General features: G+C 66.5%; 50 protein-coding genes (2 of these 50 cut by a window edge). 27 read left to right on the top strand and 23 right to left on the bottom strand.

Features of this window, described 5'->3' with window-relative positions; all coding sequences use genetic code 11:
* The 8 genes in view from RQP53_RS09330 to RQP53_RS09295 are tightly spaced (at most 29 nt apart) and all read left to right on the top strand, a layout consistent with a single transcriptional unit that may run on beyond the window.
* A protein-coding gene (locus RQP53_RS09330; RefSeq protein ID WP_315650351.1) for an NAD(P)/FAD-dependent oxidoreductase crosses the window boundary here: on the top strand, positions 1-874 show its 3' portion. Its footprint begins 431 nt before the window's first position; 874 of the gene's 1,305 nt are visible here — the last part of the coding sequence; the start codon falls outside the window, past its left edge; its stop codon occupies positions 872-874.
* Positions 875-882: 8 nt separating this feature from the next.
* On the top strand, positions 883-1,650 hold the full coding sequence (locus tag RQP53_RS09325) for a DUF1365 domain-containing protein (RefSeq protein ID WP_315650350.1): 768 nt from the start codon (positions 883-885) through the stop codon (positions 1,648-1,650).
* Between the two features lie 21 nt (positions 1,651-1,671).
* Positions 1,672-2,898: a class I SAM-dependent methyltransferase gene (locus RQP53_RS09320; RefSeq protein ID WP_315650031.1), complete on the top strand. Its 1,227-nt coding sequence runs from the start codon at positions 1,672-1,674 to the stop codon at positions 2,896-2,898.
* Between the two features lie 29 nt (positions 2,899-2,927).
* On the top strand, positions 2,928-3,479 hold the full coding sequence (locus RQP53_RS09315) for a chalcone isomerase family protein (protein WP_315650030.1): 552 nt from the start codon (positions 2,928-2,930) through the stop codon (positions 3,477-3,479).
* Positions 3,466-4,764 carry an MFS transporter gene (locus RQP53_RS09310; protein WP_315650029.1) on the top strand — a complete coding sequence of 433 codons (1,299 nt, stop codon included), beginning with the start codon at positions 3,466-3,468 and terminating at the stop codon, positions 4,762-4,764. Before RQP53_RS09315 ends, RQP53_RS09310 begins: the two co-directional genes overlap by 14 nt.
* Complete coding sequence (locus RQP53_RS09305) at positions 4,761-5,318, top strand: DUF3833 domain-containing protein (protein WP_315650028.1); 558 nt, start codon at positions 4,761-4,763, stop codon at positions 5,316-5,318. The genes RQP53_RS09310 and RQP53_RS09305 overlap by 4 nt, the downstream gene beginning before the upstream one ends.
* Positions 5,315-6,100: an SDR family NAD(P)-dependent oxidoreductase gene (locus RQP53_RS09300; protein WP_315650026.1), complete on the top strand. Its 786-nt coding sequence runs from the start codon at positions 5,315-5,317 to the stop codon at positions 6,098-6,100. The genes RQP53_RS09305 and RQP53_RS09300 overlap by 4 nt, the downstream gene beginning before the upstream one ends.
* The gene (locus RQP53_RS09295) at positions 6,097-6,546 is read left to right on the top strand and encodes a nuclear transport factor 2 family protein (protein ID WP_315650024.1); all 450 of its coding nucleotides are present in this window, start codon (positions 6,097-6,099) and stop codon (positions 6,544-6,546) included. The genes RQP53_RS09300 and RQP53_RS09295 overlap by 4 nt, the downstream gene beginning before the upstream one ends.
* 261 nt (positions 6,547-6,807) lie before the next feature.
* Here RQP53_RS09295 and corA read toward each other — a convergent pair whose 3' ends face one another.
* The gene (gene corA, locus RQP53_RS09290; protein WP_315650022.1) at positions 6,808-7,782 is read right to left on the bottom strand and encodes a magnesium/cobalt transporter CorA; all 975 of its coding nucleotides are present in this window, start codon (positions 7,780-7,782) and stop codon (positions 6,808-6,810) included.
* Positions 7,783-8,333: 551 nt separating this feature from the next.
* On the opposite strand from corA, the gene hpf reads away from it, so the two are divergent.
* From hpf to hprK, 3 genes are all read left to right on the top strand, one after another.
* Positions 8,334-8,675: a ribosome hibernation-promoting factor, HPF/YfiA family gene (hpf, locus tag RQP53_RS09285; RefSeq protein WP_315650021.1), complete on the top strand. Its 342-nt coding sequence runs from the start codon at positions 8,334-8,336 to the stop codon at positions 8,673-8,675.
* Between the two features lie 259 nt (positions 8,676-8,934).
* Positions 8,935-9,405, top strand: a complete 471-nt coding sequence (locus RQP53_RS09280; protein WP_315650349.1) for a PTS sugar transporter subunit IIA — start codon at positions 8,935-8,937, stop codon at positions 9,403-9,405.
* Positions 9,406-9,421: 16 nt separating this feature from the next.
* Positions 9,422-10,384 carry an HPr(Ser) kinase/phosphatase gene (gene hprK / locus RQP53_RS09275; RefSeq protein WP_315650020.1) on the top strand — a complete coding sequence of 321 codons (963 nt, stop codon included), beginning with the start codon at positions 9,422-9,424 and terminating at the stop codon, positions 10,382-10,384.
* 33 nt (positions 10,385-10,417) lie between these two features.
* Here the strand turns inward: hprK and fur are convergent, their stop codons facing one another.
* A complete protein-coding gene (gene fur, locus RQP53_RS09270; RefSeq protein ID WP_315650019.1) occupies positions 10,418-10,849 on the bottom strand; it encodes a ferric iron uptake transcriptional regulator in 432 nt (143 codons plus the stop codon).
* 95 nt (positions 10,850-10,944) lie between these two features.
* Here fur and RQP53_RS09265 point away from each other — a divergent pair, with 95 nt between their 5' ends.
* The 9 genes from RQP53_RS09265 to RQP53_RS09225 all read left to right on the top strand — a co-directional run bounded on the left by RQP53_RS09265 (position 10,945) and on the right by RQP53_RS09225 (position 21,148).
* The gene (locus tag RQP53_RS09265) at positions 10,945-11,547 is read left to right on the top strand and encodes an outer membrane protein assembly factor BamE (protein WP_315650017.1); all 603 of its coding nucleotides are present in this window, start codon (positions 10,945-10,947) and stop codon (positions 11,545-11,547) included.
* Positions 11,544-12,353, top strand: a complete 810-nt coding sequence (gene dapB / locus RQP53_RS09260) for a 4-hydroxy-tetrahydrodipicolinate reductase (RefSeq protein WP_315650015.1) — start codon at positions 11,544-11,546, stop codon at positions 12,351-12,353. The genes RQP53_RS09265 and dapB overlap by 4 nt, the downstream gene beginning before the upstream one ends.
* 12 nt (positions 12,354-12,365) lie before the next feature.
* Positions 12,366-13,022 (top strand): MotA/TolQ/ExbB proton channel family protein, encoded by a 657-nt coding sequence (locus RQP53_RS09255; protein ID WP_315650014.1) that lies wholly within the window; start codon positions 12,366-12,368, stop codon positions 13,020-13,022.
* The gene (locus tag RQP53_RS09250; RefSeq protein WP_315650013.1) at positions 13,019-13,441 is read left to right on the top strand and encodes an ExbD/TolR family protein; all 423 of its coding nucleotides are present in this window, start codon (positions 13,019-13,021) and stop codon (positions 13,439-13,441) included. The genes RQP53_RS09255 and RQP53_RS09250 overlap by 4 nt, the downstream gene beginning before the upstream one ends.
* A gap of 104 nt (positions 13,442-13,545) precedes the next feature.
* On the top strand, positions 13,546-16,272 hold the full coding sequence (gene leuS / locus RQP53_RS09245) for a leucine--tRNA ligase (protein WP_315650012.1): 2,727 nt from the start codon (positions 13,546-13,548) through the stop codon (positions 16,270-16,272).
* 2 nt (positions 16,273-16,274) lie between these two features.
* A complete protein-coding gene (locus RQP53_RS09240; RefSeq protein ID WP_315650011.1) occupies positions 16,275-16,781 on the top strand; it encodes an LPS-assembly lipoprotein LptE in 507 nt (168 codons plus the stop codon).
* A gap of 172 nt (positions 16,782-16,953) precedes the next feature.
* Complete coding sequence (gene holA / locus RQP53_RS09235) at positions 16,954-18,042, top strand: DNA polymerase III subunit delta (RefSeq protein WP_315650009.1); 1,089 nt, start codon at positions 16,954-16,956, stop codon at positions 18,040-18,042.
* 81 nt (positions 18,043-18,123) lie between these two features.
* Positions 18,124-18,726 (top strand): methylamine utilization protein, encoded by a 603-nt coding sequence (locus RQP53_RS09230; RefSeq protein ID WP_315650007.1) that lies wholly within the window; start codon positions 18,124-18,126, stop codon positions 18,724-18,726.
* Entirely contained in the window at positions 18,713-21,148 is a 2,436-nt protein-coding gene (locus tag RQP53_RS09225) for a putative bifunctional diguanylate cyclase/phosphodiesterase (RefSeq protein WP_315650005.1), read from the top strand. Before RQP53_RS09230 ends, RQP53_RS09225 begins: the two co-directional genes overlap by 14 nt.
* Before the next feature lie 15 nt (positions 21,149-21,163).
* Here the strand turns inward: RQP53_RS09225 and RQP53_RS09220 are convergent, their stop codons facing one another.
* The 8 genes from RQP53_RS09220 to RQP53_RS09185 all read right to left on the bottom strand — a co-directional run bounded on the left by RQP53_RS09220 (position 21,164) and on the right by RQP53_RS09185 (position 32,724).
* A complete protein-coding gene (locus RQP53_RS09220; RefSeq protein ID WP_315650004.1) occupies positions 21,164-23,944 on the bottom strand; it encodes an ATP-binding protein in 2,781 nt (926 codons plus the stop codon).
* 132 nt (positions 23,945-24,076) lie between these two features.
* Entirely contained in the window at positions 24,077-26,896 is a 2,820-nt protein-coding gene (locus tag RQP53_RS09215) for an ATP-binding protein (RefSeq protein WP_315650002.1), read from the bottom strand.
* A gap of 139 nt (positions 26,897-27,035) precedes the next feature.
* A complete protein-coding gene (locus RQP53_RS09210) occupies positions 27,036-27,974 on the bottom strand; it encodes a 2-hydroxyacid dehydrogenase (protein WP_315650001.1) in 939 nt (312 codons plus the stop codon).
* Positions 27,974-28,474: a CinA family protein gene (locus RQP53_RS09205; protein WP_315650000.1), complete on the bottom strand. Its 501-nt coding sequence runs from the start codon at positions 28,472-28,474 to the stop codon at positions 27,974-27,976. The genes RQP53_RS09210 and RQP53_RS09205 overlap by 1 nt, the downstream gene beginning before the upstream one ends.
* Before the next feature lie 2 nt (positions 28,475-28,476).
* Complete coding sequence (locus tag RQP53_RS09200) at positions 28,477-29,025, bottom strand: phosphatidylglycerophosphatase A family protein (RefSeq protein WP_315649999.1); 549 nt, start codon at positions 29,023-29,025, stop codon at positions 28,477-28,479.
* 5 nt (positions 29,026-29,030) lie between these two features.
* Positions 29,031-29,993, bottom strand: a complete 963-nt coding sequence (gene thiL / locus RQP53_RS09195) for a thiamine-phosphate kinase (protein WP_315649998.1) — start codon at positions 29,991-29,993, stop codon at positions 29,031-29,033.
* Between the two features lie 44 nt (positions 29,994-30,037).
* A complete protein-coding gene (locus RQP53_RS09190; protein WP_315649997.1) occupies positions 30,038-30,685 on the bottom strand; it encodes a response regulator transcription factor in 648 nt (215 codons plus the stop codon).
* A complete protein-coding gene (locus RQP53_RS09185; RefSeq protein WP_315649996.1) occupies positions 30,682-32,724 on the bottom strand; it encodes a PAS domain-containing sensor histidine kinase in 2,043 nt (680 codons plus the stop codon). The genes RQP53_RS09190 and RQP53_RS09185 overlap by 4 nt, the downstream gene beginning before the upstream one ends.
* Positions 32,725-32,979: 255 nt before the next feature.
* Between RQP53_RS09185 and RQP53_RS09180 the strand changes: the two genes are divergently transcribed.
* From RQP53_RS09180 to RQP53_RS09170, 3 genes are all read left to right on the top strand, one after another.
* Positions 32,980-35,274 (top strand): NADP-dependent malic enzyme, encoded by a 2,295-nt coding sequence (locus RQP53_RS09180; protein WP_315649995.1) that lies wholly within the window; start codon positions 32,980-32,982, stop codon positions 35,272-35,274.
* 431 nt (positions 35,275-35,705) lie between these two features.
* On the top strand, positions 35,706-36,065 hold the full coding sequence (locus RQP53_RS09175; RefSeq protein WP_434064073.1) for a guanyl-specific ribonuclease: 360 nt from the start codon (positions 35,706-35,708) through the stop codon (positions 36,063-36,065).
* A gap of 45 nt (positions 36,066-36,110) precedes the next feature.
* On the top strand, positions 36,111-36,506 hold the full coding sequence (locus RQP53_RS09170; protein ID WP_315649994.1) for a barstar family protein: 396 nt from the start codon (positions 36,111-36,113) through the stop codon (positions 36,504-36,506).
* 322 nt (positions 36,507-36,828) lie between these two features.
* Here the strand turns inward: RQP53_RS09170 and rsmA are convergent, their stop codons facing one another.
* Genes rsmA through RQP53_RS09155 form a run of 3 tightly spaced genes read right to left on the bottom strand, consistent with a single transcriptional unit; the run spans position 36,829 to position 41,312 of the window.
* Positions 36,829-37,590 (bottom strand): 16S rRNA (adenine(1518)-N(6)/adenine(1519)-N(6))-dimethyltransferase RsmA, encoded by a 762-nt coding sequence (gene rsmA, locus RQP53_RS09165; RefSeq protein ID WP_315649993.1) that lies wholly within the window; start codon positions 37,588-37,590, stop codon positions 36,829-36,831.
* 37 nt (positions 37,591-37,627) lie between these two features.
* The gene (locus RQP53_RS09160; RefSeq protein WP_315649992.1) at positions 37,628-38,935 is read right to left on the bottom strand and encodes a peptidylprolyl isomerase; all 1,308 of its coding nucleotides are present in this window, start codon (positions 38,933-38,935) and stop codon (positions 37,628-37,630) included.
* 1 nt (position 38,936) lies between these two features.
* On the bottom strand, positions 38,937-41,312 hold the full coding sequence (locus RQP53_RS09155) for an LPS-assembly protein LptD (protein ID WP_315649991.1): 2,376 nt from the start codon (positions 41,310-41,312) through the stop codon (positions 38,937-38,939).
* Between the two features lie 208 nt (positions 41,313-41,520).
* On the opposite strand from RQP53_RS09155, the gene RQP53_RS09150 reads away from it, so the two are divergent.
* Complete coding sequence (locus RQP53_RS09150; RefSeq protein WP_315649990.1) at positions 41,521-42,558, top strand: aminoglycoside phosphotransferase family protein; 1,038 nt, start codon at positions 41,521-41,523, stop codon at positions 42,556-42,558.
* 15 nt (positions 42,559-42,573) lie between these two features.
* Here the strand turns inward: RQP53_RS09150 and RQP53_RS09145 are convergent, their stop codons facing one another.
* The 7 genes from RQP53_RS09145 to argS all read right to left on the bottom strand — a co-directional run bounded on the left by RQP53_RS09145 (position 42,574) and on the right by argS (position 49,843).
* Positions 42,574-43,527: a LysR family transcriptional regulator gene (locus RQP53_RS09145; RefSeq protein WP_315649989.1), complete on the bottom strand. Its 954-nt coding sequence runs from the start codon at positions 43,525-43,527 to the stop codon at positions 42,574-42,576.
* Between the two features lie 13 nt (positions 43,528-43,540).
* Positions 43,541-45,052 carry an RNA polymerase factor sigma-54 gene (locus RQP53_RS09140; RefSeq protein WP_315649988.1) on the bottom strand — a complete coding sequence of 504 codons (1,512 nt, stop codon included), beginning with the start codon at positions 45,050-45,052 and terminating at the stop codon, positions 43,541-43,543.
* Positions 45,053-45,064: 12 nt separating this feature from the next.
* Positions 45,065-45,841: an LPS export ABC transporter ATP-binding protein gene (gene lptB / locus RQP53_RS09135; protein ID WP_315649987.1), complete on the bottom strand. Its 777-nt coding sequence runs from the start codon at positions 45,839-45,841 to the stop codon at positions 45,065-45,067.
* A complete protein-coding gene (lptA, locus tag RQP53_RS09130) occupies positions 45,838-46,458 on the bottom strand; it encodes a lipopolysaccharide transport periplasmic protein LptA (RefSeq protein WP_315649986.1) in 621 nt (206 codons plus the stop codon). Before lptA ends, lptB begins: the two co-directional genes overlap by 4 nt.
* A 138-nt stretch (positions 46,459-46,596) precedes the next feature.
* Positions 46,597-47,265 (bottom strand): thiol:disulfide interchange protein DsbA/DsbL, encoded by a 669-nt coding sequence (locus RQP53_RS09125; RefSeq protein WP_315649985.1) that lies wholly within the window; start codon positions 47,263-47,265, stop codon positions 46,597-46,599.
* Positions 47,266-47,360: 95 nt separating this feature from the next.
* Complete coding sequence (locus RQP53_RS09120; protein ID WP_315649984.1) at positions 47,361-48,035, bottom strand: SPOR domain-containing protein; 675 nt, start codon at positions 48,033-48,035, stop codon at positions 47,361-47,363.
* A gap of 83 nt (positions 48,036-48,118) precedes the next feature.
* Positions 48,119-49,843, bottom strand: a complete 1,725-nt coding sequence (gene argS / locus RQP53_RS09115) for an arginine--tRNA ligase (protein ID WP_315649983.1) — start codon at positions 49,841-49,843, stop codon at positions 48,119-48,121.
* Between the two features lie 113 nt (positions 49,844-49,956).
* Between argS and RQP53_RS09110 the strand changes: the two genes are divergently transcribed.
* Together RQP53_RS09110 and RQP53_RS09105 are read left to right on the top strand one after the other, a co-directional pair.
* Positions 49,957-51,330, top strand: a complete 1,374-nt coding sequence (locus RQP53_RS09110) for a serine/threonine-protein kinase (RefSeq protein ID WP_315649982.1) — start codon at positions 49,957-49,959, stop codon at positions 51,328-51,330.
* A 108-nt stretch (positions 51,331-51,438) separates the two neighbouring features.
* Complete coding sequence (locus tag RQP53_RS09105) at positions 51,439-51,804, top strand: hypothetical protein (protein ID WP_315649980.1); 366 nt, start codon at positions 51,439-51,441, stop codon at positions 51,802-51,804.
* Between the two features lie 67 nt (positions 51,805-51,871).
* On the opposite strand, the gene RQP53_RS09100 is transcribed toward RQP53_RS09105, so the two are convergent.
* Complete coding sequence (locus RQP53_RS09100; RefSeq protein WP_315649979.1) at positions 51,872-52,795, bottom strand: LysR family transcriptional regulator; 924 nt, start codon at positions 52,793-52,795, stop codon at positions 51,872-51,874.
* Between the two features lie 224 nt (positions 52,796-53,019).
* Between RQP53_RS09100 and RQP53_RS09095 the strand changes: the two genes are divergently transcribed.
* Positions 53,020-55,209 carry a malate synthase G gene (locus tag RQP53_RS09095; RefSeq protein ID WP_315649978.1) on the top strand — a complete coding sequence of 730 codons (2,190 nt, stop codon included), beginning with the start codon at positions 53,020-53,022 and terminating at the stop codon, positions 55,207-55,209.
* Between the two features lie 51 nt (positions 55,210-55,260).
* Here RQP53_RS09095 and RQP53_RS09090 read toward each other — a convergent pair whose 3' ends face one another.
* Together RQP53_RS09090 and RQP53_RS09085 are read right to left on the bottom strand one after the other, a co-directional pair.
* Positions 55,261-55,638, bottom strand: a complete 378-nt coding sequence (locus tag RQP53_RS09090) for a SirB2 family protein (RefSeq protein ID WP_315649977.1) — start codon at positions 55,636-55,638, stop codon at positions 55,261-55,263.
* Positions 55,639-55,783: 145 nt separating this feature from the next.
* Positions 55,784-56,336, bottom strand: the 3' portion of a protein-coding gene (locus RQP53_RS09085; RefSeq protein ID WP_315649975.1) for a LysR family transcriptional regulator. The gene runs 344 nt beyond the window's last position; the window shows 553 of its 897 coding nt (coding positions 345-897); its start codon lies off the right edge, out of view; its stop codon occupies positions 55,784-55,786.

The following is a 56,336-nucleotide window of genomic DNA, read 5'->3' as shown; positions in this document are numbered from 1 at the left end:
CGCGCTGGCCGAGAGCGGCAGTGAACAGGCCCTGGCCCAGCCGATCGGCGCCTTTCTCGATCAGCACCGTTTCGGCCGCGAATTCCGCCAGTGGTATCTGCTGCCGATGGTGGCTTGCATCTGGTCCTGCCCGACCGAACAGATGCTCAGCTTCCCGATCAGCACCTTGATCCGCTTCTGCCACAACCATGGTCTGCTGCAGGTGGCCCATCGCCCGCAATGGTTCACCGTGCAGGGCGGCTCGCGCCACTACGTTGAGCAGCTGATCGCCGGCATCGACGACAAACGCCTGAACTGCCCGGTGCACAGCGCGCAGCGCCTGATCGACGGCGGCGTGCTGGTGCACAGCCAGGCCGGCAGCGAACGTTTCGACGAAGTGGTGCTGGCCAGCCACAGCGATCAAAGCCTGGCACTGCTCCGCGACGCCAGCGTTGATGAACGCCAGGTGCTCGGCGCCATCACCTATCACCGCAACCGCGCCGTGCTGCACACCGATACGCGACTGCTGCCGCAGCGCCGCCGCGCCTGGGCCGCCTGGAACTACGAGCAGGGCCAGCAAGGTGGCGAAGCCGTCTGCCTGCACTACCTGATCAACAAGCTGCAGCCACTGCCCTGGCGCCGCGAGGTGATCGTGTCGCTGAACCCGCTGCGCCAGCCTGGCCAGGTGATTGGCGAGTTCGACTATGCCCACCCGGTCTTCGACCAGGCCGCCGTCCAGGCCCAACAGCGTGTGCCCAGCCTGCAAGGCCAGCGCAACAGCTGGTTCTGCGGCGCCTGGACGCGCTATGGCTTCCATGAAGACGGCCTGCTCTCGGGCCTGCGCGTGGCCCAGCAGCTGAGCGCCAAGCTGCGCGCCGAGGCGGGGCCACGATGAACACCGCATTGCCGGCCCAAGCGATGATCGGTCGTGGCGATGTGCGCCATACCCGGCTGCGCCCGCGCCTGCATCGCTTTGCCTACCGCAGCTATTTCCTGATGCTGCCGATGCGGCGCTTGCGCGAGCAGCCCTGCGCGGCCCTGCATCGCAATGGCCGCGGCTGGCTCAGCTTCCACGATGCCGACCACGGCGACGGCGGCCACGACGCACTGGCCTGGCTGGACGAGTTGCTCGCCCGCGAAGGCCTCGATGACGTCGACGGGGAAGTCTGGCTGCATTGCTTCCCGCGCGTGCTGGGCTATGCCTTCAAGCCGGTCAGCTTCTGGTTCTGCCACCGCCGCGACCAGTCACTGGCGGCCATCGTGGCCGAGGTGAATAACACCTTTAGCGAGCGTCACTGTTACCTGCTGACCGGGCCGGCGCTGCACTGGGGTCAGGAGTTGCAGGCCAGCAAGGTGTTCCATGTCTCGCCCTTCTGCCGCGTGGCCGGGCGCTACCGTTTTCGCTTCATGCTCAGCCAGCGTGACGGCGAGGCGCCGCGCAGCGTTGCCCGCATCGATCACGACGATGAGGACGGCGCACTGCTGCAAACCAGCATCAGCGGCCGCCTGCAGCCCCTCACCGAGGCGGCGGCACGCAGTGCCTTCTTCGCCATGCCAGCGCTGACGTTGATGCTGATGACCCGCATCCACTGGCAGGCGCTGCGCCTCTGGCTCAAGCGGGTGCCCTTCTTCAGCAAGCCCGCGCCGCCCAGCGAATTGATCACCCGTTGATTCACGAACGAATAGATGTCCATGAACAGCACCACCTTCAGCCCCCGATTCGCGCTGCCGCAGAGCGCGCCGCGCGCCGCCCGTCATGTGGTCCGCCTGCTTGAGCGGCTGCAGCACGGCAGCCTCGATGTGCAATGGCCGGACGGCAGCAGCGCCCACTTCGGCAGCGCCAGTGGCCAGGGCCCGCGCGCCGTGCTGCGCATGCGTGAATGGGAGGTGTGCAGCGCCACGCTGCGCAGCGGCGACATCGGCTTTGCCGAGAGCTATGTGGCCGGCCATTGGAGCAGCCCCGATCTGCGCGCCTTGCTGACACTGTTCGTCGTCAACCGCGAGGCGTTGGAAGCGGTGGTCTATGGCCACTGGTGGGGCGCGCTGGCCTATCGCCTGAAGCACTGGCTCAACCGCAACAGCCGCAGCGGCAGCAAGAAAAACATCCACGCCCACTACGACCTCGGCAACGGCTTCTACCGGCTCTGGCTGGACGACAGCATGAACTACTCGAGTGCCTGGTTTGATGGCCGGCCGGAACAGCCGCTGCGCCAGGCCCAGCAGGCCAAGATGCGCCGCGCGCTGGACGAATGCCAGGTCAAGCCCGGTGATCGCGTGCTGGAGATTGGCTGCGGCTGGGGCGCGGTGGCCGAATGCGCGGCGGGTGACTACGGCGCGAAGCTGACCGGCGTCACCTTGTCCAGCGAGCAGCTCGGCTATGCGCAAAAGCGACTGGTCGAGGCCGGCCTGGAGGAGCGCGCCGAGCTGCGCTTCCAGGACTACCGCGATATCGCCGAGACCGGCTTTGACGCGCTGGTGTCGATCGAAATGTTCGAAGCCGTGGGGCAGCGCTACTGGCCGGGCTTTTTCAAGACCGTGCATGACAAGCTCAAGAACGGCGGCCGCGCCTGCATCCAGACCATCACCATCCGCGACGATCTGTTCGAGCGCTACAGCCGCTCCAGCGATTTCATCCAGCAATACATCTTCCCCGGCGGCATGCTGCCCAGCCCCAGCCAGTTCCGTGCCCATGCCGAGGCCGCCGGCCTGCGCGTCGTCAACGAGTTGGCCTTCGGCGGCGACTATGCGGAAACGCTGAAACGCTGGCGCGAAGCCTTTCTGCAAAAGGAGGCACAGGTGCGCAGCCAGGGCTTCGACACCCGATTCATGCGGCTGTGGGAGTTCTACCTGGCCTATTGCGAGGCGGCCTTCGATGGCAACAACACCGATGTCATGCAGTTCACGCTGGTGAAGCCATGAGCGGCCATCAATCCGACCGGGCCGCTTGAATGGATAGGCGCCGCCGCCATCTGCTGTGTGCCAGCGCGCTGCTGGGCGCCCCGGTGGCCGCCTGGGCGCAAGCGCGCCCGACGCCGCCAGAGCTGGAGGGCTATCAGCTGCAGGGCGAGGCGCGCATGCGTTTCCTGGGTTTGAGCCTGTACGACATCCGCCTGTGGACGCCGGCCGGCCCCGTACGTGCCGACAGCTGGCCGCAGCAAGCACTGGCGCTGGAGCTGCAGTACCTGCGCAGCTTCGAGGGCCTGCAGATCGCCCGCCGCTCGCTGAGCGAAATGCAGCGCCAGGCCCCTCTGCCACCGGCGCAGCAGCAGAGCTGGCTGGCCGAAATGCAGGCCAGCTTTCCCGATGTGCAAGCGGGCGATCGGCTGACGGGCTGTCACGAGCCGGGACAGGGCACGCGCTTCTATGCCAATGGGCGTGAGCGCCGTCGCATCGCCGATGCGGAGTTTTCGCGCCTGTTCTTCGGCATCTGGCTGGCACCGCAGACCTCGGAACCGGCGCTGCGCCAGGCCCTGCTGGAGCCCGGCCGTGACCGGCGGTAAGGCGACGGCTGCGCCTTTGTCCATGCCTGCGGCCGCACAGCAGCAGGGGCTGCCCTATGGCCTGCTCGGCTTTGCCCTGGCCTTCGTGGCGCTGCCCCTGTATGTGCAGCTGCCCGCCTTCTATGCCGACCGGCTTTCCTTGAACCAGATCGGCGTCTTGCTGCTGCTGGCCCGCTTGGGTGATGCGCTGATCGACCCCTGGCTGGGCGGGCTGTGCGATCGCTGGCTCGCCCTGCCTGCACCGGCCCTGTTCCTGCGCCTCGGCGCCGCGGCGATCACGCTGGCCGCCGCCTTCTGGGCGCTGTTCCATCCGCCCGCCGCCAGCGAGGGCCTCCTGCTGCTGTGGTGCGCCGTGGGCCTGCTGTTTTGCTATCTGAGCTTCAGTCTGCTGAGCGTCTGCCACCAGGCCTGGGCGGCCCGACTGGGCGGCGGCGTAGGCCCGCAAGCCCGGTTGAGCGCCTGGCGCGAAGGGCTGGCACTCGCCGGTGTGCTGTGCGCCAGCCTGCTGCCCGGTTGGCTGGGCTTTGGCGGCTCAGCCGCCGTGCTCAGCCTGGCGCTGGCCCTGGGCCTGCTGGGCCTGGCTCGTTGCGCTTCGCCATGTGGCACTGCGACAGGAGAGCCAATAGACGCCTGGCTGCCCTGGCGCACCCCGGGCTTCAAGTCGCTGCTGGCGGTGTTTCTGCTCAACGGCATTGCCGCGGCCATACCGGCGACGCTGCTGCTGTTCTTCGTTCGCGACCGGCTGCAAACGCCGGCTGCCGAGGGTCTCTACCTGGCCTGCTACTTCCTGGCCGCTGCCGCTTCGCTACCCCTCTGGTTACGCACCACACGCCGACTCGGCCCGGAGCGCAGCTGGGGCCTGGGCATGCTGGCCGCGGCACTCAGCTTCATCTGGGCCGCCAGCCTGCCGGCCGGCGCGCAAACCGGCTTTGTGCTGGTCTGCCTGGCCAGCGGCCTGGCGCTGGGCGCCGATCTCTGCATCGCGCCGGCCCTGCTCGCCCGGCTGCTGCAGGCCGCCGACTTGCAAGGTGCCGCCGAAGGGCGTTTCTTCGGCTGGTGGAACTTCGCCAGCAAGCTGAATCTGGCGCTGGCCGCCGGTCTGGCGCTGCCGCTGCTGCAGAGCCTGGGCTACCGCCCGGGGCAGGCCGATGCGGACAGCCAGAGCGCCTTGGCCTGGGCCTATTGCGTGCTGCCCTGCCTGCTCAAGCTGGCCGCCGCCGGCCTGCTGTACCTGCTGTTGATTCGCCCCGCCTTGGACCGATCTGGAAGTGAGCCGCCTCGATGAACACCCTGCCTTCTGTGTTGCGCCGCGCCGTTCTGCTGGCGTTTGTCGCCCTGGCCGCGCTGCTGAGCAGCTGTGCCAGCAGCCCCGAGCCGCGCGACTACGCCGCCGAGCAGCCGCATCTGGACCTGCGCCAGTATTTCAACGGCAAGCTGATCGCCCACGGCGTCTTCACCGACCGTGGCGGCCAGGTGAAGAAGCGCTTTGTCGTGCAACTGCTGGGCCACTGGCAGGGCAGCGAGGGCGTGCTGGAAGAGGACTTTGTCTACAGCGACGGCAGCCGGCAACGCCGCGTCTGGCATTTGAGCGATCTGGGCCAGGGACGCTGGCGCGGCCGTGCCGATGATGTGGTCGGCGAGGCCAGCGGCGAGGCCGCCGGCAATGCGCTGCGTTGGCGCTACACGCTGAACCTGCCGGTCGATGGCGCGGTCTACCAAGTCGACTTCGAGGACTGGATGTGGCTGATCGACGAGCGCGTGATGCTCAACCGCGCCAGGATGAGCAAGTTCGGCGTCCATCTGGGCGATGTGACGCTGTCCTTCGAGAAGCTGCCATGAGCCTGAACCCCCGCTTGCGCGACTGGCAGGGCAAGACCGCCTGGCTGATTGGCGCGTCCACCGGCATCGGTGCGGCCGTCGCCAACGCGCTGCATCAGCGCGGCGCACGGGTGATCGTCTCGGCGCGGCGGGCCGAGCGGCTGAAGGACTTCGTTCGCGAACATCCCGGTGCGACGGCGCTGCCACTGGACATCGCCTCCACGGCCGCCATCGCCGAGGCGCAGCGCCAGATTGTGCGCAGCCATGGCGGCATCGACTTCTGCCTGTACTGCGTTGGCCACTACCAGCCCATGCAGGCCGAGCAGTTCTCGCTCGATGAATCGCTGCGCCATCTGGAGCTGAACCATGTTGGCGCGCTGCGCCTGCTGGACAGCCTGCTGCCGCAGCTGCGCCTGCAAGCCCAGCAGGGCCGCGGCGGCCACCTGAGCCTGGTGGCCAGCGTGGCCGGCTTTCGCGGCCTGCCGCGGTCACTGGCCTACGGCCCGAGCAAGGCGGCCCTGACCCATCTGGCCGAGGTGCTCTACCTCGATCTGGCGGCGCTGGGGCTGGGCGTTTCAGTCGTTCAACCCGGCTTTGTGGCCACGCCACTGACAGCGCAGAACGACTTCCACATGCCCGCCCTGATCAGCCCCGAGCAGGCCGCCGCTGCGATGCTTGCGGGCTGGGCCAGAGGCGACTTCGAGATCCATTTCCCCAAGCGTTTCACCGCCTGGCTGAAGCTGCTGCGACACTTGCCCTACGGCCTCTATTTCCGCGTCGTCCGACGCATCACCGGCGCATGACTACCACCCAAGATTCACGGCTTGGCCGGCTGATCCAGCTGTTCGAAAACCTGCAGCCCGGCGATGTGGCGCGGCTGGGCGAGTGCTACAGCGAAGCCGTGTATTTCCGCGATCCCTTCAACGAAGTTCACAGCCTGGCCGCGATGCAGGCCATCTTCGCGCACATGTTCGAAACGCTAGACGCACCACGCTTCGTCGTCAGCGCCGCGTTCAGCGAAGGCGAACAGGCGCTGCTGATCTGGGATTTCCACTTCCGCATGAAGGGCCAGGCTCAGCCGCGCCACATTCACGGCAGCAGCCATCTGCGCTTCGCCCTCGATGGCCGCTGCTGCTACCACCGCGACTACTGGGACGCCGCCGAGGAACTCTACGAAAAGCTGCCCGTACTGGGCGCCGTGCTGCGCTTCATCAAGCGCAAGCTCAGCGCTACGACAGCGCACCGCTAGCGCCCCACCCACAAGGCGCGCGCAGCGCCGCCGCTCCCAGCGGAGGGTGCTGATCCGGCTCCGCCGGTCAGCTTGGCGCCGAGAGCGCTTCCTCAAGCGCAAACTCGGCGCTACACCATCCCGCCGAGTGTGCCCCACCCACAAGGCGCGCGCAGCGCCGCCGCCCATCCAGCGGAGGGTGCTGATCCGGCTCTGCCGGTCAGCCACCCTCGCCCCCTTGAGGGGGCTCGCGCAGCGAGTAGGGGGTGGGCCAGCCCTCGTCTACCTCAACCAGCCCTTGCGCCTGAAGTAGATGAAGGGCGCGGCCACCGAGGCAATCATCAGCACGATGGCGAAGGGGTAGCCCCATTCGGCCTCCAGCTCGGGCATGTGTTTGAAGTTCATGCCGTAGATCGAAGCGATCAGCGTCGGCGGCAGCAGGGCCACGCTGGCCACCGAGAAGATCTTGATGATCTTGTTCTGGTTGATGTTGATGAAGCCGACCGTGGCATCCATCAGGAAGTTGATCTTGTCGAACAGAAAGGCGGTGTGCGAATCCAGCGAATCGATATCGCGCAGGATCTGGCGCGACTCCTCGAACTGCTCGGCATTGAGCATGCGGCTGCGCATCATGAAGCTGACCGCGCGACGCGTATCCATCACGTTACGACGGATGCGCCCGTTCAAGTCTTCCTCGCGCGCAATCGCCGCCAGCACCTCACCGGCCTCGGTATCGTTGACGTCCTTCTTCAGCACCCGCTCGCTGACCTTCTCCAGGTTGTCGTAGATGCCCTCCAGCACGTCGGCCGAGTACTCGGCGTCGGCGTCGTAGAGCTTGAGCAGCACGTCCTTGGCGTCTTCGATCAGCGCCGGAATGCGCCGCGCGCGCAGGCGCAGCAGGCGGAACACCGGCAGGTCCTCGTTGTGCACCGAGAACAGCACGTTGTTGTAGAGGATGAAGGCCACGCGCACATTGCGGGCCGACTCGTTGTCTTCGATCAGGAAGTCGGAGCGGATGTGCAGCTCGCCGTTGTCTTCCTCGTAGAAACGGGCCGACTCTTCCAGGTCCTCGTCGACGATGTCTTCCGGAATGACCAGGCCAAAGCGCTCGCGTATCCAGCCCTTCTCTTCCTGGCTGGGATTCTCCAGATCGACCCAGATCGGCTGGGCCAGCGCGAGGTCAGCGGCGGATTCGATTTCTTCCTGGAACAGCCCGCCCTTCAGACGGCCATTGTCCAGCGTGAACACATTGAGCATGCGCTTCTCCAGCTCTTGCGACGGCAGGTTCTGCGCGTCGGGGGCTAAAGGACGGAATCGCAAGCCAGCAGCTTGCACTCGTCCGGATGAGGGTTTGGAAATGGGGGAACCCGTCTCACTCCGGACGGGCGTCGCGTCGCTGTTTCAAGCGCACGCCAACGCCGGCAGCGGGAGTGGACGGTCACCGAGGGTGATCGCTGTCCAAGAAGGTCTCCGGGGATGGGCAGGCCGCGATTATCACACCGCCGACCCGGCGGCATCAAGGCAAGCTATCGGCTCGCCACCGTCATTCGGAAACCTCGCGGCCCGACTGCATTGCGCATTCCATCACGGCTTTGAGCCCTGACAAAACAACGGGTCGATATGACCCCAAACCTCGGTTTAAAACGCTTGTCACAAAGAATCTTCAGGAGCACACTGGATTCGTCCTCAGCACTTGAACAGCACAAGCCTCACAGCACCCGCTACTTGATTCCCCTCCCCCCGCCCCCACTCTCTCTTCTGAACCGCTTTCCCGTCTTTGCGACCAAGCCCTTGTGAAAGGAGGCTTTATGAACCTGACTATCAGCGGCCACCATCTTGAAGTGACCCCAGCCTTGCGCGAGTACGTGCTCACCAAGCTGGACCGGGTGACCCGACACTTTGACCAGGTTGTTGACATCAACTTCCTGCTCACGGTGGAAAAGCAAAAGGAAAAGGAACGCAGACAACGGGCTGAAGTCACCGTCCACGTCAAGGGACGCGATATCTTTGTCGAACAATCTCACGAGGATCTCTACGCCGCGATTGATCAGCTGATGGACAAGCTGGACCGCCAGGTCTGCCGTCACAAGGACAAGGTGCAAGATCACCACCACGCCTCCGCCAAGCGGCTGGACGTGTCGGCCAACTGAAGCAGCGCGAAACGCGCATCCAAGGGCGACCCGAGCGGTCGCCTTTTTGTTGCCTGGCCGCGCCGTTGTTGCCGCATCCGCCATGCGCACAGTTCTTGTTGCCGCGCTGCTGAATTTGCCGGCAATACCTCACTCCCGGACTTCGGGGGCTGCCCCAGCGGGCATCAGGCTTCCTATAATCTGCGTCCTGAATCCCGAAAAGCGTTCCGCCCAAGGCTTGGGCTTACCCATTCAAGCCGTAATCGGCGCTGCGACACCGATGAACCGTCTAGCCGCCATCCTGCCCGCCAGCAATGTGCTGGTGAACGTGGACGCCACCAGCAAGAAGCGTGTTTTCGAACAGGCTGGCCTGCTGTTTGAAAACAATCACGCGATCTCCCGCGCCCTGGTCACCGACAACCTGTTCGCCCGTGAGCGGCTGGGCTCGACCGGGCTGGGTCATGGCGTAGCGATCCCGCATGGCCGCATCAAGGGCTTGAAGAATCCGCTGGCGGCGGTGCTGCGCGTGCAGCAGGCGATCGGCTTTGATGCGCCTGACGACGAACCGGTCAGCCTGCTGATCTTTCTGCTGGTGCCCGAAGCGGCCACCCAGAGGCATCTGGAAATCCTGTCGGAAATCGCTGAAATGCTGTCGGATCGCGAACTGCGCGAACGGCTCAAGAGCGAGGCCGAAGCCAGCGTCCTGCACCGCCTGATTGCGGATTGGGAACCGCTGAAGTCGGTCGCCTGAGCGCAGCAACCCACGGATGAAGCCCACCTCCATCAGCGCTGACCGCCTGTTCGAAGAACACCGTGAGACCCTGCGCTGGGAGTGGATCGCCGGCCACGCCCACCCGGAACGCCGCTTCGACGACACCGCCGTGCGCGACGCGCAATCGGCCGCCGACCTGGTCGGCTACCTGAACTACATCCATCCCTACCGCGTGCAGCTGGTCGGCCGCCGTGAGGTCGCCTACCTGAGCCAGGCCTCCGGCGATGTGCTGGACCGACGCATCTCGCGCATCGTCACGCTGGAGCCGCCGGTGATCATCGTTGCCGACGACCAGCCGCCACCCGATCGCCTGGTGGCGATGTGCGACCGCGCCGAGATCCCGCTGTTCGTGACCTCCGAATCGGCCGGCCATGTGATCGACGTGGTGCGCTCCTACCTGGCGCAGATCTGCGCCAATCGCAGCACCCGGCACGGCGTCTTCATGGACATCCTCGGCCTGGGCGTGCTGCTGACCGGCGAGTCGGGCCTCGGCAAGAGCGAGCTTGGGCTGGAGCTGATCTCGCGCGGCCATGGCCTGGTGGCCGACGATGCGGTTGATTTCTTCCGCATCGCGCAGACCGCCATCGAGGGCCGCTGCCCCGAGCTGCTCTTGAACCTGCTGGAAGTGCGCGGCATCGGCCTGCTCGACATCAAGGCCATTTTTGGCGAAACGGCGGTACGCCGCAAGATGCGGCTGAAGCTGATCGTCCATCTGGTCCGCAAGGAGACGATGGAGCGCGATTTCGAGCGCCTGCCCTATGAGCCGCTGTACGAGGATGTGCTGGGCATGCCGGTGCGCAAGGTCGTGATCGCCGTCGACGCCGGCCGCAACCTGGCGGTGCTGGTTGAGGCGGCGGTGCGCAACACCATCCTGCAGCTGCGCGGCATCGACACCTACCGCGAGTTCGTCGAGCGCCACCAGCGCGCCATCGAAAAAGGCCTCAGCGAGGAAAACTGAGCCCGCTCAAACGGCCTCCTCTGATGCCGCCGCTCATCCGGCGTTGCGATTCGGGCAATCCTTCTTGATGCAGTTGGCGTACAGCGCCAGCGAATGCTCCTGCAACTCGAAGCCGCGCTCGCGCGCTATCGTGTGCTGGCGATCCTCAATCTGCGGGTCGAAGAATTCTTCAACACGACCGCAGGTCATGCAAACCAGATGGTCGTGGTGATGGCCCTGGTTCAGCTCGAACACCGCCTTGCCGGTCTCAAAATGATTGCGCGACAGCAATCCGGCCTGCTCAAACTGGGTCAGCACGCGGTAAACGGTAGCCAGGCCAATATCGGCTTGCTCGACCAGCAAAGCCTTGTAGACGTCCTCGGCCGTCATGTGGCGCTGGCTGGTGTTCTGGAACAACTCCAGAATCTTGATGCGCGGCAGCGTCGCCTTCAGGCCGCTGTTCTTGATCTCTTCTGTGCGATTCATGGCGCTTGGGGCAAGGCGGGCAGGCACAGGCCTGCCGCTAGAATGGGCCCATCATAGCCAGCTTGACCGCCCATTCCGCCAAGCCCCCAAAAGACATGCGACTGATCTCCCGTACCGCAAGCGCCGCCCCCGCGCGCCGCACCCGCTTGGCATCGGTCGGCCTGACCGCCCTCACCACACTCAGCGCCCTGCTTGGTGGCTGCTCGCAGATGCCCAGCCTCGGCTCGCTGCCCACGGTGGCCGGCGACAAGGTGCTGGGCCTGGTGCGCCCCTACCGCGTCGAAGTCGTGCAGGGCAATGTGCTGACGACCGAGCTGGTCGCACGCATCAAGCCCGGCATGCATCGCAACCAGGTGCGCGACCTGCTCGGCTCGCCGATGCTGACCGATGTCTTCCACGCCGAGCGTTGGGACTATGTCTTCACCATCCGCCGCCAGGGCGCCGAGCCGCAGCGCCGCCAGGTGATTGCCTGGTTTGATGGCGATCAGCTGAAGTCGCTGGAAACACCGGCCGATCTGCCCTCGGAGAAGGAATTCATTGCCGGCATCAACACCTTCAAACCGAAGGGCGATGCGCCCAAGCTGGAATTGAGCGAGGCCGAGCGCAAGGCGCTGCCGCCGCCGGCCAAGCCTGAGGCCGCCGTGGCTGAGCCGGTCGGCCCGGTGCGTGGCTACCCACCGCTGGAATCGAACACATGAGCGCAGCGATTCGTATCGCGGTGGCCGGCGCGTCCGGCCGCATGGGCCGCATGCTGGTCGAGGCCATCGTCAACGCGCCAGATTGCGAGCTGGTCGGTGCGCTGGCGCGTCCCGACAGCCCGGCCCTCGGTCACGACGCGGCGGCCTTTCTGGGCAAGACCTCCGGCGCCCTGATCACCGCCGACTTGCGCGAAGGCCTGAAGAACGCGCAGGTGCTGATCGACTTCACCCGCCCCGAGGGCACGTTGGCCCATCTGGCTGCCTGCCGCGAACTGGGTGTGGCCGTCGTCATTGGCACGACCGGCTTTGACGACGCCCAAAAGGCCGAGATCGCCGAGCACGCCAAGCATCTGGGCATCATGATGGCGCCGAATATGAGCGTCGGCGTCAATGTCGTGATGAAGCTGCTTGATATGGCGGCCCGTGCGCTCAACGAGGGCTACGACATCGAGATCGTCGAGGCCCACCACCGCCACAAGGTCGATGCCCCCAGCGGCACGGCACTGAAGATGGGCGAGGTGGTGGCCGCGGCACTGGGCCGCGACTTGAAGCAATGTGCGGTCTACGGCCGTGAAGGCGTCACCGGTGCACGCGACCCGTCGACGATTGGCTTTGCCACCGTGCGCGGCGGCGACATCATCGGCGACCACACGGTGCTATTCGCCGGCACTGGCGAGCGCATCGAGATCAGCCACAAATCGTCCAGCCGCGTCACCTACGCCCAGGGCAGCCTGCGTGCCGCCCGCTTCCTGGTGCAGCACGGCGCCGGCCTCTACGGCATGGACGACGTGCTCGGCCTGAGCTGAGGCGGCAGCAGCATGGGCGGCTTTGCCGAATACTGGTTGACGGCTGACACGGTGGGCCGCACGGTCGCCCTGCTGCTGCTCACCATGTCGGTCAGCGCCTGGGTGCTGATCCTCTGGAAGAGCTGGGGCCTGCGCCGCGCCAGCCAGGACATCGCCCGCGCCATCCCGGCCTTCTGGGCCGCGGAAAACATTGCGGCCGGCCGTAGCGCCCTGCAGGCCCTGGACCGTGAGGACTTGCTGCAGCCGCTGCTGCAAGCCGCCAGCGCCGAGGCCCGCGCACAGACGCTGGAGGCCGCCGCGGCCCGCGAATCCCAGCTGACCCGCCGCCTGCGCGACGCCTTGCACGGCGTGCTGGCCCAGCTGCAATTCGGCCAGGTGCTGCTGGCCACGATTGGCTCGACGGCCCCCTTCGTCGGCCTGTTCGGTACCGTCTGGGGCATCTACCACGCGCTCTTGAGCATTTCTGCCGCCGGCACCATCACCATCGACAAGGTCTCGGGCCCAGTCGGCGAGGCGCTGATCATGACCGCCGCCGGCCTCGCCGTCGCCATTCCCGCCGTGCTGGCCTATAACATCTTCGGCAAGCGCGTCGCCAACTGCGAGGCCGAGCTCGAAGGCTTTGCCCACGATCTGCGCGAGCTGTTCAAGACCGCGCCGCCCACACCATGAGCTTCGGCGGCCTGGAGCGTCGCGACAGCGGCAAGCCGATGGGCGAGATCAATATGACGCCGCTGATCGACGTCATGCTGGTGCTGCTGGTGATCTTCATGATCAGCGCCCCGCTGATGACCTCCTCGCTGCGCCTGGACCTGCCGCAAAGCGGCGCCGCCACGCCCTCTGACGCGCCGCAAAGCCTGGCGGTGGCCATCAACGCCGCCGGCGAGCTCTTCATCGGCGACGACAAGCTGCCCGCCGCCCAGTTCCAGCAGCGCCTGCAGCAGCAAGGCCAGGCAAGACCTGACACCGAGGTGCAGCTGCGCGCCGACAAGGGCGTGCCCTATGGCCAGGTCGCCGAGCTGATCGGCTGGGTTCAGGCGGCTGGGATGAACCGTATCGCCTTTGTCGCCGAGCCTGCCGCCAAGCCCTGAAGCGCGCTCGGGCGCCTGAATGCCTCAGCACTTCGCGCCCCCCCGGCAACTGCCCTGCCCCGCCAAGAACGGTCGCCCCGACAGCGACCACTACAATTTGCCGCATGAACGACAAGTACGCCCCCAACGAGATCGAAGCCGCCGCGCGGCAGTACTGGAACGAACGCGACGCCTACCGCGTGCTAGAGGACGAGAACAAGCCCAAGTTCTACGCCTGCTCCATGCTGCCCTACCCCAGCGGCAAGCTGCACATGGGCCATGTGCGCAATTACACGATCAACGACATGCTCACGCGTCAGCTGCGCATGAAGGGCTACAACGTCCTGATGCCCATGGGTTGGGACGCCTTCGGCCTGCCGGCCGAGAACGCGGCGATGAAGGGCAAGCTGCCGCCGGCCAAATGGACCTACGACAACATCGCCTACATGAAGGGCCAGATGCAGGCCATGGGCCTGGCGATCGACTGGTCGCGCGAAATCGCCACCTGCAGCCCCGAGTACTACAAGTGGAACCAGTGGCTGTTCCTGAAGATGCTGGAGGCCGGTATCGCCGAGCGCCGCACCCAGGTCGTCAACTGGGACCCGGTCGACCAGACCGTGCTGGCCAATGAGCAGGTGATCGACGGCCGCGGCTGGCGCTCCGGCGCGCTGGTCGAAAAGCGCGAGATTCCTGGCTACTACCTGAACATCACCAAGTACGCCGAGGAGCTGCTGGCGGCCGTGGCCGATCCGAGCAGCCCGCAGTATTTGTCGGGCTGGCCCGAGCGCGTGCGCCTGATGCAGGAGAACTGGATCGGCAAGAGCGAAGGCCTGCGCTTTGCGTTCCCGCACGAGATCCGCGGCGCCGACGGCGCGCTGATCCAGGACGGCCGCCTCTACGTCTTCACCACCCGCGCCGACACCATCATGGGTGTCACCTTCTGCGCGGTGGCCCCCGAGCACCCGCTGGCCACGCATGCGGCGGCCTCGTCGCCCGAGCTGGCCGCCTTCATCGAGGAATGCAAGCGCGGTGGCACGACCGAAGCCGAGCTGGCCACGCAGGAGAAGAAGGGCCTGGCCACCGGCCTCTTCGTCACCCATCCGCTGACCGGCGCGCAGGTCGAGGTCTGGGTCGGCAACTATGTGCTGATGAGCTATGGCGACGGTGCCGTGATGGGCGTGCCGGCCCACGACGAACGCGACTTCGCCTTTGCCCAGAAGTACGGCATTGCAATCAAGCAGGTCGTGGCCGTTGAAGGCGAACAGTTCAGCCTGACCGGCTGGGCCGAGTGGTATGGCGACAAGCAAAAAGGCGTCTGCATCAGCTCCGGCGAACTCGATGGCCTCGGCTACAAGGCCGCCGTCGACAAGGTCGCTGCGCTGGTCGGCGCCAAGGGCCTGGGCGAGAAGAAGACCACCTGGCGCCTGCGCGACTGGGGCATCAGCCGCCAGCGCTACTGGGGCACGCCGATCCCGATCATTCATTGCGACGGCAATGGACCGGGGTCTGACGCCCCCGGGTGTGGCCCGGTGCCCGTGCCCGAGAAGGACCTGCCGGTGCGCCTGCCCGAGGACTGCATTCCGGACGGCAGCGGCAATCCGCTGAACAAGCGTGCCGATTTCCTCAACGTGGGCTGCCCGAAGTGCGGCAAGCCGGCCCGCCGCGAGACCGACACCATGGACACCTTCGTCGATTCGTCCTGGTACTTCATGCGCTATTGCGATGCCAAGAACGAGCAGGCCATGGTCGGCGACGGCACCGCCTACTGGATGCGCCAGGGCGCCGCGATGGACCAGTACATCGGCGGCATCGAGCATGCCATCCTGCACCTGTTGTACGCGCGCTTCTGGACCAAGGTGATGCGCGACCTCGGCCTCGTGAAGATCGACGAGCCCTTCACCAAGCTGCTGACCCAGGGCATGGTGCTCAAGGGCGCCTTCTTCCAGAAGCCGGCCGATGCCGGCAAGAACTACTTCTGGGAGCACGAGGTCCATGTGCAGACCAACGAGCATGGTCAGGTCATCGGCGGCACGCTGAAGGCCGACGGCTCGGCGCTCGAGTACGAGATGACGACGATGTCGAAGTCCAAGAACAACGGCGTTGACCCGCAGGAACTGATCAACCAGTACGGCGCCGACACCGCCCGGCTGTTCGTGATGTTCGCCAGCCCGCCCGAGCAGACGCTGGAGTGGAACGACGCCGGCGTCGAGGGTGCGCACCGCTTCCTGGTTCGGCTTTGGGATTCCGCGCAATTCAACGCCAACACTAACAAGTACTTTAAGGATCCTGGGCAGCTATCTGGCGTACTTGGGTGCGTTACTTTCAAGCGTGTGAAGGAATATCGTCGCAATTTCCACCTCATTCTTCGACAGGTCGACCAGGACTACAGTCGGCTGAGCTTCAACACGGTGATCAGCGGCTGCATGAAGATGCTCAACCTGATCAGCCGACAGAGCGAGCTATGGCAGCGTGGCGATAGTGACGACGAGCAATTGCAAGTGTCAGCATTTGCTCGTGAGGGCTTTTCAATCCTGCTGCGCGTGCTCTACCCGGCCTGCCCGCATATCGCTCACCAACTCTGGCAAGACCTCGGCTTTGCCGACGAGCTGGGCGATCTGCTCGATGCGCCCTGGCCGACGGTCGACGAGGCCGCGCTGGTGCAGGAAGAGATCGAGCTGATGCTGCAGGTCAACGGCAAGCTGCGTGGCGCCATCAAGGTGCCGGCGGCCGCCGACAAGGCCGCCATCGAGGCCGTTGCCCTGGCCAGCGAGGACTTCGCCAAGTTCAGCGAAGGCAAGGCGCCGAAGAAGGTCATCATCGTGCCGGGCCGGCTGGTCAATCTGGTCGTCTGAGCATGACCCAGCTCTCACGTCGCCAGGCCTTGGGCCTTGCCAGCAGCGCCGCGCTGCTGCTGGCCGGCTGCGGCTTCGAGCTGCGCCGCGAGCCCGAGCTGCAGTTCAAGACGCTGGCCTTGCAGGGCTTCCAGCCCGCCAGCCCACTGACCTTGGAGTTGCGCCGCCAGATCGAGCGCAGCACGGTGCAATTGCTGGATGACCCGAACCGGGCCGATGTGGTGCTGGAAGCGCGCCGCGACACGCAAAGGAAAACCCAGGTCGTTCCTGGCATTGCCGGGCAGGTGCGCGAATGGCAGCTGCGCCTGGAGCTGGACTATCTGGTGCGCACGCCGGCCGGCGAAATCCTGCTGCCGCGCACCGAGCTGCTGATGACGCGCGATATGAACTACGCCGAAGGCCAGGCCCTGGCCAAGGAGCAGGAAGAGCTGCAGCTGTTCCGCGCCATGCAGTACGACGCCGCTGCCCAGGTGATGCGCCGCCTGGCCGCCGTGCGCCTGAAAAACTGATATGCGGCCCCTCGTCCAAGCCCTGGCTTGGCCGGTCCCCCGTGGGGACGGCGCTGCTTGCCGGCATGACCGGCCAAGCATCGCCAACCGCGGGCCGGCTTGGGAGCGGCCCTGCGCTCGGCCCGCCACGCTGTTGAGCCACCATGCCTGCGTACAGGCACCGGAGAACTGAATGCAGCTGCGTCCCGACGCATTGGCCGCGCATCTGGCCAAGGGCCTGAAGCCGGTCTACACCGTCTATGGCGATGAGCCGCTGCTGGCGCAGGAGGCGGCCGATGCGATTCGTGTGGCCGCCCGGGCCCAGGGCTATGGCGAACGCAAGGTCTTCACCGTGGCCGGGGCCCATTTCGATTGGGCCGGCGTGCAGGGCGCCTCGCAGGCGATGAGCCTGTTTGCCGAGCGCCAGCTGATCGAGATCCGCATTCCCTCCGGCAAGCCCGGCAAGGACGGTTCCGAGGCCTTGCAGCGCTATTGCGAGACGCTGTCCGATGAGGTGCTGACGCTGCTGGTGCTGCCGCGGCTGGACAAAACACAGACGAGCAGCGCCTGGTTCCTGGCGCTGGACGGCGCCGGCGTCACCGTGCGGGTCGACCCGATCGAACGCCGCGCGCTGCCACAGTGGATCGCACAACGCCTGGCCGCCCAGGGCCAGCGCGTCGCCGACGGCGAAGAAGGCCAGCGCAGCCTGGGCTTTTTTGCCGACCGGGTCGAAGGCAATCTATTGGCCGCGCACCAGGAACTGCAAAAGCTGGCGCTGCTGCACCCACCCGGGCTGCTGAGTTTCGAGCAGATCGAGGCGGCGGTGATGGATGTGGCCCGCTTTGATGTCTTCAAGCTCAGCGAAGCGGTGCTGTCCGGCCAGGTTGGCCGGCTCTTGCGCATGCTCGACGGCCTGGAGGCCGAGGGCGAGGCCGCTGTGCTGGTGCACTGGACGCTGGCCGAGGACATCCGGGCGCTGAAGAAGGTGCGCGATGCGCTGGACGCCGGCAAGCCACTGCCCATGGCGCTGCGCGAAGCGCGGGTCTGGGGGCCGAAGGAGCGGCTTTTCGAGCGCATTGCCCCGGGTCTGCACAGCCACAATCTGCTCAGCTTGGTCGAAGCGGCCCAGGTCTGCGACGGCATTGTCAAAGGCCTGCGTCACCCGGCCTGGCCGCTGGAACCCTGGGGTGCCCTGCGCCGCCTCGCATTGATGCTGGTTGAGGCCACGCAAGGCGAGCCGCGAGCCCGCGGCAACAGCGCCGCCCTGGTTCTGAAGTCCTGAGCCGTTTCGTCCTTGGCCGGCGTGCCGGCCAGCTGAAAACGCGCTATGGTTCAGGGCAGCGATGGCCCTGGGAGGACTTCGATGCTGAACGCTTGTGCTTCGCGCCTGCTGCTCACCGTGCTTGGCCTGCTGCCGCTGCCGGCCCTGGCCGTGCCCTGGCTGGTGCAGGTGCGGGGCAGCCACGGGCAGGCGCTGGCCGATGCGGTCGTCGCCGTCGAGCTCAAGGGCCAGCCCAGCAAGGCGCCGGCCACGGCCAGCGCCCAGATGGCGCAGCGTGATCGCCAGTTCCAGCCCTATGTGCTGGTCGTGCAGACCGGCACACCGGTCAGCTTTCCTAACTTCGACACGGTGCGCCACCACGTCTACTCCTTCTCTGCCGCCAAGAAGTTTGACCTGAAGCTCTACGCCGGCACGCCGGCCGAGCCGGTGGTGTTCGAAAAAGCCGGCGTCGCCACCCTGGGCTGCAATATTCACGACAAGATGAGCGCCCACATCGTCGTCGTTGACACGCCACTGTTCGGCAAGACCGATGCCCAGGGCCAGTTGCAGCTGGAGCTGCCCGCCGGCGAGCACCAGCTGAAGATCTGGCACCCGCGGCTCGCCCTGCCCCAGCTGCAAAGCCAGGCGCTCAGCGTTGGCAGCAGCAGCGGCCAGAGCAGCGTCAGCCTGAATGTCGGCGACTGAAGCGATGCGGCTGCCCGGATTCCTGAACCTGCGCCGGCTCGAGGGCCGCATCGTGGCGCTGTTCCTGGCGCTGCTGCTGGTCGTGCAGCTGGCCAGCTTTGCGCTGATCTCCAACACCATCGCCCGCAATGCCGACGCCTCGATCAGTCAGGAGCTGGCCACCGGCGAGCGGGTGTTCCGACGCGTGCTCAGCACCGATCTGCAGCAGCACCAGAGCGAAGCCAAGCTGCTGGAGGCCGACCACGGCTTCCGCCAGGTGCTGGAAGAAGGCCTGAACAGCCAGGAGTTGCGCGACACGCTGAAAGACGCGCTGAGCAGCCACGGCGAGCGCGTGCAGGCCAGCCTGGTGGCCTATGCCGATCCCGAACTGAAACTGGTGACGGCCACCAGCGATCAGGCACCGGCCTTTATCGCCCTGCTGCCGCGACTGATTGAAGCCCAGCGTGCCAAGAGCGCCGACAGTACCGCGGCCAGCCTGGCCGTGGTCGGCGGCAAGGCCTATCAGCTGGTCACCGTGCCGGTGCGCGCTGCCGGCCTGGGCGGCTGGGTCTTGATGGCCTTTCAGCTTGACCAGGCCCAGCTGCAGGAGTTGCAACAGCAATCGCGGCTGCAAGGCCTGCTGCTCCTGCATGCACCGGGCCAGCGCTGGCGCGCCCTCGGTTCGGTGCTGGACGACATCGACAGCGCCGCGCTGAGCGCCCAGCTGCCACCGCAGCCTGAGCCCGGTCAGTTCCCGCTGAAGCTGGGCGCCGAACACCTGCGCGGCATCTACCTGAAGCTGCTGGACGATGGCCAGCAGCAGCTCGGCGTGCTGCTGCTGCGCAGCTTTGACGAAGCCGTGGCCCCCTACCGGCAGCTGCAGCTGATCCTGCTGGCACTGACACTGCTGGGCGTGCTGGTCTTTGCCTTGGGCAGCGTGCTGATGGCCCGGCGCATCAGCGGCCCGGTCAAGGCGCTGGCCGAATCGGCCGAACGTCTCGGTGCCGGTGACTACGACACCCCCGTGCAGCGCACCTCGACCGATGAGATCGGCGATCTGGCCCAGGCCTTCGAAGGCATGCGCCAGGGCATTCGCAAACGCGAGGAACAGGTGCACCGGCTGGCCTTCTGGGATCAACTGACCGACCTGCCCAACCGCGAGCAATTCAGCCAGTTCCTGCTCAACCGCATCCAGCACGATGACTCGCCCTGCGCGGTGCTGATGTTGGATCTGGACCGCTTCAAGCATGTCAATGATGTGCTCGGCCATCGCTTCGGCGACCAGCTGCTGTGCGGCGTGGCCGAGCGGCTGCAGACCCTGCTGCGCGCCGACCGCCACTTCCTCGCCCGGCTGGGCGGCGACGAATTCGTGCTGTTGCTCGATGGTGCTGGCGAGGAACAGGCACTGGACGCTGCTCTGCGCATCCACCGCAATTTCGAGCATCCGCTGCAGATCGAGGAGCAGACCGTCGACCTCAGCGCCGGCATCGGCATCGCGCTGTACCCACGCCATGGCCGCGAGGTCAGCGTGCTCTTGAGCCGTGCCGAGCTGGCCATGTATGCGGCCAAACGCTCGCAGGCCGGCAGCCAGGTTTACACACCCAGTTTCGACGCCGGCAGCCAGGAATCGCTGTCGCTGCTGGGTGAGTTGCGCCGCGCGGTCGAGAACGGCGAGCTGCGCCTGTTCCTGCAGCCCAAGGTCGATCTGCGCAATGGCGCGGTGATCAGCGCCGAGGCCCTGGTGCGCTGGGAACATCCGCAGCGCGGCCTGGTGCCGCCGATGCAGTTCATTCCTTTTGCCGAGCAGACCGGCTTCATCCGCAGCCTGACCGCCTGGGTGCTGGAAGCCTCGGCCGACGCCTGGGAACGTGCGCAGGCACGGGGTCAGGCCTTGCGCATCAGCGTCAATCTGTCGACCCGCGATCTGCTCGACCAGGACCTGCCGCTGAAGATAGGTGCCATCCTCAAGGCGCGCGCGGCGCCGCCACAGGCGCTGTGCCTGGAGATCACCGAGAGCGCCATCATGGACGACCCGCAGCGCGCGCTGATGACGCTGGAGCATCTCAACGCGATGGGCTTCAAGTTGTCGATCGACGACTTCGGCACCGGCTATTCCTCGCTGGCCTATCTGAAGCGCCTGCCGGTCGACGAGCTGAAGATAGACAAGAGCTTTGTGATGGCGATGGAGAGCGATCTGGACGATGCCAAGATCGTCCGTTCAACCATTGAGCTGGCGCACAACCTCGGCCTCTCGGTCGTGGCCGAGGGCTTGGAAACGGCAAAGACCTGGAAGCTGCTGGCCGCGCTGGGCTGCGACGAGGGGCAGGGCTATTACATCGCCAAGCCCATGCCCGAGGCGCAGTTCATGCAATGGCTGGCCAACTGGCGCCCACCCGAGCTGGGCGACGAGTCGCCGGACACGGTGATGGCCGGGCTCGGTTGAGCGCAGCCGGCGCGCTCAGGGCGCGACGCGCGGTAACTCCAAGGTGAAGCGGCTACCCAGGCCGGGCTCGCTGTCCACGCTGAGACTGCCGCCCAGCAGGCCCTCGACGGTGTTGTGGGCAATGCTCAGACCCAGGCCGCTGCCGCCCTGGCCGAACTTGGTGGTGAAGAAGGGCTCGAAGACGCGACGCCGCACCGCCGCTGACATGCCAAGGCCATCGTCCTCTATCCAGAGCAGCACCCGCTCGCCTTCGCCGCTGCGCGAACCGACCCGCACACAGCCCCCCTCGCGCCCTTCAAAGGCATGCAGCAGCGCGTTGTTGAGCAGGATGACGATGATCTGCGTCAGCGCGCCGGGGTAGGACTCCAGCGCCAGCTCAGGCTCCAGCTGAAGCTCCAGCTTGACTCGGGCCTTGCGGAAGGCCACGCCCAGGGTCTGCGCGCAGTCCTCGCAGACCTCGGCCAGCTTGAACAGGCGGCGGTGCTCGGCGCTGCGATCGACGGCCACCTGCTTGAAACTGCGCACCAGGCTGCCGGCGTTGTCCATGCTGTGCTCAATCACCTCCAGGCCCTCCTGCGCCTGCTTGATGAAGGCGCCCAGATCGCCGCGGCGCATGGCCTGCTGTTGCTCGAAGCGGCGGGCGAAATCGCGGGTGGCATGCAAGAGCGTTGAAGCCACCAGCAGGCTGTTGCCGATCGGCGTGTTCAGCTCATGGGCGACGCCAGCCACCATCGAGCCCAGCGCGGCCAGCTTCTCCTGCGACATCACATGGCGCTGCAACTCGGTCAGGCGCAGGTGGGCGCGGGCGTTCTCCAGCGCGATGGCGCCGTAGGAGCAGAGCATGCGAAAGATCAGCTGCTCGCGTTCGCCATAGGCGGCGGCGCGCTCACTCTGCACCGTCATCACACCGATCACCCGCTCGCTGATCTGCAGCGGCACGAACATCATGCTGAGCATGGCGGTGGTACCGGGGATTTGCGGCACCGGCTCGGCCGCCGTTCCGGTGTTGATGACGAACTCGCGCCGCTCGCGCAGACAGCGCGCGCAATAGCTGGCGGTGTCGTTCAGCGCAATCGCCGGATCGACAAAGCGCTCGCCGGCCTCGACGCCATAGGCGCATTCCAGCTGCTCGCCGGTTTCAGACAGCATGTAGATGGCCACGCTCTGCGCATCCAGCATGGTGTGGACATGGCGCTCCAAGACTTCGTATATCCGCTCGGCGTCCAGCTCGGTGGTGATCTCCTGGCTGATCGCGCTGAGATGCAGCATCAGCTCGTGATTGCCCTTGAGCAGCTCGTAGCGAGCCGTCTCCAATTCAGCCACGCGACGCAGATGCTCGTTCTCGGCGCGGGTGCGTTCGATCTGGTGCTGGGCCTGCATGCCGGTCATGCGCCGTGCCGTCTCCTGGCTGAAATTGGCCTGGCGCACCGCGCTGGCCTGATGGGCCAGGGCATAGGCACGTTCGTATAGGCCATGGGCGGCATAGGCCGCCGAGGCTGACTCCAGCAGTGCAGCCTGTGGCTGGTAGGCACTGATCTGGCGGGCCTGCGCCAAGGCGGCCTCGTACCAGCTCAGCGCATCCGGTGCCGTCGGCGCCAGCGCCTGCTCGATATCGGCCAGGGCCCAGATCGCCTCGATCTCGTAATTGCGATTGCCCTGCTGGCGCGACAGCACCAACGCTGCCTCGATGGCCAGTCGCGCTTCGCGCAGGCGCCGCAAGCCCAGCAAGGCGCGGGCCTGCCCAGTGCCTGCGATCACGCGCAGGTCTGCCGCCGCTGCGCTGGGCAGGCGCTGCATCCGTTCATAGGCCTGCAGCGCCAGCTCGAAGTGCCCGCACTCCAACTCGGTGCGCGCCAGCATGTTCAGACTCACGGCCGTTGTACGCGCCTGCGGCAGGCCAGCCAGCAGTTCCAGCGCCTCGTGCAAGCGTTCGCGCGCCGCATCAAGCTGGCCCAGCTGGCGCAACACATCGCCAAGATGCATCAGGCAGCCGCCGGTTAAGGGCGCCCAGCCGGACCGCCGCGCCAGCTCCAGCCCGCGCTGCAGCCATTCCAGGGCCGGCTCGTACTGGCTCATATTGCCGTGGTTGTAGCCCAGGTTGCTGGCCAGCGTGACCGCCCGGCGCAGCTGCCCCGAAGCCATTGAGGCCTCGAAGCTGCGCGAAAACCAGCTGATGCAGGGCCCGTAGTCGGCCCGCAGCGCGGCGAGCACGCCGTCGTAGTCGGCCAAGGCCGCCGCCACGGCCGGGTGCAGCGCCTCGCTGTAAACCGGCAACTTGCCCGCCCACTCGCGCTCGGCCTCGACATTGTTCTGAAAGGCCGAGGCACGAGCCAGCTCGGCCCGGAAGAACTGCATGCGCAGTGGGTCAGCCAGCAGGTCGGCGGCCTCGATGGCCGCACGCAGCGCCCGCTCGACACCGGCAAAGTCGCCCTGCTGGCTCTGCCAGCCGGCGGCCAGCCAGTGCGCATCGGCCAGCGCTTCGTGGTCGCCGATGACCGCGCAATCGCGCAGCAAGGACGGCAGCAACTCCTCCAACTCCAGCAGTTGGCCGCGATGCAGCGCGCGTTCGCCTTGCAGCAGGCGCAGGCGGCAAGACAGGGCGGCCGATTCGGGGCCACCAATCACCTCGTGCTGCAAGCCATCCAGCAGCGCGACCGAGCGTGCCTCGTCGCTCTGCCGCAAGGCCCAGGCCAGGGCCAGGCGGTCGATGGGAGACGGCGCCTGCTCCAACACTTGCTGCTCAAGTTGCTGAAGCTCGGCCTGGCTCGAATGGAAGGTCAGATGCGCTAACTGCACGGCGCGACACTCCCTGGACAAATGGCGCTGCCTGCCAGCCTACGCCAAGCCAGTGGCAGCGCCGCGTCCGCTGCGCCAAGACTTGTGCGGATTCGCAGATTTCGCAACAAAGTCACGGCCGCAGCCCGCCACTCACGGCGAACGCATCGGCAGTTCCAGCGTGAAGCGGCAACCCAGGCCCGGTTCGCTGCTGACACGAATGCTGCCGCCGAGCAGCGATTCGACAATGTTGTGACAGATGCTCAAGCCCAGCCCGCTGCCACCCTGGCCGAACTTGGTGCTGAAGAAGGGCTCGAAGATGCGCGCCAGCACGGCCGGCGTCATGCCCACGCCGTCGTCAGCCACCCAGAGCTGCACATGCTCCGGCCCGCGCGGCAGAGCACCGATTTCTATCGTGCCGCCACTGCGCCCCTCGAAACCATGCACCATGGCGTTGTTCAGCAGGATCACCAGCACCTGTCCCAGCGAACCCGGGTAGCCCTGCATGCTGAGCGCCGGTGGCACCTCCATGCGCACGCCAATGCCGGCGCGGCGCAGCATCAGGCCCATGGTCTGCACATACTGCTCGCACAGCTCATGCAGCAGGAAATCGCGGCGCTGCTCGGCGCTGCGATCGACGGCCACCTGCTTGAAGCTGCGCACCAGCGAGGCCGCTGCCTCCATGCTGCGCTCGATCACTTCCAGGCCCTCGCGCGAGCGGCCGGCAAACTGCTGCCAATCGGCACGGCGCAAGGCCTGGCGGGCCACGCGCTGCTCGAAATCGCGGGCACTGCCGAGCAAGGTGCTGGCCACCAGCAGGCTGTTGCCGATCGGCGTGTTCAGCTCATGCGCCACGCCGGCCACCATGGCGCCCAGCGCGGCCAGCTTTTCCTGTGCCATCACATGGCGCTGCAACTCGCCCAGGCGCAGATAGGCCCGGGCGTTGTCCAGCGCGATCGCGCCGTAGGAGCAGAGGTTGCGAAAGATCAGCTGCTCGCGCTCGCCATAGGCATCGCCTTTGGGCGACTGCACCGTCATCACGCCGATCACCCGTTCGGCGACGATCAGCGGTGCCACCATTACGCTGTTCATCACCGCGGTGCCGGGGATGTGATGACGCAGATCGGGCGGGTGTTGGGCGCCCAGCGTGAACTCACGCCGCTCACGCACGCTGCGGGCGCAGTAGCTGTTCGAGTTCAGCGCGTCGATGGGCGGATCGACAAAGCTCTCGCCGCCCTCCATGCCAAAGGCGCACAGCAGCTGCTGGCCGCTGTCGTCCAACAGGTAGATGGACATGCTGGCGGTGTGCAGCATCGCATGCACATGGCGCTCCAGCACCTCGAAGACGCGGTCGGCATCAAGTTCGGCGGTGATCTCCTGGCCGATTGCACCGAGGTGCAGCAGGGCCTCGTGGGCACCCTTGAGCGCTTCGAAGCGCGCCGCCTCCGACTCGGCCAGGCGGCGCAGATGCTCGCTTTCGGCGCGCGCGCGCTCGACCTGGTGATGGGCCTGCAGCGCGCTCGAGCGGCGCTGGGTTTCCTCGCTGTAGCTGCGCTGGCGCAACTCGCTGGCACGTGCGGCGCAGCGATAGGCCGGCTCGAAATCACCGCGCGCCGCCTCGCAGCGCGCGCAGGCATCGAGCAGCGCGATGGGCGGCTGGTAGCCTTCGATCTTGTCGGCGTGACGCAGCGCCTGGCGATAGCAATGCTGGGCGACCTGGGTGTCGCCATTGGCCGCATGTTCGATATCGGCCAGCACCCACAGCGCCTCGACGACGGTGCCGCGCTCGTGCTGCTCGCCGGCCTGGGCCAGCACCTGGGCGGCAACCTGGCGCGCCGGCTCAAACTGAGCCTGGAGCAGCAGCGCCCGCGCCCGGCCAAGTCCGGCATCGATCTCCAGATCCAGCGCCGATGCCGATCGCGCCCGCTGGGCCAGGGTTTCGAAGGCCAGTTGCGCATCGGCCGGGCGGCCGGCATCGAGCTCGGTCTGGGCCAGAAACTTCAGCGCCAGCATCGTCGTGCGCGCGTCGGGCTGCTGCTGCTGCAGTTGCAGGCACTCGTGCAGGAGATCACGCGCATCGTTGGCCTGCCCCAGGCGCCGCAGCGCCTCGCCGGTATGGGCCAGACACAGGCTGATCAAGGCCGGCCACCGCGCTGAACGGGCCAGCTCCAGACCGCGACGCAGCCATTCCATCGCGGTCTGGAAGTCGCTCATCGTCGTGTGAGCGAAGCCCAGATTGGTCGCCAGCGAGATTGCCCGGCGCAGCTGCCCCGTCTGCAGTGCCGCCTCGTAGGCCTGGGCGAAGGCGCGGATGGACGGTACATAGTCGGCCGAGAGGGCAGCCAAGAGGCCGCGAAAATCAGCCACCGCCGCCATCTCGGCCGGCGGCAAGCCAGCGCTGAGCGGTGGCAGCGCGCTGCCCCATTTGCGCTCGGCCACGGCCACATCGCGAAACACCTGGGCCCGCGCCAAGGTCGCCTGGAAAACCAGCACCCGGCTGGCGTCGCCGGCCTGACGGGCAAAGACGATGGCAGTCTCCAGCGCGCTCATCAAGCCATCGCTATCGCCGCGGTCGGCGGCCAGGTAGTAGCCAAGCCAGTGGGCGTCGGCACAGCCGCACCAGTCCTGTTGAGACTGCATCAGCTGCAGGGCCTGTTGGAGCAGCTGATCGGCCCGGTCCATATCGAGCTGAAGCAAGGCCGCCTCGGCACGCACCAGCAAGAGCCTGGCGCGCGTTGGCTCACGCCGGGCTGGCGGCACATCGGCCACGGCCTGATCCGGCCCGGCCAGTTCCTCGAGCAGGCAGGCGGCCAGGCCATCGGCGCGCTGGCTGTCGCGCTGGCGCAGCGCCCAGGCCAGCCAGGCACGCAGCAGCCAGAGCTCCGCGCCCTGGGCTTGGCTCAGCCGGCGCTCTGCCGCCTGAACCGCTTCCTCGCTCGCAAACAGCTCGAGCGTCTCGCCTGCATCCGCCATTCCAGCTCCATGACCTGCCACACCCCTGCAAGGCTAGCGCAGCGCAGGCCGTTCTGGATAGGGCTGGGCCGCCTCAGGGTGTGCGATAGACGCCATCGCCGCGCGAAAATGCCGCATTCCCTGCGGCTTAGCACAACGCTCAGTAGCCGCGGACGGCTTCCACCCGGTGCGCCAGCGGCCGGCCGGCGCGTAGGGCCTGCAGATTGGCCGCCACCACGGCCGCCGCGCTGCGGGGGTCGGTCTGCGCCGCGGTGTGCGGCAATACGGTCACGCCAGCATGACTCCAGAACGGGTGCTCGGCCGCCAGCGGTTCCTGATGGAAGACATCGAGCACCGCGCGGCGCAGCTGCCCGGCGTCCAGCGCGGCGAGCAGATCAGCGTCGATGACATGGGCGCCACGGGCCAGATTGATCAGGCTGGCACCGGGCTTGAACAGCGCCAGGCGCTGGGCATCGAAAAAGCCGCGCGTCTGATCGGTCAGCGGCAGCAGATTGATCACCGTGTCCGCCCGGGCCAGCGCGCCGACCAGCTCAGCCCCGCTGCAGCACTGCACACCGGGCACCTGGCGCGGCGAACGACTCCAGCCCTCGACCGTATAGCCCTGGCTGAGCAGTGCCGCGGCGACACGCCCGCCCAGTTCGCCCAGGCCCAGCACCAGTACCCGCCATTCGGCGGCCCTGCACTGTGCCGGCTGGCGCCACAGCCGCTGGGCCTGCTGCGCCTGTACGTCAAAAAAGCCGCGATGCAAGGCCAGCACGGCCCACAGCGCCGTCTGCGCCATTGCCTCGTTCATCGCGGGGTCGACCATGCGCGCCAGTGGCACCCCAGCCGGCAGCGTGGGGTCGGCCAGCAGCCGATCGACCCCGGCCCAGAGCGACTGGATCAACCGCAGATTGGGCAGGCCCTGCAGCCGCCCTGGCGGTGGATTGGCGACCACCGCCATCTCGATCGCCGCCGCCTCGGCCGCATCGCGCGGCGCATCGATCAGCCACTGCTCAGCCGGCATCGCCTGCTGCAGCACTTGCAACCAACGCGCCGCCTCGGCAGCGCCCCATTGCCCCGTCAATAACAAGGCCATCAAGCGTCCTTGTCTTCCAAGGCCTCGCACAACGCGGTCAAGCCGGCGCGCACGGTGGCGCGACGGACCTCATGGCGGTCGCCGGCAAACAATTCCTTCCAGACCTTGACCGGCTGGCCGGCATGCAGCAGGGCCAGCCAGACCGTGCCGACCGGCTTGGCATCGCTGCCGCCGCTGGGCCCGGCAATGCCGGTGACGGCCAGCGCCCAGTCGATCGGCGCATGGGCCAGCAGGCCGCGCGCCATGTGCTCGGCCACCGGCGCACTGACCGAGCCATGCAGGCCGATCAAGGCCGCCGGTACGCCCAGCAACTCGTTCTTCGACTGATCGCTGTAGCTGACCACGCCGCGCTCGAACCACTGGCTGGAGCCGGCCAGGCTGGTGCAGGCCGCGGCAATCATGCCGCCGGTGCAGGACTCGGCCGTGCCCATGCGTTCGCGGCGCTGGATCAGGGCCAGGGCGATACGGTCGATCAGCTCATATTCGTCAGGCAGCAGCATGTTCAGACTCCAAGGAAATGACGGGCCAGGGCCAGCACCAGCAGCGTGCAGCCGGCGGCAACGAAATCGTCGATCAGAATGCCCAGGCCCTGGCGCCAGCCTATCGTCTCACCGGGGCGCAGCTTGAACAAGCGATCGGCCCAGCCGACGGGGCCAGGTTTTGCCGCGTCGAAGAAACGGAACAGCCCAAAGGCCAGGGTCTGGCCCAGCAGCCCCGCTGGCATGTAAAGCCACAGCACCAGCCAGATCGCGACGATCTCGTCCCAGACGATGGCGCCCGGATCGGCGACGCGCAAATGCTGGGCGGTGCGCGTACAGGCCCAGACGCCCAGCAGCGTGCCGGCCGCGATCAGCGCGCCCCACTGCGCCGCGTCGAGCCAGCGGTTGAGCAGTAGAAACGCCAGCCAGCCCCACAAGCTGCCGACCGTGCCGGGCGCCTTGGGCGACAGCCCGCTGCCAAAACCCAGCGCCAGCCAGTGCGCCGGATGGCTGAGCATGAAACGCGCCGTCGGCCGACGCGGGGCCAGGTCTTGCCTCAGAGCCTCGTCCATCGCGCTCATGCCTTGAAATGGTCAAAGGATTGCAGCTGCAAGGCCATCTTTTCGCCGCTGCCGTCGAGCACGCGCAAGCCCGCCTCGGCGCTGATGTGGCCGACGCGGCTGACCGCCGTACCACTGGCCTGTGCGGCCGCCAGCACCGCCTCGCGCTGCGCGGCCGGCGCCGTGAACACCAGTTCGTAGTCATCGCCGCCGCTGAGCAGGCAGAGCTGCTGCACGGCCGCGGGCTGCGCAGCCAGCCAGCGACTGCGCGGCAGGCGCTCGAAGTCCAGCTCGGCGCCTACACCCGAGCGCACCAGCACATGGCCGAGATCGCCGGCCAGGCCGTCGGACACATCGATGGCGCTGCTGGCGATGCCGCGCAAGGCCTGGCCCAGCGCTACCCGCGGTTCGGGCCGCTCCATCGCCAGGCGGACCTGCGCGAAGTCCTCGCCGGGCAGGCTCAGCGTGCCGCGGAACTGCTCCAGCGCCAGCCGCGCGTCGCCGAGGCAGCCGCTGATGTAGATGTCGTCGCCGGGCCGCGCGCCACTGCGCAGCAAGGCCTGGCCCTGCGGGCATTCGCCCATCACCGTGACGCAGATGTTCAGCGGGCCGGCCGTGGTGTCGCCGCCGACCAGGGCAATGCCATGGGCATCGGCCAGCGCGAACAGGCCGCGGGCAAAGCCGGCCAGGAAAGCTTCGTCAGCGCGCGGCAGCGCCAGCGCCAGCGTGAAGGCGCGCGGCGTCGCGCCGCAGGCGGCCAGATCGCTCAAGTTGACGGCCAGCGCCTTGTGGCCCAGCAGCTCGGGGGCCACGGTGCTGAGGAAGTGCCGGCCTTCGACCAGCATATCGGTCGACACCAGCCACTGCTGCCCAGCCGCTGGCTGCAGCACGGCGCAGTCGTCGCCGATGCCCAGCGCCACGCCGACCTGCGTGCTGCGCTCGCGCTCAAAAAAACGCTTGATCAGATCGAATTCACCCATGCGCTGATTGTCACCCGCGCTGGCCACCGCCGGGCCAGCCCGCCTCAGCCGGCCGGATCGCGCAGCAGATTGGACAACTCGACCGCCGACTTGACGCTCATCTTCTCGAACACCCGCGCGCGGTGGACCTCCACGGTGCGCACGCTGATGTTCAGCTGATCGGCGATCAGCTTGTTGGGCAGGCCCTGCACCACCAGCTGCATCACCTCACGCTCGCGCTCGGTCAGCTCGGCCAGCCGCTGCGCCAGCTGGCCCTGCAGGCCGCGCGCACCGATGGCGGCGGCACTGGCGGCCAGCGCCTCCTCGATGCGATCAACCAGGGCGTTGTCCGAGAAGGGCTTCTCGACGAAATCGAAGGCACCGCGCTTGACCGCCGCCACCGCCGTCGGCACATCGCCATGGCCGGTCAGAAAGATCACCGGCAGCGTGCGCGCCAGGCCCAAGGCACTCAGGCGTTCGAACAGCGCCAGGCCGCTCATGCCCGGCATCCGCACATCGAGCAGCACACAGCTCGGTGCCGAGGGCCAGCCCTGGCCGTCGTAGGGCAGGCCCTGCAACATGGCCTCGAAGGCCTCGGCGCTGTCATAGGCCTCGGACAGCAGGCGGCGCGAGCGCAAGAGCCAACCCAGCGCATCGCGGACGACCTCTTCGTCGTCAACCAGATAGACCATGGGCAGCTTGTTGCTCGTCATGCCGGCGGCACTCCTTCGGGATGACCGGGATTCTGCCCTTCGCCAGGCAGGCTGAAGCGGAACTCGCAGCCGCTGTGTCGCTGTGCGCTGCTCTCGTTGCAGCTGTCGAAGTCGATCGCGCCGCCATGCTGCTCGACGACGGTGCGGCACAGGCTCAGACCCAGGCCCATGCCCTCGCTGCGGGTGGTGAAGAAGGGCGTGAACAGCTGGGCGCCGACGCCAGGGTCAAGACCTGGCCCCTGGTCGCGCACGGCGATGCTGACCCAGCGCGAGGCCAGGCTGCGCGCGCTGAGCAGCAGCACCCGCTCGGCCAGCGGCGTGGCGCCGTCCATGGCCTGGATGCCGTTGCGGCTGAGGTTGAGCAGCACCTGTTCGACCATGGTGCGATCACAGCGCACCCGCGGCACCGGACTGGGCAGCTGCACCTCGATGCGGGTGCCGCTCTTGCGCGCCTGCAGGCGCACCAGGGGCAGCACGGCCTCAAACAGCTCATCGACGCCAATCAGCTCGCGCTGATGCTCGCGGCGGCGCACAAAGTCGTGCACGCTCCTGATCACCCGCCCGGCGCGCTCGGCCTGCTGGGCGATGCGGGTGACGGCCTGGCGCACCATGGCCGGCGTCTGCTCGTCGTCGGGTTCGCGGGTCAGCAGGTTCAGCGAGGCGGTGGCATAGCTGGCGATGGCCGCCAAGGGCTGGTTCAGCTCATGGCTGAGCAGCGAGGCCATTTCGCCGACGGTGGCCAGCCGGGCCGTGGCCTGCAGCCGCTCTTGCTGCTGGCGCGACAGCTCCTCGACCCGGCGCTGCGCGCTGACATCGAGCACCGCGCTCATCCAGCCGGTCTGCTGGCCCTGGGCGTTGAGCAGCGGCGCCTCGAAGATCAGCACCGGAAAGCGCTCGCCGTTCTTGCGCATGAAGACGGTCTCGAAGCCCTGCCGCGGGTCCTGCCCGCCGCCGTTGATATCGGCCTGCCAGCGGCTGCTGCGGTCACGATGACGGCGCCGGTACTCGTCAACAAACTCGGGCGGCCAGTAGGGCGGCGTGCCCGGCTCGCCATCAGGCCCGGGCTGCAGGCGCAGCAGTTCCTCGGGCTTGAAGCCGACCATGGCGCAGAAGGCCGGGTTGACATAGGTGATGGTGCCGGCCAGATCGCGGGCACGCAGGCCGGTGATCAGCGAGTTCTCCATGGCCTGGCGAAAGGCCAAGGCCTCGGCCAGCGCGCGTTCGGCCTCGGCCCGGCGCCGGCCATCACGGGCCAGCAGGATGACGACGCCGAACAGCCCCAGCGACAGGCCCAGCACGAGCGCCGTGGCCAGGTTGGGAATCAGCCGCGGGCTGCCGGCGGCACTGTCGACGCGCAGTTGCAGCGTCAGCCCCGGCAGATCGAGCACCCGCTCGGCCACGTAGTAGCCGGCACCGCGCGTCAGGCCGGCGCGGGCCAGCCGCGTGCCATCACCCTCGACAAAGCTGAGCTCATGCGCGCGCGCCTGCTCCGGGCTGACCGACTCCTCCAGCAGCTGGCGCAGCCCCAGCGTGGCCACGACGAAGGCCGTGGCCTCACCGCCACGCAGCTGCGGCAGGCAGAGGTCCACGACCTCCAGCCCATCGCCATCGGTGATGGGCACGAAATAGCTGCGCGAAAAAATCTGCGCGCCATGGCGCAGCGCCGCCGCACAGGCCAGCTCAGTTTCCGGCTGCAACTGATCGCGGGCGATCTGGCCGAACAACGGCGCCCTGAACGGCGAGTCGGCGGCCGCCTGCACCTCGCGCTGCGCGTCGCGAAACTCAACCCGCAGCAGTGCCCGGCTTTGCCGCATCAGTTCGATGGCGTCGAGGCGCCAGCGCGGGTCGCGATGGTCCTCCCACATCAGCGCCTGCACGCCCTGCAGCTCGCGCCCGCCGAGCTGCTTGGCCCGCGCAGCCACTTCGGCGGCGACCTGGTCGACTTGCTCCTGCGCGCGCGCCGCTTCGTAGCTCAAGGTCAGCATCACCAGCAGCGTCTGCGCCACCAGCAAGAGGCCCACCAAGGTGCTCCACAGCAACGCCCGACGCCAGCGCCTGACGCCTGGCGCCGGGCTGGGAGGAATGGGGATCGGGAGCGGCATCACGGCCGGCACAGTATGCGGCGCCCTGTTCCGACTGACGATGCGCAGTTTCGCGTACCCGCGCGCCAGCAAAAAGGCTCACACTGCAGGTTGCATACTGTCGATGCAGGATCGGCATCGCCTTGTCAGTGAGGCGGCGGATCCGACTCCTACAATCGCCGGCCACCCGCGGGCCCGCCACGAGATCAAGCCATGTCTAAAGTCGAACTGAAACGCGCTCAGCTGCGCCAAGCCGCACTCGAATATCACGAGTTCCCGACGCCGGGCAAGATCGCCGTGACGCCGACCAAGCAGCTGGTCAATCAGCGCGACCTGGCGCTGGCCTATTCACCCGGCGTGGCGGCCGCCTGCGAGGAGATCGTTGAAGATCCGGCCAATGCCTTCCGCTACACCTCGCGCGGCAATCTGGTCGCCGTGGTCACCAATGGCACGGCCGTGCTGGGTCTGGGCGATATCGGCCCCCTGGCCTCCAAGCCGGTGATGGAAGGCAAGGGCGTGCTGTTCAAGAAGTTCGCCGGCATCGATGTGTTCGACCTGGAGATCCAGGAGCGCGATCTCGACAAGCTGGTCGACATCATCGCGGCGCTGGAGCCCACCTTTGGCGGCATCAACCTCGAAGACATCAAGGCGCCGGACTGCTTCTACGTCGAGCGCCAGCTGCGCGAGCGGATGAAGATCCCTGTCTTCCACGACGACCAGCACGGCACGGCCATCGTCGTCGGCGCGGCGCTGATCAACGGCCTGAAGGTGCTGGGCAAGGACATCAAGCAGGTCAAGCTGGTCACCTCCGGCGCCGGTGCTGCCGCGCTGGCCTGCCTCAGCCTCTTGCTCAAGCTGGGCCTGCCGCGCGAGAACATCTGGGTGACGGATCTGGCCGGCGTCGTCTATGAAGGCCGCACCGAGCTGATGGACCCCGACAAGGCCCAGTTCGCGCAGAAGACCGAGGCCCGCAGCCTGCGCGAGGCGATCAAGGACGCCGATGTCTTCCTCGGCCTGTCGGCCGGCGGCGTGCTCAAGCCCGATATGGTGGCCACGATGGCCGCCAAGCCGCTGATCTTCGCGCTGGCCAATCCAACGCCGGAGATCCTGCCCGAGGAAGTCAAGGCGGTGCGTGACGATGCGGTGATGGCCACCGGCCGCACCGACTATCCGAACCAGGTCAACAACGTCCTGTGCTTCCCCTACATCTTCCGCGGCGCGCTGGACTGCCGCGCGACGACGATCACCGATGAGATGGAGATTGCCGCCGTCCACGCGATTGCCGAGCTGGCCCAGGCCGAGCAGAGCGAGGTCGTCGCCGCCGCCTACGCCGGTGCGAACCTGAGCTTCGGCCCCGAGTACCTGATTCCCAAGCCCTTCGACCCGCGGCTGATGATGATGATCGCGCCGGCCGTGGCGCGTGCCGCCGCCGCCTCGGGCGTGGCCCAGGCACCGATCGAAGACTTCGATGCCTACCGCGAAAAGCTGCAGAGCTTTGTCTATGCCTCGGGCACGACGATGAAGCCGATCTTCAACGTCGCCAAGCGGGCCAAGAACAAGCGCGTGGCCTACGCCGAGGGTGAGGAAGAACGCATCCTGCGCGCCGTGCAGGTCGTCATCGACGAGGGCCTGGCACGGCCGACGCTGATCGGCCGCCCCGGCGTGATTGCCGAGCGCTGCGAACGCTTCGGCCTGCGCCTGCAGGAAGGGCGGGATTACGACGTCGTCAACGTCGAGCAGGACCACCGCTACCGCGATTACTGGCAGACCTATCACCAGATGACCGAGCGCAAGGGCGTGACGGCGCAGCTCGCCAAGATCGAGATGCGCCGCCGGCTGACGCTGATCGGCTGCATGATGCTGCACAAGGGCGAGGTCGACGGCATGCTTTGCGGCACCTGGAGCACCACCTCCATGCACCTGCAGTACATCGACCAGGTGATTGGCAAGCGCCCCGGCGTCAAGACCTTTGCCTGCATGAACGGGCTGATCCTGCCGGGCCGCCAGGTCTTCCTGGTCGATACCCACGTCAACTACGACCCGACGGCGGAGCAACTGGCCGAGATCACCATCATGGCCGCCGAGGAACTGATGCGCTTTGGCATCCGCCCCAAGGCCGCCCTGCTCTCGCACAGCAACTTCGGTTCCAGCAACAACCCCTCGGCGCTGAAGATGCGCGAGGCGCTGGCGCTGATCCAGCAATCGGCACCCTGGCTCGAAGTCGACGGCGAAATGCACGGCGACACCGCGCTGGACGCCAATTACCGCGGCCAGCTGATGCCGCGCTCGACCCTCAGTGGCGAGGCCAATCTGCTGGTGATGCCGAATATCGACGCGGCCAACATCAGCTACAACCTGCTGAAGACGGCGGCCGGAGGCGGCATCGCCATCGGCCCGGTGCTGCTGGGGGCCGCCAAGCCGGTGCATGTGCTGACGCCATCGGCCACCGTGCGCCGCATCGTCAATATGACGGCCCTGACCGTCGCCGACGCCAACGCCGCGCGTTGATTCATGGGTAGGCGGGGCAGCACCCGCCACCCGGCCATTTTTTCAGGCTGCTGGAGGGGCTTGAAGGGCAGCTATCGTGCCGCCCAGCGACCGGCTGGCAACCGTCGGCACAGCCACTCCCGTGCTTGAAAAACCTGGTCCTTTGCACCGTCTTGGTGCGAATAGCAGGCCTGGCCGCGCTCGGATTACAAAAGTTTGTAATGGCTCACCGGAGCTCTTAGCGCACCCTGCAATGGCCTGAAATCTCACGATGCAGAGTTGTGTGCGCACACTAACAAGTCTGAATGTGACGCTCAGATGAATGGCCTTGGCTTGAGCTTTTCAGGCGGCTTCGGTACCATCATGCCTTCAGGATTCAGGGTAAACCCGTGATTTTGCTTGAGAGGTCACCGCTGTGGCCATCTTGGCGCCGGTGGGGAACAGCGCTCGCAATGCTTGCGATGCTGGCTCCAGCGAGCCAGGTGGCAGCCAGGAAACCGGCGCCACAGCCGACCGCAGAGCTGGAAACGGTGGCCTTGTCGGCCCTGCCCCGCGAAGCCCAAAACACCCATCGCCTCATCCTCGCCGGCGGGCCTTTCCCGCACAGCAAGGACGGCACGGTGTTCGGCAACCGGGAACAGGCGCTGCCGCGCAAGGCCCGAGGCTACTACCGCGAATATACCGTCAGAACGCCTGGTGCCCGCAATCGCGGCGCCCGACGCCTGGTATGCGGTGGCGAGCCACCCGTGAAGCCTGAGGTTTGTTACTACACCGACAACCACTACGCCAGCTTCAAGCAAGTGCTGCAGTGAGTGGCGGTGACAAGAGTTCTGTGACCATCTAGGAGGAACGCGACCATGCTTTTGCAGACCGTCCGTCCCAATATCGTGCAGGCCATACGGGCCTACCGGGTAGAGGACTTGATGCAAGCCGCGCAAGAGGCCGGGCACCATTTTCTCTATGCCAATCTGTCGGACGCGCAGTCCAAGCCAGAGGTATTGGAGGGTATTGCGCAGTCTTTCCTGTTTCCTGCCCATTTCGGCAAGAACCTTGACGCGCTCTACGATTGCATGACCGATCTGGTCCACAAGTCCGGCGCCCAGCCCGGCTTTGTGGTCGTGCTGGAACAATTGCCCGACAACCTGCGCTTTGACCGCGAGGCCCGCGAGCAGTTGCTGGACGTGTTCCGAGACGCCGCAGATTACTGGAGCGATAGAAAAATCCAGTTCCGGTGTTTCTATTCTTTTCAGTAGCCCGCTCCCAAGAAAACGGGTCATGGGAGCGGGCTGCTGAGGTGGCCCCGGTTGCTGAAAAGCCTGCTGCAAAGAATTCCAAAGCAGCGGCCAATGCAAATTTCGGCATGAATATGCCAATGATGAGTAGCGCGTTCGACACGGCGATGTGGCTGAACGCCGCTTGAGCGGCAGCCTCCCTTCAGGAGAGGCCGCCGGCTGAGCAGCTCCGCTGCATCCTCACGCCAAGCGAAAAAAGAAACCCGCCTTGCAATGCAGGCGGGTTTCTTTTTGCCCGATGAGCAGCAACGCGAGCACCGAGGCATCTGACTCGAGTGGCTTCTTACGTCCGAACTTCAAGCGCCAGGGCGACAAATTCGCCGACCGGTACTTCCTCGGCACGGCGCTGCAAATCGAAACTGCCCTGGTAGCCGCGCTGGCTCAACCAGACACCCAGGCTGTGCCTCAGCAGCTTGCGGCGCTGTGAAAACGCCGATGCCACCAGTTCGCCGAGCAAGGCAGCATCAACCGCAGGTGGCAAGGCATGCGGAATCATCCTCACGATGGCCGAATCGACCCGCGGCGGCGGATCAAAGCACTCCGGCGGCACATCGAGCACCGATTCGATCTGGTAGCGCCATTGCAGCATCACGGACAGCCGGCCGTAATCCTTGCTGCCGGGCGATGCTGCCATGCGCTCGACGACCTCTTTCTGCAGCATGAAATGCTGGTCGACCACGTGCTCGACAAAGCCCAGCAGATGAAACAGGATCGGCGTTGATATGTTGTAGGGCAGATTGCCGACCACGCGCAAGCGCTGAGCGCGTTCGGCCGCCAGGGCTGCGAAGTTGACCTTCAGCACATCGGACTCGATCACCTGCAAGCCCTCGCGCTTGCGCAGCTTGGCAGCAAGATCGCGGTCCAGCTCGATGACGGTCAGCGGTTGCAGGCGCGCCAGCAGCGGCAGCGTCATCGCGCCCAGTCCAGGCCCGATCTCGACCATTGCATCGCCAGCGGCAGGCGCGATGGCGTCGATGATGGCGTCGATCATGGCCGCATCGGTGAGGAAATGCTGGCCAAAGCGCTTGCGGGCGATATGAGCCATCAGCGCGTCTCCTCGCGCCGGCCCGCGATCAACACGGTCATTGCCATTCGCGCAGTTCCACGAAGGCGCGGGCGCGCAGGTCCTTGACCCATTCGCTGTAGGCTTCGTCGTACTTGCGCTCGCGCAGCGAATTGCGTGCCTGCTCGCGCAGCTGCTTGGGATCGATCTCGACCTCACGGCGCTCCAGCACCTGGATCAGGTGCATGCCGTAACGCGACATCACCGGGCCGGAGATACCGCCCAGCGGTAGTGCATTCATGGCCTGTTCGAACTCGGGCACGAAGGCGCCGGGCGCCACCCAGCCAAGATCGCCCCCGGCCTCCGCGGAACCGTCCTCCGAGTTGGCACGGGCAATATCCTCGAACTTGGCCTTGCCAGTTTCGATCGCCCGCTTGAACTCGACGAGGCGCCGTGCTGCCGTCTCTGCCGTCAATTGCGCAGACGGTCGCAAGAGCACGTGCCGCGAATGGGTCTGCACGGCCTTGTTGCTCGCCCCGCCAACCTTGCGTTCAATCAGCTTGAGCACATGAAAACCAACCGGCGTGCGCAACACCGTGGCACGCAATTCGCCGGATTTCAGCTCGCGGACGCCATCGACAAAGGCGTCTGGCAGACGGTCGGCGGGACGCAGGCCGATTTCGCCGCCGCGTTCACGGTTGCCGTCTTCGGAGATCTCACGTGCGACCTTGGCGAAGTCCTCACCGCCTTTGACGCGGGCCAATGCTGCCTCTGCGCGAGCCTGGCGCTCGGCAATCATTGACGCCGTCGAGCCCTCTGCCACCGGCACCAGCACCTGCGCAATGTTCAGCTCCGGATTGCTGGCGGCCTGCGCCTCGCGTTCAGCCAGAAACTTGTCGATCTCGCCGTCGGTAATACGGATGCGTCCCTGCACCTCGCGCTCGCGCACCCGCTCGGTCAGCAACTGGTCGCGCAGGTTGTCGCGGAACTGGCGGAAGTCCATGCCATCGGCCTTGAGTCGTTCGCGCAGCTGTTCCATCGTGAACTTGTTCTGGGCCGCGACGTTGGCCACCACCCGATCCAGCTCAGGCTCGTCGACCTTGGTGCCGGTTTCGCGCGCATAGGTGACGATGACGCGGTCCTCAATCAGCGCTTCCAGCGCCTGCTTGCGCAGTGCCTCGACATCGGGAAGCGCCTCGCCACGGCGCTTGGCCTCTTCGCGCAGTCGGTCGGTACGCTGGGCAATTTCACTGGCGGCAACCACGTCCTGATTCACGACCACGGCGATGTGGTCGCCGGGGCGCAGTTGGCTGGCCTTGTTCTGTGCCTGCGCAGCAAAGCTCGACAGGAGGGCCACACAGGCCAGGGTCAGGCAACGAATCGACATATCAGTCATAAGAGGCATTTGAGCTTGCCGAGCGGTCAGAGCTCAGCGGACGATAACCGGGGATATTGTCTTTCAAGGTCCGCAGCGCATTCGGACCCAGTGCAGCCAGTCCGACGAACTCGATCTGCAACAAGGCCCGTGTATTGGATTCAAAGCGGCCGGTCGAGGTACGTTCAGCGCCAACGCGCAGAATCCAGCATCCTGCATCGTATTCGACACCCAGCACCGAATCGGCCAAGCGCCTGTCCAGCAGGCTGTACTGTAAGCGACCGGCCGTGTACCAGGCGCCGGAGCAGGAGGCCGAACTGCTGCCGCGTCGATCCGGCCGCGCCGCTGCACCGAACAGCGGCCATTGCCATGCCACGCCGACCTGCTCGCTCTGCCCACGCGCCAGGCGGTAATCAACGCTGATGGTACGGAACGGCCCCGGCGAATAGCGGGCGGCCAGCAAGGAACGAACGGTACGACGGCTCTGCGGGTTGTATTCGATCGCAGCATCGGTCCACCAATGCGAGTTCAGGTGGGCGCTTCCCAGCAGCAGCAGATCGGAAACCCGCTGCGTTGATGGTTGTCCGTCTGCCGTGATGCTCTGGTCGCGCAGCAGCATGCGCTGCACCATGCCCAGACGCAGCAACTCTTCGCCGCTGTTCGCATTCAGCCAGCGCGAGGTCGCGCCCAGCGTCAGTTGATGGGCATCGGAGACACGATCGACGCCGGAAAACTGGTTCTCGGCGTAGATCGAATCAAAGTTGAAGTCCTTGGCCGCGGTATCGAACATCGGGAAGCTGTTCTGCGCGCGGTACGGCGTATTCACATAGAGCGCCCGAGGCTCCAGGCTTTGCAGCATGGACTGGCCGAACAGGCTCGTTGTGCGCTCGAATACCCAACCGTGATCGAGGCTGAAGGTCGGAATGCTGCGCGCGGCTGTGTAACGGCCATCGAAGACGGGCTGGTCCAATCGATAGCTCGCCGCATTGACCGACAAGCGTGGAATCAGCCACCACGCCGCACTGCCCATGGGCAGGCTTAGGTGCGCCAGCAAATGCAGACGCTGGCCGGTGGGATCGACGGCGCCTGATTGCGCAGCCGTCGGTTGCCGTGTGAGCATGCCGCCAGGCAGATCAAAGCGGTTGTACTCCAGCTCCATGCCCCCCTCCAGGCGGGTGCGCCGCCCCCAGGGCCGGAAGCCCCCCAGCACAAGATCGTCGGCACGGCTGTTCAGGCGCAGCCCAAGCTGCGGCGAGCGCTGATAGGGCGAGATGAACTGATCCTCAAGCACCGAGCCCTCCAGCGCCTGCCAGCGCTGCACGCGGGCGTACCACTGCGCATCACCCCAGCTGTAGCTGTCCTCGCGCCCCAGGTTCAGATTGCTCGACAAAAGCCGCGGCGTCTTGGACTTGACCCGATTGCTGAGGTCTTTCCAGTAGTCGTCATCGGAGACTCGCTCCGCCTGAAACTCGTAATGCCAGCGCTCACCAAGGCTGCCACGGTGTTCAACACTCAAATCCCAGCGGCTGCGCCCGACCACACGGTCATGTGCCAGCCAGGCCAGATTGAATTGCCCCTCATGGCTGGGCTCAAGGTAGCGGAACTCGCTGTCGACGCCATAGCCTCGGCCGGTCATCCAAAACGGCATGAAGGTTGCGTCCCGCTGCGGCGCAATATTCCAGTAGTAGGGCATGCCGATTTCCAAGCCGCTCCGGCTGGACGTGCCGATATTGATCGGCAGCAGCCCGGACTTGCGAGCGTCGCCCAAAGGAAAGCTAAGCTCGGACGTGGCCAGGATGGGCACGCCATAGAACTGCAGCACCGCGTCCTTGGCCACGCCTTCATTGGCCTCGAAGTCCATGCGCAGGCTGCTGGCCTTGAGCTGCCAGGCCGGCTGCGTCTCTTGCTCGTCGACCGGGCAAGTCGAGTACGTCGCCTGCTCGGCCAGCAAACGAGACTCGCCGAGAAAACGCAACCGTGTCGCATGGCCCGAGCCACCGGTCTGGGCGAAGAAGTAGTTCGGCTGGAGCAGTTCCCCCTCAAATCGCTCAACAAAGAGCTGAAGGCTGGGGCCACGCACGGTGTTGCCGTTGCGGCTGATCTCGACCCCACCCTCGGCGCTGGCCAGATCACGGGCGGGAACATAACGCAGGCGCTCGGCACGCAACAGGGTATCCCCCATCCGCAGTTCCGCCTGGCCACTGGCCTCGGTTTCCTGATCGACTCGGCTGCTCAGGTGCTCGGCACTGATGATCATCGCGGCCTGCTCACCCTGGCGACGTGTGAGCGACAGCTGGCGAGTAGGCCGCAGCTTCTGCGCCACACTGTCTGTTGGCGGGCCGCCAAGCTGCGCCTCGGCGCCCAACGCTGCGCCCAAGAGTGCAGCCAACAGCGTCAATCGCACAGCAGCAGGACGGGGCAATGAGTAAGAAGGGAGTGTGGGGCGCGGCACGGCGTCGGAGCGGGTTCGGGCACCAGGGCCCGGGACGGACTGGCGCTTTGTAGAATTCATTATCCATGAGGCCATGGGCCATCACGATCCGCATAGCGCCCGCCCTGCCAAGGGACGCCTGGCCTGCCAACCCACATAGGCTGATATGACCGCCATCGAATGGGCCGACCCGGCTCGCGCCGCCCGCTTCCAGACTTGGTTCAGCAGCCTGGTCAATCTGCACGGACTTGACGCCAGCAGCCTTGAGCTGGCCAATAACGACGCCAGCTCGCGCCGCTATCTGCGCTGCCAGTCCGAGCAGGGCAGTCGCATCATCATGGACGACCCGGCGCAGCCCAATCAGCTCAAGCCCTTTCTTGCCGTCGCCGCGCAGCTGCAGGCCTGCGATTTGCATGCGCCAGCCGTGCTGGCCGCCGACGCCGAACAGGGTTTTGCCCTGATTGAGGACCTTGGCCGGCAGACCTATCTGCAGGCCTTGCAGCAGGCCAGCCCGGTCGAGGCCGACCGGCTGATGCGCGCCGCCATCGCGGCGCTGCTGCAGTGGCAGTCGCGCGCCGATGCGTCCCAGTTGCCGGTCTACGACGAGGCCTTTGTGCGCCGTGAGCTGCAGATCTTCATCGACTGGTGTGTCGAGCGCGAGCACGGCCAGCGCTGGGACGGTGTCGAGCTGCAGTGGTGGCAGCGCACCTGCGATCTGCTGGTGACAAACATGCTGAGTCAGCCTCAGCTGGCCATGCACCGCGACTTCATGCCGCGCAATCTGATGGTCTGCGCCGATGGTCCCGGCATCCTCGACTTCCAGGATGCCGTCTGCGGCCCGATCAGCTACGACCTGGTCTCGCTGCTGCGCGATGCCTTCATCTCCTGGGATGAGGAACGCGAGCTGGACTGGGCGATTCGCTACTGGGAGCAGGCGCGCAAGCTGGGCCTGCCGGTGGGCGACGATTTCGGTGAGTTCTGGCGCCAGCTCGAATGGACCGGCCTGCAGCGCCATCTGAAGGTGCTGGGCATCTACTGCCGGCTCAAGCACCGCGATGGCAAGCCCCGCTATGCGGAGGACCTGCCGCGCTTCTTCGCCTACGCAATCAAGGTCAGCACCCGCTATATCGAACTCTCGCCACTGACCCGGCTGCTGGAGAAGCTGCGCGGCTCGCTGGTGCAGACCGGCTTCAATCTGCGCTGAAGCGCGAGCGCGCATTCAGCGCGTCACACAACCAGCCGCCAAGAGCCAGGGGTCGTGGTCTTCGCCGCCAAAGACCTGCAGCAAAAACTCCAGGAAGGCGCGCGTTCGCGCCGGCATGAACTTGCGGGTCGGCATCGTGGCCCAGATCGTGAAGCTGAACAGGCGCCACTCCGGTAGCACGCGCTCCAGCGCCCCTTCCAGCAGCGCGTCGCCGATCACAAAGGTCGGCAGGCCGGCGATGCCCAGGCCATGCAAGGTCGCCGCGTAATTGGTGTCGATCGATGAGGTGCTCAACACCGCCCGATCGGGCACACCGCTGAAGGTCTCGTGAACCGTGCCTTCGCCCAGTCCGCCACGAACAAAGACGATGCCGCGCTGCAACTCGGGGATCGAGGGCCGGATCGAGTCATGCCCCCTGAGGTCTCGTGGGTGCGCCGGGCGCCCGCATCGATCCAGGTAGTCTGGCGAGGCGCACATGATGACCTCGGTACGCGCCAGACGCCGGGCCACGAAGTCGCCTTCGAGCGGGTGGCGAGAACTGAGGATGGTGATGTCGAAGGCCTCGTCCATCGTCGCCACCGGACCCGGCGCATGCAGCTCGAGGGTGATGTGCGGGTACTGCTGGCGAAAGCGCGGCAGGTGCTTGGAGAGCTGATGCACGGCAATGGCGGGTGGCACCAGCACGCGCAGATGGCCGCGCGGGTCATTGGTTGACGCCGACGCCAAGGCCTCGGCCTCCTCGACATCGGCAATGATGCGCCGCGCCCGCTCCAGGTAGGCTTCGCCGACATCGGTCAGGGCCAGCTTGCGTGTCGTGCGATTGAGCAGCCGCGCTCCCAGATGCTCTTCCAGCTCCGCGACCAAACGGGTCACAACCGCTGGCGCCAGATCCAGCGCGCGGGCGGCGCCAGCAAAACTGCCCTCGTCAATCACTCGCGCAAAGGTGCGCATGGCCCGCAGCTGGTCCATCAGAAGGCTCCCTTCAGATCGTCTTGCGCAGATTGGCCGGCGCGATCTTCAGCGCCTCGCGGTACTTGGCCACCGTGCGCCGCGCCACCTGGATGCCCTGCTCTTCCAGCATGCTCGAGAGCTGGCTGTCCGACAGCGGCTTCTTGGCGTCCTCGGCCGCGACGAACTGCTTGATCAAGGCCCGCACCGCCGTGCTGGATGCATTGCCGCCCGACTCGGTATTCAGGCCCGAGCCAAAGAAATACTTCAGCTCGAACGTACCCCAGGGCGTGGCCATGTACTTGGCCGTGGTCACCCGCGAAATCGTCGATTCATGCAAGCCGAGCTCATCGGCAATCTCGCGCAGCACCAGCGGTTTCATCGCCAGCTCGCCATGGGTAAAGAAACCGCGCTGACGATCGACGATGGCCTCGGAGACGCGCAATATGGTGTCAAAGCGCTGCTGGATATTCTTGATGAACCAGCGCGCCTCCTGCAACTGCGTGCCCAGCGGCGAATTGCTGACACCACCGCGGGTGGCGCGCAGCGCCTGGGCATAGAGCTCGTTGATGCGCAGCTTGGGCGCCACATCCGGATTGATCATCACCCGAAAGCCGCGGCCGGCCTTCTGCACGATCACATCGGGCACCACCGCCTGCGCCACATTGCGCGCGAAGCGGCGGCCCGGCTTGGGCTCCAGCCGCCCGATCAGCGCCTGCGCCTCGCGCAGCAGCGCCTCGTCGGCGCCGGTCAGGGCCATCAGCTTGCGGCTGTCACGCTTGGCCAGCAGCTCCAGATGCTGCTTGCAGATCAGGATGGCGACCACCTGGGCCTGGCTGCGCGGCAGCGCCCGCAGCTGCAAGACCAGGCATTCCGAAAGATCGCGGGCGCCCACACCAGCGGGCTCCATGCTCTGCAGCCACTTCAGTGCGCAGCGCAGCAGGCTGAGCAGCTCCTCGGCCTGCTCAGCCTCGGCGCCAGCCGACAGCGCCGCCGCAATCTCTTCCAGGCTGTCTTCGAGATAGCCATCCTCGTTCAACGATTCGATCAGCACATGCAGCGCCGCACGGTCCTCGTCGCTCAAGCCCATGCCGGCCATCTGCGCGTTCAGATGCTCCTGCAGGCTGATCTCGGCCGATTCACGGTCGCTGTAATCGCTGTCGTCATCGGGCGCAGTACCGCCGCTGTTGCTGGGCAGTTCGCGGATGCCGTCGAAGTCGTCGCCCTCGGTGCCGTTTTCCCAGTCTTCGCGCTCGGTCGTGCCGAAGTCATCGGCACGGATCTCGGCCACCGCCTCGCCATCGCCGGCCGCCTCGGCGCTGCTGGCCGCCTCGTCGCGCTGACTGGCCGACAAGCGCTCGGCCGGCTCCAGCTGCGGCGCCTCGGCGAATTCCTCGTCGGTCTCCAGCAGCGGGTTCTGCGCCAGCATCTGCTCGACTTCCTGATGCAGCTCCAGCGTGGAGAGCTGCAGCAGGCGGATCGACTGTTGCAGCTGCGGCGTCAGCGACAGATGCTGGGAAAGGCGTACCTGCAGTGAGGGCTTCATCGTCCGAGCCGCCTACATGCGGAAGTGTTCGCCCAGGTAGACCTTGCGCACATCGGGGTTGTCGACGATCTCGGCCGGCCGGCCTTCGGCCAACACCGTGCCCTCGCTGATGATGTAGGCGCGGTCGCAAATGCCCAGCGTCTCGCGGACGTTGTGATCGGTGATCAGCACGCCGATGCCGCGCGCCTTCAGGAAACCGATGATGCGCTGGATCTCCAGCACCGCGATCGGGTCGACACCGGCAAAGGGCTCGTCCAGCAGGATGAAGCGCGGCTGCGTGGCCAGTGCACGGGCGATCTCGACACGCCGACGTTCACCGCCTGACAAGGCCGGCGCCGGGCTGTCGCGCAGCTTCTCGATGCTGAGGTCCTGCAGCAGCTGTTCCAGCGCCTCATCGACACGGGCATTGGGCCAGGCCCGGCCCTGCTCATCGAGCTGCAGCTCCAGCACGGCGCGGATGTTTTCCTCGACATTGAGCTTGCGAAAGATCGACGCTTCCTGCGGCAGATAGCTCAGGCCGAGCCGCGCACGCTGGTGAATAGGCAGGCGCTGCACCGGCTGACCATCGATGCGGATCTCGCCGGCATCGGCACGCACCAGCCCGACGATCATGTAGAAGCTGGTCGTCTTGCCGGCGCCATTCGGGCCCAAGAGGCCGACCACCTCGCCGCTGTGCACATCCAGGTGCACGTCCTTGACGACGCGGCGCATGCCGTAGTGCTTCTGCAGGCCCTCGGCCTCCAGGCGGCTGCGCGCGCCCGCCTCCAGCGCTGGCACCTGGCTGTTCATGAGGGCTTGCGCGGCTGCAGCACGGTGCTGGGCTGCAGCGTCAGCGGCGGTGCGCTGGCCGCGGCCTCGGGCGCCGAGGCGCCACGCGGCATCAGCACCACGCGCACCCGGCCGTTCGGGTGCGGCGAGGTCTGGCCGCCCTCGACGCTGAACACCTCGGTGCGGTTGTCGTAGAGGATGACGGCGCCGGTGACTTCATCGGCCACCGCTCCGCTGCGCGTGCGGCGCACGACCGCATTGCCAACAAAGCGGATGGTGTCGGAGCGGGTGTCGTACTCGAGCTGTTCGGCATGGCCCTCGATGGCCTCACCTGGAACATCTCGGGCCTGACGGAAGCTGACCGGCTTGCCCGCCTCGCCGCTGGCGTAGGCCTGGAAGAAGCCGTCACTGGCCTCGCGGACATCCAGCCGTTCGGCCTTCAGCAGCATGGTGCCCTTGCTGAGGATGACGTTGCCGTTGAACTCGGTACGCTGCTTGACCACATCGACCCGCCCGCCCTTGTCGGAGCTGATGTTGAGCGGCTTCTGCGCATCAGCGCGCTCGGCATGCGCCGGCATGGCCAGCAACAGGCAGGCCAGCAGCGCTAGCGTGGGGAGAAGGGTCTGGTTGGATTTCATACGGCACAGTTCTTGCAGGCCATTCTGCCATGCCAAAGTGCCGGCGAGACCCGCCGAACAGGGGGCCACGCCACCATCTTCCATTGCCATGTGAAGAAGGGCGCCTTTCCCCGATCCGGCTGGCGCCCTGCCCGGCGATCAGCCGCCCTTGCGAATGCGCTGAATCAGCGTGTCGACCACCTGCAGCGCGCGCTTGCCGGATTCAACTTCGCTGATGCGCAGGCCGGCCGAGGACATCGCCGGCGAGGTCAAGAAACGGCCCGCCACGCCCAGTGCCGGCACACCGTCGATCCGGTAGTCTTCCGACAGCTTCTTGGCCTGCATGCACTTCGTGTTCACAGTAAAGGAGTTGAAGCTTTCTTCGAACTTGGCCGGGTCCACGCCGAGCTTGGCGACAAAGCCGGCCACGGTCTTCACATCGTCCAGGCTCTGGCCGTAGCGATGGATGGCGTCAAAGATGGCGGTGTGAACCTGCGCTTCCTTGCCCATCGCTTCCAGCGCAAAAAACACCTTCTGGTGGAAGGCCACATTGGCGCGGAAGCTGACATGCACCTGGCGGAAGCTGACGTCGGCCGGCAGCTGTTTGGCCCAAGCCGAGATCTCCGGCTCAAAGGCAAAGCAGTGCGGGCAGCCGTACCAGAAGAACTCGACGACCTCGATCTTGCCCGGCGTGCTCGGCAGCGGCTGGCCCAGGCGCTGGTAATGCTGGCCTTCAACAAAGCCTCCTTGCGCCTGCGCGCCACCGGACGCCGCCAGCAGACCCAGGGTGGACAGGCCCAGCTGGGCCGAGAACTCACGACGCTTCATGCTCATTCCTTGACTGACTCGTTTTCCTGGCTGGGCCAACGATGGCCGCCCGGCAGGGATGCTAAGCGATCTTGGCCGGGCGCGCCCGGCGCGGCTCAACGCTTCATGGGCACCAGATTCGCTTCAATGCCAGCGGCTTCCAGCTTGTGCTGCAGCGCCTCGGCCTCGTCGCGGGCATCGATGGGACCCAGCCGCACGCGGTAGACGGTGCGGCCGCTCTGTTCCTTCTCGAACACCTTGGCGGCAAAGCCCTGGATGGCCAGCTTGGCACGCTGCTGCTCGGCGTCTTCCGGCTTGGTGTAGGCACCGGCCTGGATGAAGTAGAGATTGGGATCGGCCGGCGGCGCGCTGGCGGCCTTGGCAGCAGGCTTGGCGTCGGCCTTCACCTCAGCTTTGGCTTCTGGTTTGACCTCGGCCTTGGCCTCGGGCTTGGCTTCCGCCTTGACCTCTGCTTTGACGTCCGCCTTGGTTTCCGGCTTGGCCGGCGCACTCGGCGCAGCCGCCTCGCCGCCCGGCGCCGGGCTGACCACGCCGCTGGCGGCCTTCACCGCGGCCTTGCCGGCCAGCGGGGCATTGGGATCCCAGTTCTTGTTGCGGGCGGCCTCTTCGGCGTCCTGCTCGGCGGTGCGCTGCGGCACCTTGTTGATGAAGGGAATCGGCACCTTGGTGATGTACAGCGCCACGCCCAGCGCAATGGCCAGGCCCAGCAGCAGGCCGACGATCAGCCCCAAGACAAAACCACCACGTTGCTTGTCGCCACCCTGAGCCATGCCATCTCCACAAATGAGGCAAGGTCGGCGCCGACATCGGCACCGCCTTGAATGCGCCGGATTCTAGTGTCGCGAGGCGACGCTCAAGCCGCCTGTTCGCGCGCCATCACATCCGGCGCGCTGACACCCAGCAGCGCCAACGCATTGCGCAGCACCTGGCGGGTCGAGGCCAGCAGCGCCATGCGGGCGCGGGTCAGGGCCGGATCGTCGGTCAGGAAGCGCTCGGCAGCGTAGTAGCTGTGGAAGGCGCCCGACAGATCGCGCAGATAGAAAGCGATATCGTGCGGGGCCAGGTCTTGCGCGGCGCTGCCGAGCATGCGTGGGTAGTCGGCCAGCTTCAGCATCAACGCGGCCTCGGCTGGGGCAGTCAGCAGCGTCAGATCGGCGGCGGCCAGCGTCGCCTCATCGCCGCCATCCTGCGCCCACTGGCGCAGCACCGAGCAGATCCGCGCATGGGCGTACTGGACATAGAACACCGGGTTTTCGTCGTTCTGCTTCAGTGCCAGATCGACATCGAAGGTGAACTCGGTATCGGCCTTGCGGCTGATCAGGAAGAAGCGCACGGCGTCGCGGCTGGTCCAGTCGATCAGGTCGCGCAGCGTCACATAGGAGCCGGCGCGCTTGGAGATCTTGACCTCCTCGCCGTTCTTCATCACCGTGACCATCTTGTGCAGGATGTAGTCCGGGAAGCCCTGCGGGATGCCCAGGCCCTGCGCTTGCAGGCCGCCGCGCACACGGGCGATGGTGCCGTGGTGATCGGTGCCCTGGATGTTGATGCACTGGGTGTAGCCGCGCCCGAACTTGTTGACGTGGTAGGCCACGTCCGGCACGAAATAGGTGAAGCCGCCCTCGCGCTTGCGCATCACGCGGTCCTGGTCGTCGCCGTAGTCGGTCGAGCGGAACCACAACGCGCCGTCCTTCTCGTAGGTCTTGCCGCTGTCGACCATGCGCTGCACCGCGGCCTCGAGCTGGCCGTTGGCATAGACGCTGGACTCGAGGAAGTAGTTGTCGAACTTGAGACCAAAGGCCTGCAGGTCCAGGTCCTGCTCGTGGCGCAGATAGGCGACGGCAAACTGGCGGATGCCGTCGAGGTCGTCAACATCACCCGAGCCGGTGAACTCGCGGTCATCGGCCTTGACAGTCTCCTTGCGCAGGAAGGCGTCGGCGATGTCCTGGATGTAGTCGCCGTTGTAGAACTTTTTGCTCTCGGGATTTTCCGGGTCGGTGGGCCAGCAGGCGTCGCCCGGCTTGAAGCCCTTGAGCCGCAGCTGTGTCGAGTGGGCCAGAGTGGCGATCTGCACGCCGGCGTCGTTGTAATAGAACTCGCGGGTCACATCGTGGCCCTGGGTCTTGAGCAGCGAGCAGATCGCATCGCCCAGCGCGGCCTGGCGGGCATGGCCCACGTGCAGCGGACCGGTCGGATTGGCCGAGACGAACTCGATCATCACGTGCTTGCCGGTGGCCGGCCGATCGCCGAAATGGCTGCCGGCGCTGAGCACCTCAGCCACCACCGCCTGCTTCGCGGCGGCGGTCAGGCGGATGTTCAGGAAGCCAGGGCCGGCGATTTCCATGCTCTCGACCCAGCGCTGGAAGGCCGGCCGGCGCTGCAGGGCCTCGATCAGGGCCTGGGCCAGTTCGCGCGGGTTCTTCTTCAGCGGACGGGCCAGCTGCATCGCAGCCGTGCAGGCCAGATCGCCATGGGCGGCCTGCTTGGGGGATTCGAATGCCGCAGCAAGCGCGGCGCCGGGGGAGAGTTCTTGGATGGCTTCGCCCAGGGCGGCGAGCAATTCCTGCTTGGCTTGGATCATGGCCCGATTCTACGAAAGCCCGCCGCAGGCCCGATCGTCGCAACGCTTTGGCACAAATGCCGGCGCGCCAGCGCTTGCCCGGCGCCGGCCAGTCGGGCAGGATAGGCCCACCCATGAGCAGCATTCCCTTTGACTCCCTGGTCGCCGACCAGGCCCTGATCTCCGAGCACGACCTGCCCGGCCACATCGGCAAATACCGCGTGCTGCGCCGGCTGGGCGAAGGGGCCACCAGCGACGTCTTCCTGGCCCTGGACGAGTTCAAGGGTTCGGAAGTGGCGATCAAGCGGATGCGCGCCTGGGCCCAGAACAGCCGCGGTGGCGACACCATGGGCAACCGCTTCTTCGCCGCCGAGGCCTCGCTGGCCGGCCGCTTGCAGCACCCGAATGTGGTGCAGATCCTCGACGCAGTGCCCGACGAGGACGCGCCCTTCCTGGTGATGGAATACGTGCCCGGCATCACGCTGAAGCACTTCTGCCGCAGCGACCGGCTGCTGCCGCTGGACCAGATCGTCGAGCTGGGTTTCAAATGCGCGATGGCGCTGGGCTATGTGTTCCGCCAGGGCGTCATCCACCGCGACGTCAAGCCGGCCAATCTGCTCGCCGTGCTCGATGGCCAGGGCCAGGTCACCGACGTCAAGGTCAGCGATTTCGGCAGCGCGCTGAACCTGAATGCCGACCAGACCCAGGTGCACCGCGTCGGTTCGCTGGCCTATATGCCGCCGGAGCAGATCGAGGGCGGCGATGTCGGCTGCCATGCCGACATCTATTCGCTCGGCGCCGTGCTCTACCACCTGATCGCCGGCCGCCCGCCCTTTGACGCGCCCAATCAGATGGCGCTGATGCATCAGATCTACCACCAGGCGCCGCAATCGCTGGTCGGGCTGCGCAGCGGTGTCTCGGCCGAGCTTGATGCGGTGGTGATGAAGGCGCTGGCCAAGCATCCATCAGAACGCTATGCCGACTGGGACAGCTTCGGCCGTGCACTGTCGGAACTGGTGACCAAGCAGCTGATCCCCCTGGCCCGCCTCTACGAGGTCAAGGACTCCGAGCGTTTCAATCTGCTGCGCTCGCTGGAGTTCTTTGCCGGCTTTGGCGATGTCGAACTCTGGGAGGTGGTGCACCGCGCGCGCTGGCGCCGCTACCCGGTCGACCATGCGCTGTACAAGCGCGGCCAGGAAGGCAATAGCTTTCACATCATTGCGCAGGGCGAGGTCGAGGTCTTTCGCGATGGCAACAAGGTCGCCACGCTGGGTACCGGCACCTCGGTCGGCGAGATGGCCTACCTCGCGCCCAATCCGCAGCTGCGCAAGCACAGCGCCGACATCCGCGTGACACAGCTGTGCACGACGATCTCGTTCACGCCCGAGTCGCTGTCGCTGCTCAGCCCCGAATGCCAGCACCGCTTCGACCGCGGCTTCATCCAGGTGCTGGTGCGTCGCCTGCATGCGGCGCATGAGAGCCTGGCGCATCCGCGGCGAATTCTCTGAGAGGCTGTCATCGCCGCTGGCTTGCGCCGCGTTGTGTGCTCTGTTTCAATCAGTCAGCCGCCAGCCCGGCCGGCCCTCAAACCGTCAATCCTCGGAGTTCCCCACGCGATGAAAGCCCTGTTGTCCGCCCTTGCCTCTGCCCTGTTGTTCTGCGCTGCCTCGGCCCATGCGGTGGCGCCCAGCTGCGATGATCAGGCCGCCGAAAAGAAGCTCGCTGGCGCCGCCAAGACCAGCTTCCTGAAGAAGTGCAATGCCGACACCGCCCCGGCCGGTGACGCCGCCTGCGACGCGAAGGCCGCCGAGAAGAAGCTCGCCGGCGCCGCCAAGACCAGCTTTCTGAAGAAGTGCAATGCCGATGCGGCCGGCGGCAGCGCCGCTGATGCAAGCTGCGATGCGAAGGCCGCAGAGAAGAAGCTGGCGGGCGCGGCCAAGACCAGCTTCGTCAAGAAATGCGTTGCTGACGCTGGCAAGTAAGCCTGGCCTCCACACAAGACAAAGCCCCGCAGTGCGGGGCTTTTTGCTGCCTGCATCACGGGCTTGATCAGCCTCCCTGCAAGCTGGCGCGCTGCCAGTAGCTGGCGCTGCCGTAGTTCTGCTTGAGGAAGTCGATCCACAGCCGCACCCGCAGCGGCAGATGCTTGCGCTGCGGAATCAGCGCAAAGATGCCGTTGGGCGCGGCGGCGAATTCGTCCAGCACGCTTTGCAGGCGCCCGGCGGCAAGATCGGCCTCGACCTCCCAGGTGCTGCGCCAGGCGATACCCAGGCCAGCCAGGCACCAGTCGTGCAGCACCTGGCCATCGCTGCAATCGAGCCGGCCGCTGGGCCGCCAGTGGCTGGCCTGGCCGTCAATCGTGAAGGCCCAGCCACGGGTCTGGCTGGCATCGGAGCTGAGCGACAAACACTGATGCCGCGTCAGCTCGTTCGGATGCTGCGGCACGCCGGCCCGCTTCAGATAGCTGGGCGCGGCCACGCAGAGCCGGCGGTTGTCGGCCAGGCGCATGCTGACCAGGCTGGAATCCATCAGATCGCCGACGCGCACCGCGCAATCAAAGCCCTCATTGACGATGTCGACCACCCGATCGCTGAGGTTCAGCGACAGGCTGACATCCGGATGCAGGGCCAGGAACTCCGGCACCAGCGGCGCCACATGGCGGCGCCCGAAGCCCGCCGGCGCGGTGATGCGCAAATGGCCGCTGGCCTTGACGCCGCCGGCGCTGACGCTGGCCTCGGCATTGGCAAAGTCGACCAGCAGTCGCTGGCAATCCTCCAGGAACGCCGAGCCCTCGGGCGTCAGGCTGATGCGCCGCGTCGTGCGCAGCAGCAGCTTGACGCCCAGCCGCTCCTCCAGCGCATCGATGCGCCGGCCCATCACCGCGGGTGCCACCCCCTCGGCCTGCGCGGCGGCGGTCAGGCTGCCCTTGGTCGCCACCAGGGCGAAGGATTCAATCTGCTTGAGCCGGTCCATGGGGCGATTCTCTACCGAGTCGTCGGCGAATCCCGGGCTTGAGCGGCGCTTGCGTTGCGTCAGTGCCAAAGCATTTTTCACTTCGCTTTTGCGTCTGGCGCACAAGTCTTGGTGGCGCCAGCGCCGCAATCCCGTCGCCAGACTGGCGTAAATTGGCGTTCAGCATGACCCGGCGTCCGTCCGGGCTCACGAGTTCCTGCCCTTATCGAAACACGGAGTTCCCCATGTCCAGCCGCACGAATCTGCACGGTCTGCAAGTCGACACCGCCCTGGCCCGCTTCATCGACACCGAGGTGCTGCCCGGCACCGGTGTGGCGGCCGATCATTTCTGGGCCGGCTTTGCCGCCATCGTCAATGATCTGGCGCCCAAGAACGCCGCGCTGCTGGCCGAGCGCGATCGCCTGCAGACCGAGCTGGACGGTTGGCACCGCGCCCACCCCGGGCCCATCGCCGATATGGCCGCCTACCGCGGCTTTCTGGAGCAGATCGGCTACCTGGTGCCCGCGCCTGCCGCCGTGCAGGCCACGACGGCCCATGTTGACGCCGAACTGGCGCTGCAGGCCGGGCCGCAGCTCGTTGTGCCCATTCTGAATGCCCGCTATGCGTTGAACGCCGCCAATGCCCGCTGGGGCTCGCTGTACGACGCGCTCTACGGCACCGACGCCATCTCCGAAGCCGACGGTGCCGAGCGCGCCGGCGCCTACAACCCGGTGCGCGGCGCCAAGGTGATCGCCTACGCCCGCGCGGTGCTGGACCAGGCCGCCCCGCTGGCCCAGGGCTCGCATGCCGACGCCACCGGCTACCGCGTTGAAGGCGGCGCGCTGACGGTCAGCCTGAAGAACGGCAGCAACACCGGCCTGAAGGACGCCAGCCAGTTTGTCGGCTTCCAGGGCGAGGCCGCCCAGCCCAGCAGCGTGCTGCTGGTGCACAACGGCCTGCACCTGGACCTGCGCATCGACCGCAGCACGCCGATCGGCGCCAGCGATGCGGCAGGCGTCAGCGATCTGGTGCTGGAAGCGGCGCTGTCGACGATTCTGGACCTGGAAGACTCGGTCGCCGCCGTCGACGCCGAGGACAAGCTGCTGGCCTATCGCAACTGGCTGGGCATCCAGCTCGGCACGCTGACCGAGGAACTCAGCAAGGGCGGCAAGACCTTCACCCGCCGGCTCAATGCCGATCGCATCTATCAGGCTCCGCAAGGCGGCGAGCTGCGCCTGCACGGCCGCTCGCTGATGTTCGTCCGCAATGTCGGCCACCTGATGAGCAACCCGGCCATCCTCTGGGACGGCGGCAAGGAAATCCCCGAAGGCATCATGGATGCGGTGATCACAACGACCATCGCCCTACATGATCTGCAGGGCCATGGTCAGAACGGCCTGCGCAACTCGCGCCAAGGCTCGGTCTATATCGTCAAGCCCAAGATGCACGGCCCGGCCGAGGTGGCCTTTGCCGCCGAGCTGTTTGGCCGCGTCGAACAGCTGTTGGGCCTGCCGGACAGCACCGTCAAGCTGGGCATCATGGACGAGGAACGCCGCACCAGCGTCAACCTGAAAGCCTGCATCGCCGCCGCCGCCAGCCGCGTGGCCTTCATCAACACCGGCTTCCTCGACCGCACCGGCGACGAGATGCACACCGCCATGCTGGCCGGGCCGATGCTGCGCAAGGGCGATATGAAGAGCAGTGCCTGGATCCAGGCCTATGAGCGCAGCAATGTGCTGACCGGCCTGTCCTGCGGCCTGCGCGGCCGCGCCCAGATCGGCAAGGGCATGTGGGCCATGCCGGACCTGATGGCCGCGATGCTGGAGCAGAAGATCGCCCACCCCAAGGCCGGCGCCAACACCGCCTGGGTGCCCTCGCCCACCGCCGCCACGCTGCATGCGCTGCACTACCACCAAGTCAGCGTGGCCGCCGTGCAGCAAGAGCTGGAGAAGATCGATGCCGACGCCGAACGCGCCGACATCCTCACCAAGCTGCTGACGATTCCGGTGCTCGCCAGTGCGAACTGGAGCGAAGCCGAGCGCCAGCAGGAACTGGACAACAACGTCCAGGGCATCCTCGGCTATGTGGTGCGCTGGATCGACCAGGGCGTGGGCTGCTCCAAGGTGCCCGACATCCACAACGTCGGCCTGATGGAAGACCGCGCCACGCTGCGCATCTCCAGCCAGCACATCGCCAACTGGCTGCACCACGGCGTCGTCAGCGAAGCGCAGGTGCGCGAGACCTTTGCTCGCATGGCCAAGGTCGTTGACACCCAGAACGCCGGCGACCCGGCCTACAAGAGCCTGGGCGCCCACCCCCAAGGCGCCGCCTTCCAGGCCGCGCTGGACCTCGTCTTCAAGGGCAAGGAGCAACCCAGCGGCTACACCGAGCCGCTGCTGCATGCCTGGCGGCTGAAGGTCAAGGCGGGCAGCTAAGCAAGCAGCCGAGCGGCGCGCCCGGCACTGCGGGCGCGCCACGGCGCGGGTCTACAAGCCCAGCCAAGGATCGCGGGTGAAGGACACCGCCATCATGTAGCCCAGCAGCAGCAGGGCCAGTACATAGCCGAGCAGGCTGAACTCGTCGCGCCCCATCGCCCAGTGGGCGGTGGCGGTGTAGGCGACCAGGGCCAGCAGCTTCGTGCCCAGCCAGGCGTCGTACCAGGGGTTGAAATGCATCAGGCCCCAGAGGCTGAGGCCGCAGACGGTCAGCAGCAGATCGGTGCCGAACACCAGGGTGCGCACCCGCACATCCATCGGCCATTCGGCCTGCAACTGGAAGGCAAAACCGCGCACCAGAAAAAAGGCCACGCTGACCCAGGCCAGCAGCGCGTGCATCTCGCGCATTTGCAGGTAGTACCAGTCCATCTCGACGTCCCTCGTGTGCTCTTTTTGTCGCCGGCCGCGAGCCTGTGGCGGGCCGATGGGCGCTAGCTTGGCGCCGCAGTCATTGGGCTGTCAAGCGCTTGTTTTGCGGCAGATCAGCCCCGCGGCTTTGGCGCTGCTGTGACGCTCATGCCAGCCGCAGCTGTTCGGCCAGATGGCTGTAGACGGTGGCCACGCGGCGCAGATGGCGGGCCTCGGCCAGGCAGAGCAGCCAGAGCTCGCTGCTGCAGTCCGCGATCGGCTCGCTGAGGCGCGTGAGGCCGCTGCGGCCCTCGGCCAGGAACATCGGCAGCAGGCCCACCCCCAGGCCGGCGGCCACCAGTTCCATCACGCTCTGAATGCTGTTGACCTTGTACTGCGGCAGCAGCCGCGGCAGCTGCTTGCGCCGCCACAGCACGCTGGGATGTTCGGGCAGCGCATCGTCGGGCGCGATCCAGGGGCTGTGGCCAGCGAGGGCATCGTCCAGATCGAGCAGCGCGGCCTGATCGCTGGCCGCGTACAGCGCGACTTGGATGTCGCCGATCCGTCTGCCAACCAGATGAGGCGGCGGGCGCCGCGTGGCGCGCAGCGCAATGTCGGCATCGCGGCGGCTGAGATTGGCCAGCTCGTTGCCGGTATGCAGCTCGAAGGCAATCAGCGGATGGCGGCTGCGCAGGCTCAGCAAGGCCGGCGCCAGCAGG

The organism is Roseateles aquae (assembly GCF_032337115.1).
In the GTDB taxonomy this organism is placed as follows: domain Bacteria; phylum Pseudomonadota; class Gammaproteobacteria; order Burkholderiales; family Burkholderiaceae_C; genus Roseateles_C; species Roseateles_C aquae.
The sequence above is the reverse complement of the archived record's forward strand: the minus strand, read 5'-3'. Positions and strand labels throughout refer to the sequence as shown.

What these genes read in the sequence shown, in the direction of transcription:
- RQP53_RS09320 (WP_315650031.1), top strand. Translation starts at nt 1,672, where the DNA reads ATGAACAGCACCACCTTCAGCCCCCGATTCGCGCTGCCGCAGAGCGCG.
- RQP53_RS09315 (WP_315650030.1), top strand. Translation starts at nt 2,928, where the DNA reads ATGGATAGGCGCCGCCGCCATCTGCTGTGTGCCAGCGCGCTGCTGGGC.
- RQP53_RS09305 (WP_315650028.1), top strand. Translation starts at nt 4,761, where the DNA reads ATGAACACCCTGCCTTCTGTGTTGCGCCGCGCCGTTCTGCTGGCGTTT.
- RQP53_RS09300 (WP_315650026.1), top strand. Translation starts at nt 5,315, where the DNA reads ATGAGCCTGAACCCCCGCTTGCGCGACTGGCAGGGCAAGACCGCCTGG.
- RQP53_RS09295 (WP_315650024.1), top strand. Translation starts at nt 6,097, where the DNA reads ATGACTACCACCCAAGATTCACGGCTTGGCCGGCTGATCCAGCTGTTC.
- corA (WP_315650022.1), bottom strand. Translation starts at nt 7,782, where the DNA reads ATGCTCAATGTGTTCACGCTGGACAATGGCCGTCTGAAGGGCGGGCTG.
- hpf (WP_315650021.1), top strand. Translation starts at nt 8,334, where the DNA reads ATGAACCTGACTATCAGCGGCCACCATCTTGAAGTGACCCCAGCCTTG.
- RQP53_RS09280 (WP_315650349.1), top strand. Translation starts at nt 8,935, where the DNA reads ATGAACCGTCTAGCCGCCATCCTGCCCGCCAGCAATGTGCTGGTGAAC.
- hprK (WP_315650020.1), top strand. Translation starts at nt 9,422, where the DNA reads ATGAAGCCCACCTCCATCAGCGCTGACCGCCTGTTCGAAGAACACCGT.
- fur (WP_315650019.1), bottom strand. Translation starts at nt 10,849, where the DNA reads ATGAATCGCACAGAAGAGATCAAGAACAGCGGCCTGAAGGCGACGCTG.
- RQP53_RS09265 (WP_315650017.1), top strand. Translation starts at nt 10,945, where the DNA reads ATGCGACTGATCTCCCGTACCGCAAGCGCCGCCCCCGCGCGCCGCACC.
- dapB (WP_315650015.1), top strand. Translation starts at nt 11,544, where the DNA reads ATGAGCGCAGCGATTCGTATCGCGGTGGCCGGCGCGTCCGGCCGCATG.
- RQP53_RS09255 (WP_315650014.1), top strand. Translation starts at nt 12,366, where the DNA reads ATGGGCGGCTTTGCCGAATACTGGTTGACGGCTGACACGGTGGGCCGC.
- RQP53_RS09250 (WP_315650013.1), top strand. Translation starts at nt 13,019, where the DNA reads ATGAGCTTCGGCGGCCTGGAGCGTCGCGACAGCGGCAAGCCGATGGGC.
- leuS (WP_315650012.1), top strand. Translation starts at nt 13,546, where the DNA reads ATGAACGACAAGTACGCCCCCAACGAGATCGAAGCCGCCGCGCGGCAG.
- RQP53_RS09240 (WP_315650011.1), top strand. Translation starts at nt 16,275, where the DNA reads ATGACCCAGCTCTCACGTCGCCAGGCCTTGGGCCTTGCCAGCAGCGCC.
- holA (WP_315650009.1), top strand. Translation starts at nt 16,954, where the DNA reads ATGCAGCTGCGTCCCGACGCATTGGCCGCGCATCTGGCCAAGGGCCTG.
- RQP53_RS09230 (WP_315650007.1), top strand. Translation starts at nt 18,124, where the DNA reads ATGCTGAACGCTTGTGCTTCGCGCCTGCTGCTCACCGTGCTTGGCCTG.
- RQP53_RS09225 (WP_315650005.1), top strand. Translation starts at nt 18,713, where the DNA reads ATGTCGGCGACTGAAGCGATGCGGCTGCCCGGATTCCTGAACCTGCGC.
- RQP53_RS09215 (WP_315650002.1), bottom strand. Translation starts at nt 26,896, where the DNA reads ATGGCGGATGCAGGCGAGACGCTCGAGCTGTTTGCGAGCGAGGAAGCG.
- RQP53_RS09210 (WP_315650001.1), bottom strand. Translation starts at nt 27,974, where the DNA reads ATGGCCTTGTTATTGACGGGGCAATGGGGCGCTGCCGAGGCGGCGCGT.
- RQP53_RS09205 (WP_315650000.1), bottom strand. Translation starts at nt 28,474, where the DNA reads ATGCTGCTGCCTGACGAATATGAGCTGATCGACCGTATCGCCCTGGCC.
- RQP53_RS09200 (WP_315649999.1), bottom strand. Translation starts at nt 29,025, where the DNA reads ATGGACGAGGCTCTGAGGCAAGACCTGGCCCCGCGTCGGCCGACGGCG.
- thiL (WP_315649998.1), bottom strand. Translation starts at nt 29,993, where the DNA reads ATGGGTGAATTCGATCTGATCAAGCGTTTTTTTGAGCGCGAGCGCAGC.
- RQP53_RS09190 (WP_315649997.1), bottom strand. Translation starts at nt 30,685, where the DNA reads ATGACGAGCAACAAGCTGCCCATGGTCTATCTGGTTGACGACGAAGAG.
- RQP53_RS09180 (WP_315649995.1), top strand. Translation starts at nt 32,980, where the DNA reads ATGTCTAAAGTCGAACTGAAACGCGCTCAGCTGCGCCAAGCCGCACTC.
- RQP53_RS09175 (WP_434064073.1), top strand. Translation starts at nt 35,706, where the DNA reads ATGCTTGCGATGCTGGCTCCAGCGAGCCAGGTGGCAGCCAGGAAACCG.
- RQP53_RS09170 (WP_315649994.1), top strand. Translation starts at nt 36,111, where the DNA reads ATGCTTTTGCAGACCGTCCGTCCCAATATCGTGCAGGCCATACGGGCC.
- rsmA (WP_315649993.1), bottom strand. Translation starts at nt 37,590, where the DNA reads ATGGCTCATATCGCCCGCAAGCGCTTTGGCCAGCATTTCCTCACCGAT.
- RQP53_RS09160 (WP_315649992.1), bottom strand. Translation starts at nt 38,935, where the DNA reads ATGTCGATTCGTTGCCTGACCCTGGCCTGTGTGGCCCTCCTGTCGAGC.
- RQP53_RS09150 (WP_315649990.1), top strand. Translation starts at nt 41,521, where the DNA reads ATGACCGCCATCGAATGGGCCGACCCGGCTCGCGCCGCCCGCTTCCAG.
- RQP53_RS09145 (WP_315649989.1), bottom strand. Translation starts at nt 43,527, where the DNA reads ATGGACCAGCTGCGGGCCATGCGCACCTTTGCGCGAGTGATTGACGAG.
- RQP53_RS09140 (WP_315649988.1), bottom strand. Translation starts at nt 45,052, where the DNA reads ATGAAGCCCTCACTGCAGGTACGCCTTTCCCAGCATCTGTCGCTGACG.
- lptB (WP_315649987.1), bottom strand. Translation starts at nt 45,841, where the DNA reads ATGAACAGCCAGGTGCCAGCGCTGGAGGCGGGCGCGCGCAGCCGCCTG.
- lptA (WP_315649986.1), bottom strand. Translation starts at nt 46,458, where the DNA reads ATGAAATCCAACCAGACCCTTCTCCCCACGCTAGCGCTGCTGGCCTGC.
- RQP53_RS09125 (WP_315649985.1), bottom strand. Translation starts at nt 47,265, where the DNA reads ATGAAGCGTCGTGAGTTCTCGGCCCAGCTGGGCCTGTCCACCCTGGGT.
- RQP53_RS09120 (WP_315649984.1), bottom strand. Translation starts at nt 48,035, where the DNA reads ATGGCTCAGGGTGGCGACAAGCAACGTGGTGGTTTTGTCTTGGGGCTG.
- argS (WP_315649983.1), bottom strand. Translation starts at nt 49,843, where the DNA reads ATGATCCAAGCCAAGCAGGAATTGCTCGCCGCCCTGGGCGAAGCCATC.
- RQP53_RS09110 (WP_315649982.1), top strand. Translation starts at nt 49,957, where the DNA reads ATGAGCAGCATTCCCTTTGACTCCCTGGTCGCCGACCAGGCCCTGATC.
- RQP53_RS09105 (WP_315649980.1), top strand. Translation starts at nt 51,439, where the DNA reads ATGAAAGCCCTGTTGTCCGCCCTTGCCTCTGCCCTGTTGTTCTGCGCT.
- RQP53_RS09100 (WP_315649979.1), bottom strand. Translation starts at nt 52,795, where the DNA reads ATGGACCGGCTCAAGCAGATTGAATCCTTCGCCCTGGTGGCGACCAAG.
- RQP53_RS09095 (WP_315649978.1), top strand. Translation starts at nt 53,020, where the DNA reads ATGTCCAGCCGCACGAATCTGCACGGTCTGCAAGTCGACACCGCCCTG.
- RQP53_RS09090 (WP_315649977.1), bottom strand. Translation starts at nt 55,638, where the DNA reads ATGGACTGGTACTACCTGCAAATGCGCGAGATGCACGCGCTGCTGGCC.